Source organism: Pseudomonas sp. KBN10P06128 (assembly GCF_037574945.1).
Classification (GTDB): Bacteria; Pseudomonadota; Gammaproteobacteria; order Pseudomonadales; family Pseudomonadaceae; genus Pseudomonas; species Pseudomonas aeruginosa.
The window spans coordinates 4,116,952-4,172,274 of the sequence record NZ_JBBELR010000001.1 but is presented as its reverse complement, the minus strand read 5'-3'; the positions used below and the strand labels follow the sequence as shown (position 1 = coordinate 4,172,274).

Here is a 55,323-nt window from a genome sequence, read left to right as displayed (position 1 = left end):
CCCGCGCGTCCAGACGCGTTCGAACCAGCGGCGCGCCGCGCGTGTCCACTGTCCAGGAGGGCCGTACCGATGAAGAAACGCTATGCCATTCCCCTGGGCAGCCTGGCGGCGCTGCTTCTGTTGTTGCTGGCGCTGCACCTGGCGCTGCCGTACCTGGTGCGCGACTACCTGAACGGCAAGCTGGCCGACATGGGCGACTACCGTGGGCACATCGCCGACGTCGACCTGGCGCTCTGGCGCGGCGCGTATCGGATCGACGGGCTGAGCATCGTCAAGGACAACGGCAAGGTGCCGGTGCCGTTCCTCGACGCGCCGAGCATCGACCTGTCGGTGAGCTGGCAGGCGCTCTGGGATGATCACGCAGTAGTGGCGCGGGTGGTCTTCGAGCGTCCGCAGCTCAACTTCGTCGATGCCGGCGGCGACCGCGACGCCTCGCAGACCGGTGCCGGCACCGACTGGCGCGAGCAACTGGACAAGCTGCTGCCGATCACCCTCAACGAGGTGCGGGTGGTGGACGGCACCCTGCGTTTCCGCAACTTCACTTCGAAGCCGCCGGTAAACCTGCACGCCTCGGCGCTCAACGCCAGCATCTATAACCTGACCAACGTGGCCGACGCCCGGGGCGAGCGGCCGGCGCGTCTCGAAGGCACGGCGCGGATACTCGGCCAGGCGCCGCTGGAAGTGGCGGCGCATTTCGACCCGCTGAGCGACTTCGAGGACTTCGACCTGCGCCTGCGGGTCACCCGGGTCGAGCTGAAGCGGCTCAACGACTTCGCCAGCGCCTATGGCAAGTTCGACTTCAATGCCGGCACCGGCGACCTGGTGCTGGAGGCGCAGGCTAAGCGCGGCCAGTTGGATGGCTACATCAAGCCGCTGCTGCGCGACGTGGACGTGTTCAATTGGCGGCAGGACGTGGAGGATGGCGACAAGAACCTGTTCCGCTCGGTGTGGGAGGCGCTGGTCGGCGGGGGCGAGACGGTGCTGAAGAACCAGCGCAAAGACCAGTTCGCAACCCGTGTGAGCCTGAGCGGTAATATCCACCAGCGGGACGTCAGCGCGTTCCAGGCGTTCCTCGGGATTCTCCGCAACGCGTTCGTCGAGGCGTTCAACGCTCGTTTCGAGCGTTCCCCGGCGACGCGCGACGACGACGGCTGAAGACGCGGGCGGAACGGCGGGTCGCGAGGTGGCCGGGCATTCAGTGACTGAATGACCCGTCTGCGTTCACAGTGCGCTTGTCCCCGCGTTATAGTCGGGTTTTCAAACAATACTGAACTGCCCGGTTTTCCAGCCAGGGCGTTACCGTTCGAGGATTTCCTGATGAAGTTCGAAGGCACCCAGTCCTACGTCGCCACCGACGACCTCAAGCTCGCGGTCAACGCCGCCATCACCCTGCAGCGGCCGCTGTTGGTGAAGGGCGAACCGGGCACCGGCAAGACCATGCTCGCCGAGCAGTTGGCCGAGTCCTTCGGCGCCAAGCTGATCACCTGGCACATCAAGTCCACCACCAAGGCCCACCAGGGCCTCTACGAGTACGATGCGGTAAGCCGCCTGCGCGATTCGCAGCTGGGCGTGGACAAGGTTCACGACGTGCGCAACTACATCAAGAAGGGCAAGCTCTGGGAGGCCTTCGAGGCCGAGGAGAGGGTGATCCTGCTGATCGACGAGATCGACAAGGCCGACATCGAGTTCCCCAACGACCTGCTGCAGGAACTCGACAAGATGGAGTTCTACGTCTACGAGACCAACGAAACCATCAAGGCGAAGCAGCGCCCGATCATCATCATCACCTCGAACAACGAGAAGGAACTGCCCGACGCCTTCCTGCGCCGCTGCTTCTTCCATTACATCGCCTTCCCCGACCGCGAGACGTTGCAGAAGATCGTCGACGTGCACTACCCGAACATCAAGCAGTCGCTGGTCAGCGAGGCGCTGGACATCTTCTTCGACGTGCGCAAGGTGCCCGGCCTGAAAAAGAAACCTTCGACTTCCGAGCTGGTCGACTGGCTGAAACTGCTGATGGCCGACGAGATCGGCGAAGCGGTGCTGCGCGAACGCGATCCGACCAAGGCGATCCCGCCGCTGGCCGGCGCCCTGGTGAAGAACGAGCAGGACGTGCAGCTTCTCGAGCGCCTGGCGTTCATGAGCCGCCGCGCCAGCCGCTGAGTGCGGCGGCCCTTTCCGGGGAAAGGGCCGCGGGGCGGCACGCCAGACAGCGGAGGAACATCCCATGCTCAGCGGAAGTTGCCTGTGCGGCGCGGTACGTTACGAGATCGACGCGCCCATCGAATCGGCCAGCCATTGTCATTGCAGCCAGTGCCGCAAGGCCCACGGCGCGGCGTTCGCCACCTACGGCAAGGTGCGCCGCGAGGCGTTCCGCTATGTCGCCGGGGCGGACGCGGTGGCCGAATACCACTCGTCGCCAGGCGTCACCCGTACCTTCTGCCGCCACTGCGGATCGAACCTGCAGTGGCTTGGCGGCAACGAGGACCCGAGGTACACCTCGATCGCCCTCGGCACCCTCGACTCGCCGCTGCCATCGGTAGCGCAGCGGCACATCTACGTGGGTTCGAAAGCCGACTGGTACGTCATCGCCGACGACCTGCCGCAGGAACACCAATACTGACCGGCGCTCGCGCGCCGGGATCAACGGACAACAGACGAGGTCGCAGCCATGCTGCTCAACCTGTTCAACGAAATGCGCGCAGCCAAGGTGCCGGTGTCGGTGCGCGAGCTGCTCGACCTGATCGACGCCCTGAAGCACCGCGTGGTGTTCGCCGACATGGACGAGTTCTACTACCTGGCGCGCACCATCATGGTCAAGGACGAGCGCCACTTCGACAAGTTCGACCGGGCCTTCGGCGCCTACTTCAAGGGCCTGGAGAAGCTCGACGACCACCTCAAGGCGCTGATCCCCGAGGAATGGCTGCGCAAGGAATTCGAGCGCCTGCTGACCGACGAGGAAAAGGCGCAGATCCAGTCCCTCGGCGGCCTGGACAAGCTGATCGAGGAGTTCAAGAAACGCCTCGAGGAACAGAAGGAGCGCCATGCCGGCGGTAACAAGTGGATCGGTACCGGCGGTACCAGTCCGTTCGGCTCCGGCGGCTTCAACCCGGAGGGCGTCCGCGTCGGCGACGCCGGCAAGCGCCAGGGCAAGGCGGCCAAGGTCTGGGACCAGCGCGAATACAAGAACCTCGACGACCAGGTCGAACTGGGTACGCGCAACATCAAGATCGCCCTGCGGCGCCTGCGCAAGTTCGCCCGTGAGGGCGCGGCGGAGGAGCTGGACATCGACGGCACCATCGACCACACCGCGAAGGACGCCGGGCTGCTCAACATCCAGATGCGCCCGGAGCGGCGCAACACGGTGAAGCTGTTGCTGCTGCTGGACATCGGCGGCTCGATGGACGCCCACGTCAAGGTCTGCGAGGAGCTGTTCTCGGCCTGCAAGACCGAGTTCAAGCACCTGGAGTATTTCTACTTCCACAACTTCATCTACGAGTCGGTGTGGAAGAACAACCTGCGCCGCAGCAGCGAACGCACCGCCACCTTCGACCTGCTGCACAAGTACGGTCCGGACTACAAGGTGGTGTTCGTCGGCGACGCGGCGATGGCGCCCTACGAAATCACCCAGGCCGGCGGCAGCGTCGAGCACTGGAACGAGGAAGCCGGTTACGTCTGGATGCAGCGCTTCATGGAGAAGTACAAGAAGCTCATCTGGATCAACCCCTATCCGAAGGACACCTGGAACTACACGGCGTCCACCGGCCTGGTCCGCGAACTGGTCAAGGAACAGATGTATCCGTTGACCCTGAGCGGCCTGGAGGAGGGTATGCGCTTCCTCTCGCGCGGTTGAGCCAACTGCCTGCGGGACCGGCGACAGGCGCGGCGGCACGCAACTTGCCTACCCTGTGTATCCCGTCCGCGCGGTAACAGCGCGGCGCGGCCACCGGTAACGATGGGCACGCCATGATCGATTCGACCTTCTCCCGCGCCACCTGGCTCAACTCGCTGCACATGTCGACCCTCACTCTCTCGCTGCTGGAGAAGGAAGGGTTCGCCCGCGAGCAACTGCTCGAAGGCAGTGGCATCACCCCCGCCGACCTGCTCGACCTGCGGCGCCTGATCAGCCCCTGGCAGGAGCAGCAGGTGTTCGCCAACGCCTGCCGGCTCAGCGACGAGCCGGCCCTCGGCCTGCGCCTGGGGCTGCGCACGCGGATTTCCGCCTACGGCCTGCTCGGCTACGCGCTGCTCTCCGCGCCGACCCTCGGCGAGGCGCTGCGCATCGGCCTCAGCTATCCGGTCTTGCTCGGCACCTACTTCCACCTGTCGCTGGAGGTCGCCGACGGCCGCGCCTGGCTGGTGGCCACCGGCTACGGCGAGGACGAGGCGCTGCGGCCATTCAACACCGAGCTTTGCCTGGGCTCGTTGAAGGTCACCTGCGCCGACCTGCTCGGCCAGCCGCTGCCCTTGCTGGAAGCGGCCTTCGACTATGCCGGCGACGAGGCGATGGTGCGGGCCTACGCCGAGGGTTTCGCCTGCGAGTTGCACTTCGAACGCGAGCGCAGCGCCATCGGCTTCGCCGCCGAATGGCTGGAGCGCCCGTTGCCGCTGGCCGACCCGGTGACCCACCGGGAGATGCTGGAACAGTGCCGGCGGCAGAACATCGACCTGGCCGCGCGCCGCGCCTGGCTGGACAAGGTCCGGGCGATCCTCGCCGAGCGCCTGCAGGACCCGCCGGGCCTGGAGGAACTGGCGCGGCGCCTGAACTGTTCGTCGCGCAGCCTGCGCCGGCACTTGCAGCAGCAGCGCACCAGCTACCAGCAATTGCTCGACGAGTTGCGCTTCGCCCGCGCCAAGGAGTTGTTGCAGAGCGGCGACATGCCGATCTACCGGATCGCCGAGGAACTCGGCTTCAGCGAGACCGCCAGCCTGCGCCATGCCTTCCAGCGCTGGAGCGGCCAGCCGCCGAGCCATTTCCGCGCCTGAGCGCTCGCTCAGGCGGAGGGGCTGGTGTCGGCGTGGCGCCGCCGCCGTTCGTCCGCCACCTCACCCAGGGATTTTGCCGCGCCGTCGCCAATCCAGGCCATGAAGGCACGATCGAAGCGGAAGTCGGCGCCGCACAGCCCGACGAGGAAGCGCCGTACGTCCTGGGCGTTGCGCTAGTCGCGGCACACTGCGGTGTCGCGGGTGATGGTGTCGCCGTGCCAGCCGAAGACCATCTGTCGTTTCTCTGCGCGCGCTGGAGCGGGCGGGCCAACGACGGCCCGCCCACGGGCCGTCAGGACACCGGGTCTTCGATCAGCCGGTCATAGGGCGGCAGGCCGCTGTATTGGCCCAGGGCTTGCTCGTAGGCGTTCTTCAGGTCGTCGGCGGCGAGGTCGTAGCCGACCAGCAACTGTTCGAGTTCAGCGGCGTTCTGCGGGTCGTCGTTCTGCAACTGCGCGTCGAGTTCGCGGGTGCGCGCGGCGACGCACTGGATCGCCACCATCAGGGTCTGGGGTTTCAGGTTCATGGTTCACTCCTAGAGCCCGCGGGCTTTTTCCCATTGGCGGCGGATGGCGTTGCGCACGAAGTTGTCCAACTGGCCCATGAGGACCTCCCGGTACATCGGCTTGGCCGGCATGATGGTGTAGTGGGTGGCTTGCAGGCGCTTGTTGTAGCTGTCCTGTTTCACCTTAAGGTCCGGCGGGATGTCGGTGCCGTCGGGTATCACGAAGTCGCCGTCGGCGCGGCGCAGCACGCCGGCGCGGTCGAACACCGAGGTGCCGCCGGTGTCCGGGGCGTAGAGGCCGTCGCGGCCGGCGACGATGTCCGGCGCGCGGGCGGGGACGCCAGGGGTGTTGGGGCTGTCGAAGGTCGGATGCAGCAGCGGGGCGACTTCCGCAGCCTCGGCGAGTTCCTGGTCGGGGCGCAGGTAGCGACCGACGTCGCCGTCGTAGTTGGCCTTGAATACCGCCCGGTAGAGGGTGAGGCTGGTTTTCTCGTAGTCGTAGGACATGCGTGGACTTCCCTGTGGGTTGCGTTCGCGGCGCCGCGGGTGCGCGGCATCGCTGCCGGCCACCGTCCTTGTGGCGCCATCGCCGAGCAGGATAACAGCCGCGGGCGGATCCGCCAGGGGCAGGCGACGACCGTCGCCCGGGAGGCTCAAGGCCTGGCCGCGCCGTGCAGGTAATGGCGGATGCGCACCTCCACGCCGGCGCTCTGGAAGCGCCGGGCGGCGGCCTCGACCCGCAACTCGCCGCGGGTCACCCGCTGGTGGTGGCGCAGGTGCTCCAGCCAGGATTCGTCGATGAAGAACTCCAGCCACAGGCGACGGTTGCCGCTGTCCTGGACCAGCCCCCAGGACACCGCGCCGTTGCGCCGACGCATGGCGCGCACCTCGACCATCGCCGCCTGGAATGCCGCGGCGTCCTGCGGGTCGATGTCGTACTCGAGGGTGACCATCACCGGGCCGCGTTCCTGGTCCACCTCTTCGTCGACCAGTGGTGCCGGCCAGTGCAGCGACGGCGCGAGGTCCTCGGCCTCGGTGACCGGCAGCCGGCAGCGCAGCGACGCGAACAGGCCGAGCAGCAGCGCGGCGCTGGCACAGAGCAGGGCGAAGGTGATCGACAGGTGGCTGGCGAGCAGACCCCACAGGGCGCCGCCGGCGGCCATGCTGCCGAAGAACACCAGGATGTAGACCGCCAGCGCGCGGGCGCGGACCCAGGCCGGCACGGAGGTCTGCGCGGCGACCTGCAGGCTGGAGAGCACGGCGATCCATGCCGCGCCGCTGAGCAGCATCACCGGCACCAGCAAATAGAGGTTGCGCAGCAGCGCCAGGGCCACCAGCACCAGTGCGTAGAGCACGCTGGAGAGCAGCACCAGGCGGTCGCTGCCGAGGCGTTCGCGCAGGCGCGGCAGGAACGCGGCGCCGAGCACCGCGCCGACGCCGACGCTGCCCAGCAGCAGGCCGAAGTCCATGGCGTTGCCATGCAGTTCGCCGCGCACGATCAGGGGCAGCAGCGACATGCCGGCGCTGGCGCCGAGGAAGAACGCCACCGCGCGCACCAACACCGATTGCAGCGGCCTCGAGCTGCGGCTGTAGCGCCAGCCGGCGCGCAGGGCGCCGAACAGGCGTTCCGCCGGCAACACCGAGGGCACGGCCTCGCGTTTCCAGGCCAGCAGCACGGCGATCACCGCGAAGAAGGAGAGGGCGTTGAGGGCGAAGGTCAGCCAGGGGCCGACCAGGCTCACCAGCACCCCGGCGATGGCCGGTCCGACCGCCCGCGCCAGGTTGACCCCGACACTGGACAGCGCCACCGCCGCCGGCAGTTCGTCCTTGCCCACCAGTTCCGGAGTGGTGGCGCTCCAGGCCGGCATCATCAGCGCGGTGCCGATGCCCATGCACAGGGTCAGGCCGAGCAGCAGCCAGACGCTGGTCAACTGGAGCAGGGTGAGGCTGGCCAGCAGGGTGGCCACCAAGGCCATCCACAATTGCACGCCGAGCAGGTAGCGGCGCTTGTCGACGATATCGGCGAGGGCGCCGGCCGGCAGGGCCAGGAAGAACATCGGCAGCGATCCGGCGACCTGCACCAGGGCCACGTTCAGCGGGCTGGCGGAAAGCGAGGTCATCAGCCAGCCGGCGCCCACCTCGTGCATCCAGGTGCCGATGTTCGAGGCGATGCTGGCCAGCCATAGCCAGCGGAAGGTGGCTTGGCGCAGGGGACTCCAGGGTGAGGCGGCGGGTGCGGTCATGGTCAGAGCGAGCCTTTGAGTGGGTATTCGACGATCAGGTAGAGGCGGTCGATGTCGTCGCCGGCCTGGGCCGCGTTGGCCCGGTGGCTGAGGTGCGAGACGTTCAGCGAGAGGTCCTTGAGCGGGCCCGAGGCGAACACGTAGCGCAGGTCGAGGTCGCGCTCCCAGTGCTTGCCGCCGCTGCCCTGCAAGGGCCGGTAGCGGCCATCGGCGCCCAGCGGGTTGTAGGCGCCGCCGGCCGGCGCATGGCTGCCGTCGATGGCGCGGCCGCTGACGTAACGCGCCATGAAGCTCAGCCCCGGCAGGCCGAACGGGGCCAGGTCGAGGTCGTAGCGGGCCTGCCAGGAGCGTTCGCCGGGACCGTTGAAATCGGCGTACTTGATCGAGTTGGCGAGGTAGATGGAGTCACCTCCGACGAAGTCGAACGGCGTATCCCCATGGACACGCTGGTAGGCCAGGGAGAAACCCTGCGCGCCGACGCGGTACTTCAGTTGCAGGCTGTAGGCCAGGGTGTCGATCGCGCCGGCCCGGCTGCGGCCCTGGTCGCGCGTGCGATAGAGGTTGCCATCCAGGCTGAACGCGGCACGTTGCAGGTTCATGTTGAGATAGACCTGGCGCCAGACGTTGTCCAGTTGCGCGGCGAACAGCGAGCCGCTCAGGTTGTCGCTGGCCGCCAGGCTGGCACCGGCGAAGCCGATGGCGCTGCCGGCGGTGCTCGCGCCGTAGCCGTCGAAGTCGCCATGGCCGGAGCTGGAGGCCTGTTCCTTGAAGGCGGTGAAGCGCCCGGCCTGGATCCGCACGCGGTCGAGGTCGTCGCTCTGCAGGAAGAAGCCCCTGGCGTACTGGGGTTGCAGGCGCTTGTCGCTGGTATCGAAGACCGGGGTCTCGACGGTCATCTCGCCGACCTTGAGCAGGCTCTCGCCGAGCCGCAGCTTGAGTGCGGCGCCGGCGTCGGAATACTCGCTGGCGTTATCGCCGGATGAGTCCAGCGGCAACAGGCCGGTGCCGGCATGGCCACGTCCGCCGTCGAGCTTGAAGCCAGCGAAGCCGTGGAGATCGAGGCCGAAACCGACGCGGCCGGGAGTATAGGCCGACTCCAGGTCGGCGATCAGGCCGTGTGCCCATTCCTTGCGGTAGCCGCGCCCGGCGTCAGCGCGGCGATAGTCGTTGTAGAGGAAGTAGTTGCGGTTGAGCAGGCGCCACTCCAGGTAGTCGGGTGCCTTGGCTTCCTCTGTCGCGGCGTGGCACGGCGAGGTGCCGCCCAGCGCCAGGAAAAGGGCCAGGCGGCCGACCGGTCGAACGCGGATCATCGGGAAAACTCCGGGCGAGGCGGGCCGCGAAGGGCCCGCCCGGGTACGTCAGAAAGCGAAGCAGGAACAGCCGAATGCGCCCCAGAAACCCTGGAAGTCGCTCACCGGTACGTTGGAGTGGCGCGCGCGGTTGTGCTCGTGGGCGTGTACCGCGCAGGCACCGACGCACTGGTGGACCTGGGCGGTCAGCGGCGCGCCTTGCCGCCAGTGGCCGGGTACCTTGGCCACCGGCGACCAGTCCGGCAGCACCGGCGGCGCCGGCGGACCGAGCTTGTCGAACTCGGCGGCGGCATAGACGACCTTGCCGTCGACCACCGTGAGCACCGACTCGATCCACTTGATGGCCTCTTCCTCGACGCCGAAGAAGTCCGCCGACAGCGCCGCCAGGTCGGCGAGCTGGCCAACCTTGATCTGTCCTTTCTTGCCCTGCTCGCTGGAGAACCAGGCGCTGCCGTGGGTGAACAGCTGCAACGCGGTTTCCCGCGGCAGGCCCTGCGGATACAGGGCCATGCCGCCGACGGTGCGGCCGCTGACCAGCCAGTACAGCGAGGTCCAGGGGTTGTAGCTGGAGACCCGGGTGGCGTCGGTGCCGGCACCCACCGGCACGCCCTCGGCGAGCATGCGCTGGATCGGCGGCGTGGCCTCGGCGGCCTTGGCACCGTAGCGGTCGACGAAGTACTCGCCCTGGAAGGCCATGCGGTCCTGGATCGCGATGCCGCCGCCGAGTGCCCGCACCCGCTCGATGTTGCGCGGGGTGATGGTCTCGGCGTGGTCGAAGAACCAGGGCAGGCCGTTGAACGGAATGTCGCGGTCGACCTTCTCGAACACGTCGAGCATCCGCGAGATCGATTCGTCGTAGGTGGCGTGCAGGCGGAACGGCCAGCGCTGCTCCACCAGGTGGCGGACCACCGGCTCCAGCTCCTGCTCCATGGTCTGCGGCAGGTCCGGGCGCGGTTCGAGGAAGTCCTCGAAGTCGGCGGCGGAGAACACTAGCATCTCGCCGGCGCCGTTGTGGCGGAAGAAATCGCTGCCCTGGCCGTACTTGACGCTGCCGGTCCAGTTCTTGAAGTCGGCGAGTTCTTCCTTCGGTTTCTGGGTGAACAGGTTGTAGGCGATGCGTACGGTGAGCTGGCCCTGGTCGGCCAGTTCGCGAATCACCTGGTAGTCGTCCGGGTAGTTCTGAAAGCCGCCGCCGGCGTCGATCGCGCTGGTCAGGCCGAGGCGGTTGAGTTCGCGCATGAACTGGCGGGTGGAGTTGACCTGGTACTCCAGCGGCAGCTTCGGTCCCTTGGCCAGGGTGGCGTAGAGAATCATCGCGTTGGGCCGGGCGATCAGCATGCCGGTGGGTTCGCCGCTGCTGTCGCGGACGATCTCGCCGCCGGGCGGGTTGGGCGTGTCCTTGGTGTAGCCGACCACGCGCAGGGCGGCGCGGTTGAGCAGGGCGCGATCGTACAGGTGGAGGACGAACACCGGGGTGTCCGGCGCGGCCTTGTTCAATTCCTCCAGGGTCGGCATGCGCTTCTCGGCGAACTGGAACTCGTTCCAGCCGCCGACCACCCGCACCCACTGGGGGCTGGGCGTGCGTTCGGCCTGGTTCTTGAGCATGCGCAAGGCGTCGGCCAGGGAGGGCACGCCTTCCCAGCGCAGCTCCAGGTTGTAGTTGAGGCCACCGCGGATCAGGTGCAGGTGCGAGTCGTTGAGACCGGGGATCACGGTGCGCTTCTGCAGGTCGATCACCTGGGTGGCGCTGCCGCGATGGAGCATCGCCTCGGCGTCGTTGCCGACGGCAAGGAACTTGCCGTCCTTGATCGCCACGGCGGTGGCGGTGGGGTTGTCGCGGTCCACGGTGTGGAAGCGGCCGTTGTGCAGGATCAGGTCGGCGGTCATGGAACCTCCTGGGTTGCTTGCGGGAGAAAGGCTGGCGGCGTTGGCGAAGGGCAGGGCGGACCACAGGACCCCGGCGGCGCCCAGCACCGAACTGGTAGTGAGGAAATGGCGGCGGTCCTTGCTCGGCGGATCGTGGCTCATGGCGTGCTCCTGGCAGCGGGGCGGAATCGGTCAGCGAGGGCGGCGGCGAGAGAGGCCACCGGACAGGATAGGTGCGGCGGGAAACGTACGGGACGAAAGAGCGGTTTTCCCGAATGACGCATCCTCCTGCAAGCGCAACTTGCTGGTGGTCGATAGCAAGTAAGGCGCGAGACATGCCCTGAACTTCATGGGGGCTTTTTCTTATAGGGCGGACTGTCGATTCTGCTAGCTGGTAATCCTTCTTTTATTGTCTCTGTGTGCGCTTTTTGTATGGATGTGTCGAATATTTTGAATATCGCCGTTCAACTTTATCCGGGGCCGCAGTTCAGTGATTTATTTTCTCGAAAAGTTTGTTTTTTCCAATATCCATGCTTCATAGTCTGGCCGGCCACGGGAAATTATCTGTTGGCCCGCGTGCTGTTGTGCGCAACAGCTGGAATTCATCGTTCGTTGTCAGGAAACAATCATGAGCCACTATCTCGAAGTTCTAACTCCGCAGAACAGCCAGATCATCTTCATCGACCAGCAGCCACAGATGGCATTCGGCGTACAGTCCATCGATCGCCAGACGCTGAAGAACAACGTAGTGGGCCTGGCCAAGGCGGCGAAGGTATTCGACATCCCGGTCACCATCACCACGGTGGAAACCGACAGCTTCTCCGGCCCGACCTATCCGGAGCTGCTGGCGGTGTTCCCCGAGCAGAAGATCCTCGAACGCACCTCGATGAACTCCTGGGACGACCAGAACGTGCGCGACTCGCTGGCCGCCGCGGGGCGCAAGAAGGTCGTGGTCGCCGGGCTGTGGACCGAGGTCTGCAACACCACCTTCGCCCTCTGCGCCATGCTCGAGGGCGGCTACGAGATCTACATGGTGGCCGATGCCTCGGGCGGCACCTCCAGCGACGCCCACAAGTACGCCATGGACCGCATGGTCCAGGCCGGCGTGGTACCGGTGACCTGGCAGCAGGTCCTGCTGGAGTGGCAGCGCGACTGGGCCCGCCGGGATACCTACGACGCCGTGATGGCCATCGCCAAGGAGCATTCCGGGGCCTACGGCATGGGCGTGGACTACGCCTACACCATGGTGCACAAGGCGCCCGAGCGGGTGACCCACGGCGAACGCATCGGCCCGAATCCGGCCAAGTGAATGCCGGCCGTGCCGCTCCGGCCCGCCGGGCGGCACGGCCGCGAAGGAGAACGAAGATGAAGCTCTACGTATTGTCGCTGGGCGCCGGACTGTTGGTGGGGATCGTCTACAGCCTGCTGCAGGTGCGTTCGCCGGCTCCGCCGCTGGTGGCGCTGGTGGGGTTGCTCGGCATCCTGCTCGGCGAGCAGGTCATCCCGGTCGGCAAGCAATTGCTCGGCGGTTGCGCGTTCGCCTCGGCCTGCGACAAGGCGGGTTCGGTCGGCCATGTGCTGGGGCAACTACCGGGTCGGCATCGCCTCGACCAGGCCGCTGGCCCGTCGGAACAGGAAAAGGGTTGAGCGTTATATCATCGAGTAACAGCGCAGTAATCTGGTAGTTATCTTCGTCGGTTAGATTTCCCCGGAACGGCTCCCTCGGATTAATCTCTGGGGGAGCTTTCGTGCGTCGTTTTTCGCGTCGAGAGAAAAGTGTCACGAGATCATCAGGCGCATGGAATCAGGGGGAGTCATGACTGTTGCCATAGACAGAACAAAGGGCGACCAATCCACGCCAGGGAACATCATAAGGGGAGAAGGGTACGCCTTGATTCGCAACAGTGAGGCGACTCCCGATCCGGACAAGGTGATCCATATTCCTTGTGCCGATTCGTTTTCCGTCATCGTGCAGTTGCGCGACTTCAACTCCCATCGTCTCTGGAATGGAAACAAACTGGTTTTCGATGGCGGACATCCGCGGAAAAGTATCTCCATCGCCTATCTTGGCGATGAAATAAAGTGCCAGCACCGGACAACTTACGACAATGTCCGCTTCATGTTGCCGCGCGCTTCGATAAAGGAGTTTCTCTACGAAGAAGGGCAACGCGCGTCCGCCGAGCCGGAGCGGATCATCGGTGTCGACGATCCGGTGGTCTATCACCTGGCGCTGGCGTTGCTGCCCAGTTTCGCCAGGGCGGGGGAGCGCAACGAGCTGTTCGTCGAACAGGTCATGCTGGCGCTGTTGACCCACGTTCAGGGTCGCTTCGCTTCGACCCAGGTCCCGGCCTGCACCGGCAAGGGCCTGGCGCCCTGGCAATTGCGCAGGGCCAAGGAGCTGATCGCCGGGCATCTGGCCGAGGGCGTATCGGTGGCGCGCCTGGCCGAGGAGTGCGGGCTCTCGCGCAGCTATTTCACCAAGGCTTTCAAGTGCAGCACCGGTGTTTCGCCCCACGAATGGCTGATGCGCATGCGCGTCGACCGGGCCAAGGAGCTGATGCTGGGCAGCGACGAACCGCTTTCGCAGATCGGCGTCGCCTGCGGCTTTTCCGACCAGCCGCATTTCTCGCGGATCTTTCTCCGGCTGGCCGGCGCCTCGCCCTCGACCTGGCGTCGGGTCAAGCGGCAGCGCACCGACGCAGCGCTGTGAACCGCGACCGTGCGTGACGGACGGTACGGAAGCCGCCGGATGCTCGGCTAGAATGCCCTGGCTTCGGCGGTCGCCACCGGCCGCCCACTTCGCAACGGAACAGGGAATCGCAGATGAAAGCAGTACGCCAGGGTCGCGGCGTAACGGGGTTGCTCATGCTCCTGGCGCTGGCCGGGTGCAGTTCGCGGTCGGCGGAGCCGCCGCCGCCCAACCCCGACGAAGTACGGGCGAAGATCGTCCGCCTGATGCCGGCCACGGTGCGCGATCGCCAAGGGTGGGCCAGCGATATCTACGCGGCCTTTTCCGCCCAGCAGGTCTACCCCAGCGACGAGAACCTCTGTGCGGTGCTGGCGGTGACCGAGCAGGAGTCCACCTACCAGGTCGACCCGCCGGTGGCCGGCCTGGGCAGGATCGCCACCCGCGAGGTCGAGCGCCGCGCCGGCAAGCTGCACGTGCCGGCGTTCCTGGTCAGCTCGGCGCTGAATATCAAGTCGCCCGATGGCCGCACCTACAGCCAGCGCCTGGCCGCGGCGCGCACGGAGAAGGAACTGAGCGAGACATTCGACGATTTCATCGCCATCGTGCCCATGGGCGGCAAGCTGTTCGGCGGCTTCAACCCGGTACACACCGGCGGGCCGATGCAGGTCAGCATCGCTTTCGCCGAGCAGCACGCGGACGGCTATCCCTATCCGCTGGACGGCAGCATCCGCCGCGAGGTGTTCAGCCGGCGCGGCGGCATGTATTTCGGCATCGCCCACCTGCTTGGCTATCCGGCGGACTACCCGGCGCCGCTGTACCGCTTCGCCGACTTCAACGCCGGCTGGTATGCCAGTCGCAACGCCGCGTTCCAGAGCGCGGTGAGTCGCGTCTCGGGGATTCCGCTGGCGCTGGATGGCGATCTGATCCGCTACGGTACGCGCACGCCGGGCTCCACCGAACTGGCCGTGCGCAGCCTCGGCAAGCGCCTGGACATGAGCGACGCGGCGATCCGCCGGGCGCTGGAGCAGGGCGACAGCCCGGAGTTCGCCGACAGCGCGCTGTACCGCAAGGTCTTCGCCCTGGCCGAAAGCGCCACCGGCAAGACGCTGCCCCGCGCCGTGCTGCCGGGGATCGCCCTGGAGAGCCCGAAGATCACCCGCAAGCTGACCACCGCCTGGTTCGCCAAGCGCGTCGACGAACGCTACCAGCGCTGCATGGCGCGCGTGCAGAAACGCTGAGTCCATCGTCGCGCGGGTCGAACCTGGCGCCGCCGCGGGAGTCTGCCGTCCTGTCAGCCAAGCTCATGGAGAAGCAGCGTATGAAGACCCGATACAGCGCCGAGGCACCGGCGCGCGACGAACTGGACCGGCTCGCCGGTCCGACGCTGGTGGAGTTCGGTACCGACTGGTGCGGCCATTGCCAGGCCGCCCAGCTGCTGCTGGCGGAAGTATTCGACGACTATCCGGAGGTCGGCCACCTGAAGGTCGAGGACGGTCCCGGGCGCCGCCTGGGGCGCTCGTTCCAGGTCAAGCTGTGGCCGACCTTCGTCTTTCTTCGCGACGGCCGGGAGGTGGCGCGGGTAGTCCGCCCCGGCAGCGCCAGCGTGCTGGAAGAAGCGTTCGAGAGCCTGGTCGGCGAGGGCTGAGGACCCGGCCCGCGGGCCGGGCGGCGTTCAGGCCGGCATCGCGTGATCCACCTGTTCGCGGATCTCCTGGTAGCGCAGTTCCATCAGCTTGCGCTGCTCGCGCCGGGCCAGGGCCTGGGCGTAGCGGCGTTTCTCGATCGCGGTCTCCGGTTCCAGCGGACGCACCGCCACCGGCCGGCGCTGGTCGTCCATCGCCACCATGGTGAAGAAGCAACTGTTGGTATGGCGCACGGTGCGCTCGTGGATGTTCTCGGTCATCACCTTCACCCCGACCTCCATCGAAGTGCGCCCGGTGTAGTTCACCGAGGCGAGGAAGGTCACCAGTTCGCCGACATGGATCGGCTCGCGGAAGATCACCTGATCCACCGACAGGGTCACCACGTAGCGTCCGGCGTAGCGCTTGGCGCAGGCAAAGGCCACTTCGTCGAGGAGCTTGAGCAGCGCGCCGCCGTGGACGTTGCCGGAGAAGTTCGCCTTGTCGGGGGTCATGAGCACGCTCATGGTCAGTTGGTAGCTGCCAGGTTCCATCGTTCACCTATCACGCAAGTTGGTCACGGGCCATTGCAGTGGGCCGGCGGCCGCTCTGCGGCGGCCTCTGGCGATAGGGTAGGGAGAAACGCCGGCGCGATTAGCACCGCAGTCGACAATGGTGTTTTCCGCGAAACGGGCTTGCGGCGCCGCTCCGTATGCGCCAAGGGCTAGTCGCGGGAGCCGCCGCGTCCTTCCCGGCTGGCATCCATCCAGCGCAGCACTTCTTCGCCGAACTCCGGTGGCGCGATACGCCCCACCCGGCGTACCAGGTCGAGGATGGTCTGCTGGGCCAGCGCTTCTTCCATGCGCTTCTGCGCGGTGAGCATCACCGCGTGGATCGAGCAGGTGTTGCGGGTCGCCCAGGAAGGCGGGTTGCCTTCGAAGATCGCGCAGCGCTCGCGGACCTCGCGGCATTCGAAGATCGATTTGTCGCCGTCGATGGCGCGGACCACGTCGAGCACGCTGATTTCGTTGGCCGGCCGTGCCAGGCGGAAGCCACCGCGCACGCCTTCGGTGGCAGCCACCAGGCCGGCCTTGGCCAGGCGGGTGAAGACCTTGGCCAGCAGTTCCGGCGGCACGCCCTGCAACTCGGCGAGGGTGCGTACGCTGGACTCGCGGCTGTCGCCTTTCTCGTCGGCGAGGAACAACAGGCAGTGGATGCCGTATTCGACGCCGGCGCTATAGAGAGCCATCACTAACTCCGACAGAAATATTCGCAATATTCTGCGCGGTTTTCAGGCCGCTCACAAGGACAGGTCGTTCGCTGTCTTCCGCCTCGAAGCGCTCTATCTCCGATCCTTTTCGTATGTTTTCGACGTCTTTTCCTCTCTTTCACGGCGAGGGGCGATTGCCTGTCGGAACGCTTTTCGGGGATTGATCTTCTTAACTACGACAAATATAGTCGTAGTTACGGAGAGGCTTTTCTCCGGATATCCCGTCCTTTCCCTCCAGGAGCCCCCAATGAAACAACGTATCCTGATCGTCGGTGCCGGATTCGCCGGCATGTGGAGCGCGCTGAGCGCAGTGCGCCAGCTCGACCGCCAGGGCCGCGACGACGTCGAGGTCGCGGTGCTCGCGCCGCAGCCCGAGCTGCGCATCCGCCCGCGTTTCTACGAGCCTGACGTGCAGCGCATGGCGGCGCCGCTGGGCGAATTGTTCGCCGCGGTCGGCGTGCGTTTCGTGCAGGGCAGCGCGCAGCGCATCGACGTGGCCGGCAAGCGAGTGGAGTACCGCGATGCCGAGGGCACGCTGGCGCAGCTGGACTACGACCGCCTGGTGCTGGCGGCCGGCAGCGGCGTGTGGCGTCCGGCGAGTGTCGTCGGCATCGACGCGGCCTTCGATGTCGACCAGTTGGAAGACGCCCTGCGCCTGGAGGCACACCTGCATGCCCTGCGCGACTTGCCGGATTCGCCGGCACGCAACACCGTGGTGGTCGCCGGCGGCGGCTTCACCGGCATCGAGACCGCCACCGAGATGCCGGCGCGCCTGCGGGCGATCCTCGGCGAGAAAGCGGCGCTGCGAGTGATCGTGGTCGACCGCGGCGCCGCCATCGGCGCATCGATGGGCGCGGACCTGAGCGGCTTGATCGCCGAGGCCTCGGCGGAACTGGGCGTGGAGTGGTGCCTGGGGCGTTCGGTGGCGGCGGTGGATGCCGAGGGCGTGACGCTCGACGACGGCCAGCGGATCGAGGCGAAGACCGTGGTCTGGACCGTGGGCGTGCGGGCCAGCACCCTGACCGGGCAGATTCCGGGCGAGCGCGATGCCCAGGGTCGCCTGCATGTCGACCGCAACCTCAAGGTGCTCGGTCTCGACGATGTCTACGCCACCGGCGACGTGGCCCGCGCGGCTACCGACGACCTCGGCAACCATGCCCTGATGACCTGCCAGCACGCCATCGCCCTGGGTCGCTCGGCCGGCAATAACGTGGCCGCCGACCTGCTCGGCGTCGAGCCGATTCCCTACAGCCAGGTGAAGTACGTGACCTGTCTCGACCTCGGCGGCTGGGGCGCGGTGTTCACCGAGGGCTGGGACCGCCAGGTACGGTTCGTGCGCGAGGAGGGCAAGAAGATCAAGACCGAGATCAATGGCGTGTGGATCTACCCGCCGGCGGCGGACCGCGCCGTGGCGCTGGCGGCGGCCGACCCGCTGATTCCGGTGGTGGCCTGAATCCTGGCCGGACGGGGCTGGAGGAGGCGCTCGCCTACTGGGCTGGCGCCGTCTCCGCAGCCATGAGCTTGAGGCTTTGCTCCAGCACCTTGGCGAACGTGTCCGGTGGGACATCCGCGCGACCCAGTTGTTCAAGGAATGCAGCGGTCGCGGTGGAAACGTCCTGCGCCGAGGCTTGCTCATGGTCTTCGCGGGCAACCCGTACCAGCAACCAGGAGCCGCCTCGATAGAGTTGCCTGGTCTTCGCTTCGACCAGCAGGGGATTGTGGGACCCGGTGGACACTGTCAACTGCCCGAAGGCCGGCAGGCGGTCACGCTGCTCCATTCTCACGAAGGCGTAGTACCCCTCGCGCAAGGGAGCCCGGCTGCTGATGCTGGTCCCGTTGCGTGGCTGCGTATCCGTTTTCCGCGTGCGTCCCTGGTACGGCGGATCGAACTCCATCTGGTAGCGAAGTTCGACGTCGTCGCCGTTGGCGCTGAGCAGCGCGTCGCCGAGGCTGTTCAGCAGATTGAGAACCGGCGTGCCGGGGGCGTAGGAGGCGCTGCCGACCTTGGCCAGCTCCTGCAGGAGCTTGCGGCTCTGTTTGTTCTCGTTCTCGTCCAGTTCGAGTATCGCCAGGTCGACGAAGAAGGTCCCGCCGTCGTAGGTCTTCGGACCGTAGATCGGGATGTTGAGCGCGTTGATCAATTGGCCGCTCTCGCGGATGTCCTCGTTGTAATAGACAACCCGGCCGTTGCGCTTGATGTCGGCGGGATTGAAGCTGAGGCCGTTGGAGGTCGCACCGCGTTCGCCGGCACTGGCGGTGATGGCGATCTCGCCCTGAGTGCTGCGCGCATTGTCGAACAGGCTGCCGTCGCCACCGGTGCAGAGGCTGGATTCCTTGTTGCCGCTCGCCAGAAGGTCGCCATTGCCTTTCTCCTCGCGAAAATCGCAGAGGTAGGCCGCGATCAGCTTGATCGACAGGGCTTCGCCCTTTTCGATGGCGGTCGTCGAGTTGCGTCCGGACGGTAGGAAGATGCTGCTCATCGCACGCTTGTCCGGGCTGTGCGCTACCTGTGTCGCCCCCTCGTTATGTTGCAGGCTGCTGGAGCAACCGCCGACCAGCAGCAGGCTGATGGCGTAGAGAGTATTGCCGCGTCCTTTGCCGTTCATGTCGTCCTTCCTGATTCGATGCCTCTTCTGTTTGCAACGCTAGATCAGATTCGAGTGATGGCAAGTTGGCATTGCTGGCAGGATTCCTGCGCTGCTCATGTGAGCGGGGCTTGAGGGGTGGGAGAGCCGGGGATCGCGAGGACAAAAGGCTTCGGGATAGCTCCTCTTCCCAACGCCGCAGAGGGTTGCAGTGGAGGCGTTTCCGGGGTCGGTGTCCGGAGGACGCAGCCCTTTCGGTAGGAAGAAGAGCCGCCAGGCGGTTGTCCTTCAATCCGACCTTCTCTCGCGGGCGGAAGAAAGGGACGGCGTAAGCGTAAAGGGCTCCTGGGAGCGTGCGCCTTCAGCGCTGGCGTTCCACCGCCGGACGGGCGAGCAGAAGGCGCAACGAGGCCCCCAGCGTTTCGCCATGACCCAGGCCGTCGAGCGGCTGGAAGTCCAGCGTGAGCCCGGCAACCCGGCGCAGGTCATCTACCAGCCGCGCCATCGCCTGGCCCGGCTCGGCTTTCAGCGAGCCGCGCGGGCTGGCCGGTTCGGCGCTGCCGCGCCAGAGCAGGAGTTCCGCGCGCTTTCCGCGCAGGCGCTGTTCGAGCCCCGCTCGTTCGCCGAGGATCGCCCCGTCGCGCCACCACAGCGACGGGCTGGCCGCGGCGTAGCGGGCGAACTCGCCGGGACGGGTGAACAGTGCGTGGAGCACCAGCAGGCCGCCGTAGGAGTGTCCCCAGAGGGTTTGCCGCGCAGTGTCCAGGGGCGCCTGCGCCGCCACGGCCGGGCGCATGCCGTCGCGCAGCAGGTCGAGGAAGGCGTCGGCGCCACCGCTGGGCAGGCCGTTGAGTGGGTCGCGCTGATCGGCCTGGCCGGGACTCGCGGGGGTGTAGTCGAAGGTACGCCCGGCGCGGTCGATGCGCAGCGGCGTGCGGTAGCCGATGGCGACCAGCAGCGGTGCGTCGCCGTCGGCCAGGCGTCTCAGGGTTGACTCGTCGAGGGCGCCGACGGCGGCGTTGCCGTCGAGCATCCAGACCACCGGGTAGCCGGCGGCGGGCGGTGCCTGCAGCGGTCGGCCGAGCCACAGCCGGTAATGCCGCTGGCCATCGACGGAGTCCAGGTCCACGGCGCTGAAGCGATAGGGCAGGTCCTGGCGTTGCAGCAGGCTGCGGTCCATGGTCGCCTCGGGGTCCGGTTGCGCCAGCGGCGCGCCGCCGGGCAGGGCCGCCGCCAGGGCGAGGCCCAGGGCGGCGACGAGCAGGGAGGTTCTCATCAGGCTTTCTCGTTATGGCTCAGAACGACGCGGTCAGGCTGGTATAGAAGGTCCGTCCGGGCTCGTTGTAGGTCGCCGCGCCGGCCCCGTCGATGCCGACCACGCCCTGGGCATTGCCGGCGCGGAACAGGCGCTTGTCGAACAGGTTGTCGACGCCGGCGCCGAGGCTCAGGTTCTTGCTCAACCGATAGGTGCCGCCGAGGCCGGCGATGGCGTAGGGCGAGAGCTGGTCGTTGGCGCTGCCGGTGACACGGTCGCCGTGATAGTCGTATTTCTTCGGCTTCTGCTTGCCGTACCAGGTGACCGTGGCTTGCAGCGAGAGGTCGTCGGTGGCCTGCCAGTCGAGCATCGAGTTGAGGGTGTAGCGCGGCGTCACCGAGAGCACGTCGCCGGTTTCCTTGTTCTTCGATTGCAGCATGTAGGTGAAGTTGTTGCTCCACTTCAGGCCGTCGGCCAGGGGCAGGGTCAGGGTGCCTTCGAGGCCCTCGACCACCGCCTTGGGCACGTTCTCCCACTGGTAGATCGCCGCGTTGGCGTAGTCGCCCTTGCCGCCGCTGGCGTGGTCGACCGGTGACAGGCCGGATTCGATCTTGTTCTTGTAGTCGTTGCGGAAGTAGGTCAGCCCCGCTACCAGGCCGTCGTGGCTGTACTCGATGCCCAGTTCCTTGTTCACGCTGGTCTCGGCCTTGAGGCCGTCGTTGCCGCGCAGGTAGCAACTGGTGCTTTGCCCGTAGCAACCCTGGCCACGGCTGTAGAGCAGGTAGTCGGGGTTCAGCTGGTACAGGTTGGGGGCCTTGTAGGCGCGGGCGATACCGGCCTTCAGGGTGACCCGCTCGGTGAGCGCGTGGGACAGGTTCAGCGATGGGCTCCAGTTGTCGCCGACGATGTCGTGGTGGTCCCAACGCAGGCCTGGGGTGAGCATGGTGCCGGGCATCAGCTCGATGTTGTCCTCGGCGAACAGCGAGAAGATCCGCGCCGAGGAACTGCTGCTGCGGTTCTTTCCGGCGAGACCGGGGATCGAGCCGCCTTCCTCGGTGTTCTGGGTGTTGGAGCTGGGGTCGTCGAGCTTCTGCTCGGTCCACTCGCTGCCGAGGGTCAGGGTCTGCTCGTAGCCCAGGTGCAGCGGCAGGTTGACCTCGCCGTGGGCGGTCAGGTCGCGCAGGGTGGCGGTGTAGAAGCCGGCGTTGTTGGGGTCGAAGATACCTTCGGTGCCGCCGGCCAGGCCTTCGTTGATCCGGCTGTTGCGGGTCTTCTCGTACTGCAGGTAGGCCAGCGAGCTGCCGAAGTCCCATTCGCCGCGATGGGTGACCGAGTAGGTCTCGCGGTACATGCGGTTGGTCTCGTGGCCGAGCATCTGCTTCACGTAGTTGTTGCTGTTGGTGTTCTGCGTGTCGCCGGTGTAGATGTTGCCCTGGCGGCTGAAGCCGGCCTCGAACTCGAGAGTCTGCTCGGGCGTCAGGCGCCAGCTGAGCAGCCCGTCGATGTCCTTGTTGCGCACGCCTTCGCGACCGGCGGGGAGGGTGCCGGCCTGCTTGCCGGTGCGGTTGGATTCGTGGCCGGCGTTGATGTCCCAGTCGTCCGAGTCGGTCTTGGCGATGTTGCCGTAGACGCGGTAGCTGAGATTTTCCGTGAGCGGCCCGTTGAGACCGAAGCTCATCCGTTCGCTGGCGCCTTCGGCCTTGTGCTGCGGGAAATTGCTGTAGACGCTGAGATTACCGTGGGTTTCCGCGCCGGCCTGCTTGGTGATGATGTTCACCACGCCGCCCGCCGCGCCGTTGCCGTAGCGCGCCGCCGCCGGGCCGCGGATCACTTCGATGCGCTCGACCTGGTCGGCCGGCACCCAGTTGGTGTCGCCGCGGCTGTCGCGCTCGCCGCGCCAGCCGTAGCGCACCGAGTTGCGCGAGCTGACCGGCTTGCCGTCGACCAGGATCAGGGTGTTCTCCGGGCCCATGCCGCGGATGTCGATCTGCCGGTTGTTGCCACGCTGGCCGCTGGAGCTGTTGCCGGTCAGGTTGACCCCCGGCATGGTCCGGATGATCTGCGACAGGTCGTTGCTCGGCGGTCGCTTGGCGATGTCCTCGGCGGTGATGATGGAAACTCCCGGCGCCTGCTTGGTTTCCTCCTGGGCGGTGGCGACCACGGTCTGCTCGCCCAGCTCGATGACGGAGCCGTCGCCCTGGCCGGCGGCGTGTACGGCGTTGGCGAGCAGGCAACTGGACAGCAGCAGGAAGGGAACGGCGGGAAGGGCGCGTGAGGACATCGGTGATCTCCGGGCAATGCAGCGAAATGCAAGAGATCACGAATGATATTGATTGTTATTTGAGAGTAAAGCGCATTAACTTTCTAAACACTTCGCCCTCAGGCGGCCGCCGGCAGCCACAGGTGCAGGCACAATCCGGGCTTGCCGTTGCTGGCCCAGAGCCGGCCGCCCTGTAGCTCGATGGCGCGCCGGGCGATCGCCAGGCCGAGGCCGAAACCTTCGCCGGCGCTATCGTCCAGGCGCTGGTAGGGGAGGAAGATGCGTTCCAACTGGTCTTCCGCCACGCCAGGGCCCTGGTCCTGCAGGCGCAGGTGCCAGAAGTCGCCCTCGCGCTCGCCGTCGAGGCTGACCGTGCCGTTCTCGGGCGAGTGACGGATGGCGTTGCGCAGGAGGTTCTCCATGGCCTGGGCCAGGCTGTCCAGGTGGACCTCGACGCGACAGTCGACGCCCAAGCGGCAGGGTAGCCGCGCCGGGTCCCAGCCGCTTTCGAAACAGGCGTCATCGCGCAGCGCTTCCCACACCGACAGCGCCAGCACCGGCTCGGTGGGCAGTTGCGGGCGCTCGGTGTCCATCCAGGCGAGGTCGAGGGTGTCTTCCAGCAGTCGTTGCATGTCGCCGATTTCGCGATCCAGGCGCTGGCGCAACTGTTCCGGCGGTAGCTCGCTGTCGTGGGCGATGCGCAGGCGCGCCAGCGGCGTGCGCAGTTCGTGGGACAGGGTGCGCAGCAGCAGGCGCTGCTGGGCGAGACTCAGGCGCAGGCGCTCGGCCATGTGCTCCAGGGCCTGGGCCAGCTCGCCCAGTTCGTCGCGGCGGGCCGCCAGCGGTGCGGCGAGGGGAGTGCTTTCCAGTTCGTCGGCGCGCAGGGCGTCGGCGCGATCGCGCAAGCGGTTCAGCGGCACCACCAGGTGGCGATAGAGCAGCAGGCCGAGCAGGGCGGCCAGCAGGGTCGGGACTATGCCGTGGGTGACCAGGTGGGTCCAGGGGGTCAGTCCGCCGGGCAGCAGGCGCTCCGGTAACTGGATTACCAGCCGGCCCTGCTCGGGATGTCCGGGGAACTCGATGCTGACGTACGGCAGTTCGTCCTGCAGGCGCCGGCTCATCGGCCAGTCGAGCTTGCGCATGAAGGTCAGGTGGCTCGACTCCTCGGCGCTTAGCGGCGTGCTGCCGAGGCTTTCCAGGTGCGGTCCGACCAGCGCCACCCAGGTATCTTCCTTCGCCGACAGTTCCTTGCGGAAGCGTTCGGCGCCCGCGGCGCCCTCTCTGCGCCAGGCATCCTCCGCCTGCCGCGCGTAATCCGCCAGGTAGTGGCGGTCGGCCGGGGCGAGGAAGTAGGTGCTGCGCTCCACCGACAGGCCCCAGGTGTAGATCAGCCAGGTCAGCAGCAGGCAGAAGCCGACCTGCAGCAGCGCCAGTTTCCATAACAGCGGGTGCCTGCGCATCAGGGGTGTTCCGTCTCCACCAGCAGGTAGCCCTGGCCGCGCACCGCCTGGATCTGCAGGTGACGGACGGCGACCGCGGCGAGCTTGCGCCGCAGGTTGCAGACGTGCACGTCGAGACCGCGGTCGAGGCGCGTGTAGCTGCGGTGCAGCACGCTCCGGTAGAGGAACGGCTTGCTCAGCGCCTCGCCAGCGTGTTCGCGGAGCGTCGCCAGGAGGCGGTACTCGGATGGCGTCAGCCCCGCCGGAAGGCCCTGGTGGAGCACATCCTGGGCCTGGTCGTCGAACACCAGCCGGGTATCCCGCCGCTGCGCCGACGGCAGGCGGTCCAGTCGTACGCGGCGCAGCAGGGCGTCGGTGCGGGCATCCAGCTCGGCCAGGCTGAACGGCTTCGGCAGGTAGTCGTCGGCGCCGCGGGTGAAGCCGCTGATGCGATCCTGTTCGGCGCCCAGGGCCGACATCAGCATCACCGGCGTGGCCTGCTCGCGGCGCAGCGACTCCAGCAGGGCCAGGCCGTCGAGGCTGGGCAGCATGATGTCCAGCAACACCAGGTCGAACGCTTCGCGCCCGGCGGCTTCCAGCCCGTGCGAGCCATCGCCGCAGACGGTCACGCGGAAGCCGCGCTGGCGGAAATGCGCGTCGAGATCCTCGCGCAGACGCGGGTCGTCTTCGACCAGCAGCAGGCGGGGAGATGGGTTTGAGATATGAGAATGATTCACGTTCGTGAATATCTCATTTTTGCCGGGTATCGGGCAATGGGCCAATGCGCCGCAGCGTGCTCGGAGCGGAAATACTTTTCGACAAAGCCGTCGTTGCTTCGGTTTTTTTTCTGGCTTAGGGTCGGCGGGTCCGCAGGAGGCGGGCAGGGGTGTCGTGGCTATTGGCTAGCCTTTCGCGACGGCACGGGGTTGTACGATCATCTGGCGCGCTGCTGGCGCGTTGTTCGGGCCGCCCGCCGCAGGTGACTATCAAGGAAGATTTCCCATGCTGTTCTCCCAACACACCCGCCTGGTACACGTGGACTCCCCGCTGGGCCCCGAGGTCCTGCAACTGCAACGGCTGGAGGGTCGCGAAGAGCTGGGCCGGCTGTTCAGCCACGAGCTCGAACTGGTCTCGAGCAATCCCGCCTTGCCTCTGGATGCCCTATTGGGCAAGCCGATGAGCCTCGCGCTGGAACTCCCCGGCGGCAGCCGGCGGCACTTCCACGGCATCGTCGCGCGCTGTAGCCAGGGCGCCGGCGCCGGCCAGTTCGCCAGCTACCAGGTCACCCTGCGCCCCTGGCTGTGGCTGCTGACGCGCACTTCGGACTGCCGCATCTTCCAGAACCAGAAGGTCCCGGACATCATCAAGCAGGTGTTCCGCGACCTCGGCTTCTCCGACTTCGAGGACGCCCTGAGCCGCTCCTACCGAGAGTGGGAATACTGTGTGCAATACCGCGAGACCAGCTTCGATTTCGTCAGCCGGTTGATGGAACAGGAAGGCATCTACTACTGGTTCCGCCACGAAAAGAAGCGCCACATCCTGGTGCTCTCCGATGCCTACGGCGCGCACCACAGCCCGGCCGGCTACACCAGCGTGCCCTATTACCCGCCGAGCCTCGGCCATCGCGAGCGCGACCACTTCTTCGACTGGCACATGGCGCGCGAGGTCCAGCCCGGCTCGCTGAGCCTCAACGACTACGACTTCCAGCGTCCCGGCACCCGCCTGGAAGTGCGCTCCAATGTCGGGCGCGCCCATGCCGCGGCCGACTACCCGCTCTACGACTACCCTGGCGAGTATGTGCAGAGCCAGGACGGCGAACACTATGCACGGACCCGCATCGAGGCGATCCAGACCCAGTACGAGCGAGTTCGCCTGCGGGGATGCGCCAGGGGTATCGGGGCGGGCCATCTGTTCCACCTGAGCAACTACCCGCGCCTGGACCAGAACCGCGAATACCTGGTGGTTGGCGCCGAGTACCGGGTAGTCCAGGAACTCTACGAGACCGGTAATGGCGGGGGCGGCGCGCAGTTCGAGAGCGAGCTGGACTGTATCGACGCCGGCCAGGCTTTCCGCCCCTTGCCGTCGACCCCGGTGCCGGTGGTGCGCGGCCCGCAGACCGCGGTGGTGGTCGGGCCCAAGGGCGAGGAGATCTGGACCGACCAGTACGGCCGGGTCAAGGTGCATTTCCATTGGGACCGCCACGACCAGTCCAACGAGAACAGCTCCTGCTGGATGCGCGTCTCGCAGGCCTGGGCCGGGAAGAACTGGGGCTCGATCCAGATCCCGCGGATCGGCCAGGAAGTGATCGTCAGCTTCCTCGAAGGCGACCCGGACCGGCCGATCATCACCGGGCGGGTCTACAACGCCGAGCAGACGGTGCCCTACGAGCTGCCGGCGAACGCTACCCAGAGCGGCACCAAGAGCCGTTCGAGCAAGGGCGGCACGCCGGCCAACTTCAACGAGATCCGCATGGAGGACAAGAAGGGCGCCGAGCAGTTGTTCATCCATGCCGAGAGGAACCAGGACATCGAGGTCGAGAACGACGAGACCCACTGGGTCGGCCACGACCGGACCAAGACTATCGACCACGACGAGACGGTGCATGTGAAGCACGATCGCACCGAGACCGTGGACAACAACGAGACCATCACCGTGCATGCCAACCGCAGCAAGACGGTCGACCGCAACGAGACGGTCAGGATCGGCATGAACAAGACGGAAACCATCCTCATGGCCTCGTTGCAGAACGTCGGCATGGGGCGCATGGAAAACGTCGGGCTCGGCTACAGCCTGAACGTCGGCATGATGATGAACACCGTGGTCGGGCTGAACCAGAGCACCCAGGTGATGAAGAAGAAGACCTTGTCGGTGGGCGATAGCTACGAAGTGAGCGTGGGCGGCAGCGACGATGGCTCGAAGATCACCCTGGACGGTCAGAGCATCACCCTCGGCAGCCAGCGCATCGAGCTGACCGCCGACCGCGAGATCCTCTTGCGCTGCGGCCAGAGCACGATCCGCCTGACGCCGGGGGAGATCGAGATCCTCTCGCCCAATGTCGATATCAACTGTTGAGCGGCGGGCAGATGTCCTGTCGCGGCTTTTCCCAAGGAAGGATGGATAGATGAGCGGCCTACCGGTTTCCCATGTCGGCGAGAAAGTCTCGGGAGGGGTGATCTCCACCGGCTCGCCCACCGTGCACGTCGGCAGCAGCGCGGTCGGCCTGGCCGACCGGGTGTCCGCCTGCGTGCCGTTGGTGGGCAAGCCGGTCAACCCGATGCTCGGCAGCAAGCTGCTGCCGGAAGAGGTCGATTTCGCCCTGGCGGCGCCGGACACCTTCACCTTCGCCCGTGGCTACCTGTCGAGCAACCCCCGTATCGGCCGGCTCGGCCGGGGCTGGTGGCTGCCGGGCGAGAGCATGCACCTGGAATTGAGCGAAGACGCCTGCGTGCTGGTCGACGCCCAGGGCCGCCGGATCGGCTTTCCTGCGCTGGCTCCCGGCGCGCAGCATTATTCCGGCAGCGAGGAGCTGTGGCTGCGCCGCGGCGGTTCGAGCGGCGGCGAAGCGCAGGCCTGGCGCGGGCGCTGGGCGGCGGTGCCGGCCGAACTGCAGACGCAGGAGGGCTCCGTGCTGGTGCTGTCCGGCCACAGCTACCTGCATTTCCAGCGTTGCCCCGACGGTATCTGGCGCCTGCAGGCCAGCTTCGGCCGCGCCGGCTACCGCACCGAGTTCCGCTGGAGCGGACGTGGCCTGCTCACCGGCGTGCGCGACAGCGCCGGGCGCAGCTATGCGTTGGTCTACCAGCAGGCCTGCGAGCCGAGCGAGGGCGACGACGGCCTGCGTCTGTTCGGCGTGATCCTGGCCAGCCACGACGGACCGCCTCCGGACTACATCGATCCGCAGAGCCCGGGGCTCGACTGGCTGGTGCGCTACCAGTTCAGCGACAGCGGCGACCTGATCGCCGTGCGCGACCGCCTCGGCCAGGTGGTCCGGGTATTCGCCTGGCGCGAGCACATGCTGGTCGCCCACGGCGAACCGGGCGGGCTGGAGGTTCGCTACGAGTGGGATGTCCATGCTCCGCACGGGCGGGTCGTGAAGCAGATCGAGGCGGGCGGCCTGACCCGTACCTTCCGCTACCTGCGCGATGCCACCGAGGTCAGCGACAGCCTCGGCCGCGTCGAACGCTACGAGTTCGCCGGCGAGGGTGGGCAGCGGCGCTGGACCGCGCTGGTCAGGGCCGACGGCAGCCGTAGCGAGTTCGACTACGACCTGTTCGGCCGCCTGGTCGCCATGCGCGACCCGCTGGGGCGGGAGACGCGGCGCCGGCGCGATGGCCAGGGGCGGATGCTCGAGGAGGAGTCGCCGGGCAAGGCGCGCTATCGCAAGCGCGTCGACGAAGAGACCGGGCTGCTGGTCGAGCTGGAGGACGCGATGCAGCGCCGCTGGACCTTCGAGCGCGACGAACGGGGCAATGTGACGACGGTGCGCGGCCCGGCCGGCAGCACCCGCTACGCCTACGAAGACCCGCGCCTGCCCGACCGGCCGACGCGAATCGTCGACCCGCGCGGCGGCGAGCGGCGCCTGGAGTGGAACCGCTTCGGCCTGTTGGCCGCGTTGACCGATTGTTCCGGCCAGGTCTGGCGTTACGACTACGACAACGAAGGACGTTTGGTCGCCAGCAGCGACCCGCTGGGACAACTGACCCGGCGCCGCTACGACCCGCTGGGGCAACTGATCGGCCTGGAATTGGCCGACGGCAGCGCCCTGAGCTATGAATACGACGCCCTTGGGCGGCAGACCCGTATCGCCGATGCCGAAGGGCACGCCACGCTGTTTTCCTGGGGGCACGGCGATCTGCTGGCGCGGGTTTCCGACGCCGGCGGCGGCGAATTGTCCTACCTGCACGACGAAGCCGGCAGGCTGGTCGCCCTGACCAACGAGAACGGCGTCCAGGCGCAGTTCCGCTACGACCTGCTGGACCGTCTGGTGGAAGAGACCGGCTTCGACGGTCGTCGCCAACGCTATCGCTACAACGCCGCTGACGAACTGATCGCCCGCGAGGATGCCGACGGTCGCGAGACCACCTATGCCTACGACCGCGACGGCCGCCTGGCGAGCATCCGGGTTCCCGCCACCGAGCACGCACCGGCCCTGGTCGAGCGTTACCGCTGGTTGGCCGACGGCCGCCTGGCCAGCGCCGGCGGGGCGGATTGCGAGGTGCGCTACACGTACGACGAGGTCGGTAACCTGCGCCTGGAAAGCCAGGTACATGCCGACGGTTGGGTCTACAGCGTCGAGCACAGCCACGACGCGCTAGGCGTGCGCCAGACCAGCCGCTACGGCGACGCGCCGCCGGTCGCCTGGCTGACCTATGGCCCGGGTCATCTGCACGGCGCGCTGGTCGGTGCGGTCGAGCTGGCCTTCGAGCGCGATGCCCTGCACCGTGAGGTGCGTCGCGACGCCCGCCGCGACGGGCAGGATGACGCGTTGTTCACCCAGGAGCGCCAGCACGCGCCGCTGGGACGCCTGCAGCGCAGCCGCCTGCGTCTGGCCGGCGGTTTCGACTGGCAGCGCGGCTATCGCTACGACGGACTTGGACAACTGGTCGGCATCGACGACAACCAGTATCCGTCGGTGCGCTACGAATACGACCTCGGCGGTCGCCTGCTGGCCAGCCGGCGCGCTGGCGCGGCGGCCAGCACCTACCGCTACGACGCCGCCGGCAACCGCCTGGAGGGCGTCGGCGAGTACGCGCGCGAGGACGCTCGCCAGGCATTCGCCGAGAACGAACTGTACCGCTCCGGTTTCAGTCGCTCCGAGGCGCGCGCGAGCCAGGCCGGCGAAGGCCCGGCGCGCTGGGCCGGCAACCGCGTGGAGAGGATCGCCGGCAACCGCTATCGCTTCGATGCGCTGGGCAACCTGGTCGAGCGTATCGGCGCCGACGGCGAGCGCCTGCGCCTGGCCTACGACGGCGCGCAGCGCCTGGTCCATCTGACGCGCGATTACGCCGACGGCACGCGGCTGGAGGCGCGCTACCGCTACGACGCGCTGTCGCGACGGATCGCCAAGGTGGTGCTGCGCGACGGTGTCGAGCAGCAGGTGCGCTTCGGTTGGGACGGCGATCGCCAATGCGCCGAAGCCTTTGCGCGGGAACTGCGCACCACCGTTCACGAACCGGGCGGTTTCGTCCCGTTGCTGCGCCTGGAGCAGGCCTGTGAGCCCGATCCCCCGGAGCTGCTGCAACTGCGCCAGGCGTTCGCCGCCGAGGGCCAGCCGCTGCCGGCGCAATGCGTGCCGGCGCTGGGCGAGGCGCGGATCGCTTTCTTCCACACCGACCACCTCGGTACCCCCCTGCAGCTGAGCGACGAACGTGGCCAACTGCGTTGGCAGGGCGTTCCGGACGACTGGCGGGCGGTAGCGCCGGAACGACAGCCGGGTGCGCAGCCGATCCGCTTCCAGGGGCAGTACCACGATGAGGAAAGCGGCCTCTACTACAACCGCTACCGTTACTACCTGCCGGAAGCCGGGCGCTATGCCAGCCAGGACCCGCTCGGCCTGGGCGGTGGCCCCAACCCCTATGCCTACGCGCTGAACGCGCCCACGCTGGCCTACGATCCCACCGGCCTGATCATCCCGCTGGTGGTGATCGGCGCCTTCGCCGCCCGCGCCGCGATCGGAGCGGCGCTGGGCGCCGGCATCGAGCTGGGGATGCAGACCGGCAAGCAGGTGCTGGGGCAGATGAAGGACAACTGGGACAGCGATCGCGACCTCACCGATATCAAGTGGAAGTGCATCGACATCAACTGGAAACACGTCGGCGCCTCGGCGGCCATCGGCACCGTGGCGCCGGGCATGCTCAGCACCGGCAAGACCGTGGTGCAGTCCGCCAAGGCGATCAGGACCCTTTCCGGACAGGCGGCCAACACCGCCAACCGCGCGGCCAAGCTGGCCGCGCGCAAGGCCGCCCATGCCGATACCATCAAGAAGGCCGTGGCCACCCAGGCCGCCTGGCAGACGGGCAAGCAGATCGTCAAATGCCCGCTGAAGGACGAAGAAGAGGAGTGCCCGCCGCAATGATCAAGCATTACCTGCTGATGACCCTCGTCTGCATACCGCTGGCGTTGCTCTACGTCTGCCTGGAATGGTTCTTCGGCAACACCTGGGTGACCGTCGGGGTGTTCTTCGGCGTGCTCGTCGTGCTGCGCCTCGGGCTCTACCTCTACCGCCGCTCGAAGGGCATCAGGGACGGCTACCTGGACGAGTGAGCCGTCGGTTCAGCTCACCGACATCCTGGCCGTGAGGTTCTGCTGCATGTAGTCGAGGAAGCGCCGCTGGAACAGCATGGTGTGCTCGTGGGCGGCCTTTTCCGCGGCGTCGGCGTCGCGTGCGGTGATGGCTTCGATGATCTCGTCGTGGTCGCGGCCCAGCTTGATCGAGCTGGCCGAGCTGACGATGTGGTCGAAATGCAGGTGCAGCAGGCGCTGGCCTTCGCCCAGCAGGCGCTCGTAGTAGCTGATGAAATATGGGTTGCGGCCGGCCTCGGCGACACTCATGTGGAACGCCTTGTTCAGTTCCGACATGGCCTGGAAATCGCCGCTGGCGACCGCTTCCATGTAGGCGGCGTCGGCCCGACGGATGTTCTCCAGGTCGTCCTCCTTGTGCTGGCTGGCCGCCAGGCGTGTCACTGCGCGCTGGATCAGGTCCAGCGCGGCGATGTAGTTGGGGAATTCCTCGATCTCGAACGGTGTGACCAGGGTGGTTCGGTTGGGCAGGATGGTCACCAGGCCTTCGGTGACCAGGCGCGCCAGGGCGTCGCGCACCGGCGAGCGGGACAGGCCGAACTGTGCGGCCAGAGACACTTCGTCCAGTTGTACGCCGGGCTTGAGCTTCAGCGTGAGGATCTGCCGACGCAGTTCCTCGTAGATGTAGCGGCCGCCATGGCGCCGTCCGCCGCTTTCGGTTTCTTGCTCTTTGCCCATCATCAGGTCTCGGTGTTCGCGGACTGTGTCATACAGACCAGCCCGTCATCTTAGCGTGGCGTGGTCGGCCTCGGGAATGCCGGACCCCAGGTATCGCTGAGCATGAATCCGGCTGCCAGCGGGTCGTCCGGATCGATGCCGAGCTGCTGCAGGCCATACAGCCAGGCGCGTCCTTCCACTCGGGGGAGAATCGCAGGTCGTCCGCCAACCTCGGTATGGCCGAGCAGCTCGACCTGGAATTCGCCACCGATGATGGAGCGCGACAGCAGCCGTTCGCCGACCTGTACCAGGCCGCGCGCACTCAGCGTCGCCAGGTTGGCCGAGCTGCCGGTGCCGCAGGGCGAGCGGTCGACCCGACCCGGCGGCAAGGTGGTGCAGGTCTGGTAGGTGCGGGCGTCCAGGCGCTTGCGGAACATCACGTAGGCCACTTCGTCGATCCCGGCATACAAGGGGTGGCGTACGCGCACCTGGCGGTTGATCAGCTCCTTCAGGCGGACTCCGGCGTCGGCCAAGTGGCGGGCGTTCTCCGCAGCGATGCGCAGACCGACCTGGTCGACGTCCACCAGTGCGTAATAGACGCCGCCGAACGCCAGGTCGAGGGTCAGCGGGCCGAACGCGTCGCCGTCAATGCAAACGTCGAGCTGCTCGACGAAGGACGCTACCATGTCCAGCGAAACGCTCAGGCAGCGCCCGTCGGAGCAGCGTGCGCGGGCGGTGACCAGGCCGGCCGGGGTGTCGAGCACGACGGTGGTTTCCGGTTCGTGCATCGGCAACATGCCCAGCTCCAGCAAAGCGGTGACCACGCAGATGCAATTGCTGCCGGACATGGGGTGGGCCTTGTCGGCCTGAAGCACGATGAAGCCGGCGTGGGCCTCCGGGCGGGTCGGCGGCAGCAGCAGGTTCACCGACATCTGCAGGCAGCCGCGTGGCTCCAGCGTCACCAGGCGGCGAAGGCTATCGTCCACCCGGTTGATGTGGTTCATCTTGTCCAGCATGGTCGCGCCGGGGATGCCGAGCACACCGCCGGTGATCACTTTGCCGATCTCGCCCTCGCAGTGCACCTCGGCCAGTTGTAGCGTTTTCTTCCAGCGCATCGTTCCTACCTCACTTGATATACCAGCCCCAGGGGCGGTCGCTGTCGTAGCGTGTGATCTGCTTGGTTTCCAGGTAGTTGTCGAGGCCCCATTCGCCCAGCTCGCGTCCTATGCCGCTGTGCTTGTAGCCACCCCAGGGCGCCTCGGTGAAAGTCGGCTGCGAGCAGTTGATCCAGACGATTCCGGCACGAAGGCGGCGGGCGACGCGCTGGCAGCGCTGCAGGTCGCGGGACATCACTGCGGCACCCAGGCCGAAGCGCGAGGCGTTGGCCGAACGTACGGCTTCCTTCTCGTCGTCGAAAGGGCGCACGCAGACCACCGGCCCAAAAATTTCCTCGTTCCAGATCCAGGCGTCTTCCGGCACGTCGGCGAATACCGTGGGCTGTACATAGAAACCCTTGTCCAGGCCGGCCGGGCGTTTGCCGCCGCAGACCAGCCGAGCGCCATCCTCGTGGCCACGGGCGATGGCCTGCAGCACCTTGTCGTACTGGGTCCTGTTCACCAGCGGACCGAGCAGGACGCCTTTCTCGAGGCCGTTGCCGATGGTGATTTTGCGGGCTTCCTCGGCCAGGCGTTCGAGCAGGGGCTGGTACAGGGCGCGCTCCACCAGCACACGGGAGGTGGCGGAGCAGACCTCGCCCTGGTTCCAGAAAATGCCGAACAGTATCCACTCCACCGCGGCTTCCAGGTCGCTGTCGGCAAAGATCACGAAGGGCGACTTGCCGCCCAGTTCCAGGCTGATGTTCTTTATGTCGCGGGCCGCGGCCTGCATGATCCGGCTGCCGGTGGGGACGCTGCCGGTGAAGGCCAGCTTGTCGATATCCGGGTGCTCGGCCAGCGGTGCGCCGGCGTCCGCGCCGAGACCGGTGACCACGTTCAGCACGCCCGCCGGCAAGCCGGCCTCATGGGCGATTTCAGCCAGGTGCAAGGCGCTCAGCGGGGTCAGCTCCGAAGGCTTGAGGACCATGCAGCAGCCGGCGGCCAGTGCCGGTGCGACCTTCCAGGAAGCCATCAGCATCGGGAAGTTCCAGGGGATGATCGCGCCGGCCACCCCGACGGGTTCTCTGCGCGCCACGGCACTGAAGCGCTCGTCGGCCAGGGCGATCTGCCGCTCCCGGTTCGTGTCCAGCCGTTCGGCGAGGTCGGCGTAGAAATCGAAGCAACCGGCGGTGTCGTCGATGTCCCACAGGGCTTCGGGCAGCGGCTTTCCATTGTCTCGTACCTCCAGTTCGGCCAGCTCCCGCTGGCGGCCGCGGATGCCCTGGGCGATGCGTCGCAGTACGGCGGCGCGCTCGGCACCGGCGAGGTTCGGCCAGGGACCGTCGTCGAAGGCGGCGCGGGCGGCCTTGACCGCGGTATCGATGTCTTCGGCGGTGGCGGCGCCGACACGGGCGAGCAACGATTCGTCGCTCGGATCGAAGGTCTCGAAGCTGCCGCCTCTGGCGGGAGCGATCCACTGGCCGTCGATATAGAGCTGCTGGTAGTTCATGCGAGTCCTCCGATAAGGGCGAAACGATGGGCGCAGAAAGGCGTCAGGTCCTGGGCCGGCTGGCGATCCGCGGCCAGGTCGGTGACCAGGCGGCCGGTGGTGGCGCCGAGGGTCAGGCCGAGTTGGCCGTGGCCGAAGGCCATCAGCACGTTGTTCAGGCGCGGCGAGCGGTCGATCACCGGCTTGGTATCGGGCAGGAACGGCCGGTAGCCGACGCCGAATTCGACCTGCTCGGTTTTCAATCGAGGCAACACGCGGCGCGCTTTTTCCAGGATGATTTCGGCGCGTCGAAAGTTCGGCTCGGCGTCGGGGCCGGCGAATTCGATAGTGCCGCCGATCTGCAGGCCGCGGGTCATGGGGCTGAAGCAGAAACCACCGTCGGCGTAGATCACCGAGTGACGGATTTCCACGCCGGGCGCGGGTAATACGGCCTGGTAGCCGGCGATGCCGACCAGCGGAATGGCGACTCCCAACTGCCCGAAGAAGCGCCGCGAGCCTGTGCCGGCGGCGACCACCACCAGGCTGGCCGGCAGGCGCTGGCCGCCGGCGAGGGTTACACCGCTGGCGCGGTCGGCGCTCTCGTCGATACGACGGACCTCATCGCGTAGACGGATGCCGCCCTGGGCGATGAAGCTTTCGGTCAGCGCGGCGATGAAGCCTTCGGTGTCGCTCACCGCGCGCCAGTCGGGGAACAGCAGGCCATGGTCGAACTTTCCGGCCAGGGCCGGTTCCAGATCGCCGATGGCGGCGGCGTCCAGTTCTTCGGACTTGAATCCCAGGCTCCTGCGCAGCTCCAGATGCGGACGTTCGCGGACCAGGGCGGCGGGGGAGTCGAACACCTCGATGATCGGCCGCTGGCCCAGCAGGTTCCTGTCTGGGCAGGCATCCAGCAAGGGCGCGTAGTCCTCGTAGACGCGATGGGTTAGCCGCGCCAGGTCGCGGGCGATCTCGGCGATCTTCGAATGCCTGGCGCAGGCGACGAAGCGCAGGAACCAGGGCAAGATGCCCGGTAGGGCGCCGGGGCGCAGGGCCAACGGACCCTGCTGGTCGAACAGCCAGCCAGGGACTTTCATCAGAATGCCCGGCTTGGACAGCGGTACCACCTCGCTCACCGCCATCTGCCCGCAACTCCATTTCGCCGTGCTGTCGCCGGGAGCGGCGGGGTCGACCAGGATGACGCGGTAGCCTTCGCGTTGCAGGTAGAGCGCGCAGCAGACGCCGACGATGCCGCCGCCGATGACCACCGCGTCCTGGACAGGGGCCTGCGATCCGTTCATTTCAGGTTCTCGTCGTGATGGGCTGTGCCGGAGAAGTCTTCCAGGCTGAAGCCGTTCCAATAGGGGTGGCTGCGGTCCACATGATGCTCCGAATGACTGGTGATGAAGGCGCGGCCCTCGATGTTCGGATACACCGCCGGGGTGCCGTCGGCCAGTTCGGTGGCGGACTCGACGCGCGCGTCGAAACGGCTGCCGATCAGGCTTTCGTGGCGGAACACCTCGCCGGGCGCCAGCAGCCCCCGCGCATGGCGTTGGGCGACTCGTGCGGAAGTACCGGTACCGCAGGGCGAGCGGTCCACCAGGCTGTCGCCGGCGATCACCACGCTGCGCCCGTCGGAGTCCGCCGCCAGGGGGCGGCCGGTCCACATGCAGTGCCGCACGCCGCGGATGCTCGGGTCCTGCGGATGGACCACGGTGAACTCGCGGTTGATTCGCCGCTGCACTTCGCGCCCCCACTCCAGCAGTTGCTGCGGGCTGAAGTGCTCGCAACCGGGGTAGTTCGGTTGCGGCTCGATGATAGGGTAGAAGTTGCCGCCGTAGGCGATGTCCAGGCGCAACTCGCCCAAGGCCGGCAACTGGACCGTCAGGTCGCGTAGCAGGAGGAAGCTCGGCACGTTGGTGAAACGCACCGAGCCAACCTTGCCGCCTTCCATCCGATAGCGTGCGCGAACCTGCCCGGCCGGAACGTCCACCAGCACTTCGCCTGCCGTGCGCGGTTCGACCAGGCCGCTTTCCAGGGCGAAGGCGATCGAACCCAGGGTGGCGTGCCCGCACATCGGCAGGCAGCCGGACGTCTCGATGAACAGCAGGCTGAAATCGGCCTCCGCGCTCAGCGGCGGATAGAGCAGAGTGCCGGACATGTGGCCGTGGCCACGTGGCTCGAGCATCAGCGCGCGGCGAATCCAGTCGTGCTCGGCGACGAACTGCCGGCGCCGCTCGCTCATGCTGGCGCCGCTCAGCTCGGGTGCACCGGCGATCACCATGCGCACCGGCATGCCTTCGGTATGGCCTTCGATACAGCGGAACGTATGACGGGTCATCTCGGGCTCCTTGGGGTACCGCCGCCACCTATGGCGGGGTACCGGTGCGGGGGTGCTCAGCGCTGGGACGCCTCGAAGACTTTGCGGAACTCGGTCTTCTCCTGATCGCTCAGCGGCAGTAGCGGGGCGCGCGCTTCGCCGGCGGCGAAGCCGGCCAGCTCGCAGCCGTACTTGACCTTCTGCACGAACTTGCCGGCTTCCATGCTGGCCATCACCGGGAACAGCGAGCGCACCACGGCCTGTGCGCCGGCCAGGTCGCCGGAGACGTATTTGCGGTGGAAGTCCACCACCTGGTCCGGGAAGCAGTTGGCCGGCCCGCAGATCCAACTGCTGGCGCCCCAGATAAAGAAGTCCAGGGCCTGGTCGTCCGAGCCGCAGGACAGTTGCAGCCTGCCCTTGTAGGTTTCGCCTATCTCGATGGCGCGCAGCAGGTTGCCGCTGCTCTCCTTGATACCCATCACGCGTGGGTGGTCGGCAAGCGCGCCGAGCACCTCGTAGCCGACTTCCACGTTGGTGCGCACCGGGTAGTTGTAGAGCACCAGGTTGATCTCGGGGAAGGCCTCGAGAATGGTCTTGTAGTGCTGGATCAGCTCGGCTTGCGACGGCAGTGCATAGTAGGGTGGGGCGATGAGGAGGTTGTGGTAGCCGGCATCGACGGTCTGCCTGACCTGCTCCAGCACCTCGCGGGTGCAGGAGCCGTTGGCGCCGGCGATCAGCAGGGCGCGGTCGCCAACCACTTCCTTGACGGTAGCCAGCACCTGGCGGCGCTCCCGGTTGGTCAGGGCGTAGTACTCGCCGGTGGAGCCCAGGGGTACGAAGCCGCTGACGCCAGCCTCGAGCTGGTACTCGATGATCGAGGCGAGAGTGTCGTGATCGACGGCCCCTGATTTGTCGAAGGGCGTGACGAGAGCGGGCAGGATGCCTTGCATGTGCATGGTGCGTCTCCGGTTCGGTGGGGTGGGTCAATAGGCGAAGCGTCTGAGCATCCGCGCCTCGACCACGCCGACCAGGCGGGTCAGCGGGAAGGCGACGAGGAAATAGATGACGGCGACGGCGGAGAGGAACTCCACTGGCCGCGCGGTACTGTTGGAAATGTTCTGGCCGACGAACATCAGGTCGGCGACGCCGACGGAGGAGATCAGAGCGCTCTCCTTGAATAGGCTGACCAGGTTCGACAGCAGCGGTGGAACCGCGCGCAGCAGGGCCTGCGGGAAAACCACGTAGAACACCTTGACCCGCATGGTCAGGCCCAGCGCGACACAGGCGTCGTGCTGTTCGGCGGCGATGGATTTCAGCGCGCCGCGGAAGGTCTCGCTGGTGATCGCCGTCATGAACAGCGTCAGGGAGATGGCCACCGAGACGTAGGGCGGAATATCCAGGCCGAACACCACCGGAAAGCAGAAGAACACCCAGAACAGCTGGATCAGTAATGGCGTGCCGCGGAAGAATTCGACGAAGAGTATCGCCGGGACCTTCAGCAGACGGCTGCGTACGTTGCGCAGCAGGGCCAGGCCGAAGCCGGCCAGGCTGCCGAGCAATGCGCAGCCCAGGGTGAAAGCGAGGGTCAGGCCCAGGCCCTTGAGCAGCACATGCCAATAGGCGAAAACGAGGGTGAAGTCGAGCTGCATGGCGGTTTCTCCTCAGCGCTGCACGGCCAGATCCTGGCGCCGCTCCAGGTACTGCACCAACTGGCCGACGGGCAGCGACAGGGCGAAATAGACGAGGGCGATCAGGGTGTAGGTTTCCAGCGGACGGTAGGCCTCGGTGGCCAGGCTCTTGCCCACGTACATCAGGTCGGAAACCGCGACGATAGCCACCAGAGCACTCTGCTGCAGGCTGCCGATGCCATTGGTCATCAGCACCGGTACTGCGCTGCGCAGGGCCTGTGGCAGCACCACGTGGAGCGTGCGCTGCCAGGGCTTGAGGCCGAGGGCGGTACTGGCATCCAGCTGTTCGCGCGGCACCGCCTGTACGCCGGCCCGGTAGGCTTCGGCGTTGAACGCGGTGAGATTCAGACCCAGGGCCAGAAAGCCCATGACGATGGGCTCGATGAACAGGCCGAAGAGCATCGGCAAGCAGTAGAAGAACCACACGATCTGCAGCAGCGCCGGGGTGCAGCGGAAGAATTCGACGAACAACTGCGCCGGCCAGCGGATGAAGAACCAGCGACTGAGCGTCATCAGGCTCAGGCCGAATCCGGCGACGAGACCGATCAGGTTCGACACCAGCGCCAACTCCAGAGTGACCTTCAGGCCATCGAGCAATGCCGGCAGGCTGCCGCCGAGAAAGTGGAAATCGAACTGGTAGTTCACGACGCCGCCTCCTCAGTCCAGGTGCACGACCTTTTCCAGGAACTCGCGGGTGCGGGTTTCCCTGGGTTGGCTGAATATCTGTTCGGGGCGGCCCTGCTCGACCACCTTGCCATTCGCGCAGAACACCACTCGGGTGGCGATGTGACGGGCGAAATGCATGTCGTGGGTGACGATGATCATCGCCATCTTCTGCTCGGCCAGTTGCAGCATCACGTTCTGCACCTCGATGACCATCTCCGGGTCGAGCGCCGAAGTGACTTCGTCGAACAACATCAGCCGGGGTTCGAGCATCAGCGCGCGAGCGATCGCCACGCGCTGCTTCTGGCCGCCGGAAAGCTGGCTGGGGTAGGCGTGCAACTTGTTTTCCAGGCCCAGGCGGGCAAGGTAGGCGTGGGCCTTTGCGCTGGCCTCGGCCCTGGACCAGCCGCGGACCCTGCATGGTGCGAGGATCAGGTTGCCCAGCACCGATAGATGCGGGAACAGGGTGTAGTGCTGGAAGACCATGCCGATCTGCGTACGCAGGGATTCGTCCAGCGGCTTGCCGTGGCGTCGCTCGCCATTGATGTAGGGCTTGCCCTGGAAGGAGATGGTGCCGCCCTGGATGCCTTCGAGGCCCATCAGCACCCGGAGCAGGGAACTCTTGCCGCTACCGGACGGGCCGATGATCACCAGGCGGTCGTCGGCGCGCATGTCCAGGTTCATGTCGTCCATTACCACCAGTTGTTCGCCGTACGCCTTGCGGACGCCGCGCAACTGGATGAAGTCGCCGTCGAGGGAGATGTTCGAGGCGAGCGGAACCTGTGGCTGGGTAGCCACCAAACGGGGAATGTTCATTGCAGGACTTCTCCGGGGCCGCCAGTGGGGAGGCAGCCCGCTATGCGAGTCGGGATCTGCTGAGCAGGATTACTGGGCGGAAGCCTGGGCGTTGACCTGGGCGGACGCCTCGTCCACCAGCCGGTCGATCTCGCCGGTCTCGCGGCGTTGGGTCAGGTAGATGTTGAGAACCTGCAGGTCCGCTGCCGAAACGTCGCGGCGCATACCGAAGGAGACGCCCTGTTTGGCCAGCGCCGGCCGGGGCAGGACCTCTTTCGCCCAGGCGTTGGCCAGCGTGTACAGATGGTTGGTGTCGCTGGCATCGACCAGCACGTCGGCACGCCGCGACATCAGGGCAAGGCGGGTTTCGTCCATGCCTGGCAGGCGCATCACGCGGCCTTGCCTGACGACATTGGAAATCGCCTTATCCTGGGCTGTGCCGGACATCACCGCAAAGGTCACACCGGGCTTGTCGTAATCTGCGATGGCGTTGCCTGCCCCGCTGAACTTGGGGTTTTCCTTGTTGACCACCAGCGACACCTGGTAATCGGTCGCTGGTGCGGAGAAGGATACCGCCAGGGCCCGCTCCGGCGTCTGGTTGAGGGCCATGGCCAGGTCCCATTTGCCGCTCTGCAGCCCGGCGACGAGGTTGTCCCAGTTGGTGTCGACGAATTCCACCCTGACCTTCAGCACTTTCTCACCGAAGTTGCGGCACAGGTCGACGAAGTAACCGCTGTATTGGCCGCTGCCGGCATTGCGCATGACATACGGCGCGGCGACCGCGGCGCCGCAGCGTAGCACGCCGGCCTTCTGTACGTTCTGCCACAGAGAAGCATCGTCGGCGGCCTGGGAAGGGGCGTGGCCGAGCAGGATGCCGAGGGCACCCGCACAGACCAGTAGGTGACGGATGGAGCGAGGAAGCAAACGAACCATTTTGACCTCTCCGTTGATTTGTTCTTGTAGGCAGAAGGGCAAATAACCTATCGCTGCGTGTTTCGTTGTGTTCCATGCTGTGTGCAGCAATGTATGCAGAGTATTTTCAACACACGAGTCCTGTCAACAGCTCACGGCTGATTCGTTCGCCAGTCGCGACTGATCGGTCAGGCGAGCCCGTCCGCTGGAACCAGTCGCACGCCTTCGCTCTCCAGGCGCCCGCGATACGTTCGCCGAGGCTCTGCTGGCGGCTTCCCACTGGTAATCTTGTGGCGGGTCGGCGGACGGGCGTTTCGCCCATGCGCCCTGCGCGAGGCGCCGGCCAGTCATCCTTCCCGCGTTCAAGGAACCGACCATGCACGACCTGCCTACCTACGACGATGTGATCGCCGCCGCCGCGCGGATCGCCGGGCATGCCAACCGCACGCCGGTGATGTCCTCGCGTACCCTCGACGAAGAACTCGGCGCGGAAGTCTTCTTCAAATGCGAAAACCTGCAGCGCATGGGAGCGTTCAAGTTCCGCGGCGCCTTCAACGCGCTGTCGCGGTTTTCCGCCGAGCAGCGTGCCGCCGGGGTGGTGGCGTTCTCCTCCGGCAACCACGCCCAGGCCATCGCCCTCTCGGCGCGCTTGCTGGGGATCCCGGCGACCATCGTGATGCCGGCCGACGCGCCGGCGGTGAAGATCGAGGCGACCCGTGGCTACGGCGGGCAGGTAGTGCTCTATGACCGCTATACGGAAGATCGCGAGCAGATCGGCCGCGACCTGGCGCAGCGCCATGGCCTGACCCTGATCCCGCCCTACGATCACCCCGACGTGCTGGCCGGGCAGGGCACCGCGGCCAAGGAACTGTTCGAAGAAGTCGGTCCGCTGGACGCCTTCTTCGCGCCCCTCGGCGGCGGCGGCTTGCTCTCCGGCTGCGCCCTGGCGATCCGCGCGCTGGCGCCGGCCTGCCGGATCTACGGGGTGGAGCCGGAGGCCGGCAACGATGGCCAGCGTTCGCTGCGCAGCGGCGCCATCGTGCATATCGATACGCCGCAGACCCTCGCCGATGGCGCCCAGACCCAGCATTTGGGCAATCTCACCTTCCCGCTGATCCAGCGCAACGTCGATGACATCCTCACCGCCAGCGACGCCGAACTGGTGGATGGCATGCGCTTCCTCGCCGCGCGGATGAAGCTGCTGGTCGAGCCCACCGGTTGCCTCGGCCTGGCCGCCGCCCGCCAGCGCAAGGACGAATTGCGCGGCAAGCGGGTCGGGATCCTGCTCAGCGGCGGTAACGTCGACCTGGCGCGTTTCTGCGCCTTGCTCGGCGGCTAGCCGGCCGCTAGAGGCCGAGTCCTTCGCTGGCTGCCCAGCGCGCCATCAGGCGGTTCGACGGCAGGCTTTCGTCGAGCAGCTTGCGCGCGCTTTCCACCCCCGCGACCGGCAGGCCCTGCGGGTCGAGCAGGCCGATCTGCACCAGCACGCCGGCCTGGTCCCAATAGATGTGCTCGTGGTACAGGCGGTCGCCGCGAAAGCGCACCACGCCGAGCATGGGGATTTCCACGAAGCGCCCGGTGGGTGGGACGCCGGGCAGCAGCCAGTCGATCTCGCAGCTGTGGGTGAAGCGCATGACGAACTCGTCGACCACCTGCAGCGCCCCCACCGTCCGCGAAATCGGCGTGAGGGTCATGTCCGGCGGGTTGCCGTGGATGAAGTGATGGCGGTAGAAGCGGCTCAGTTCGCGCTGGCCGACGCCGCCGGTGAGGGTCGGGACATGGTTGACGTAGGGCTCGGCGACCATGGTCGCCATGGTCGCGGCGACGTCGCGGGTATCGAACTCGTGGCGCACATGCTCGTCCCACAGCGCGGAGAGGTCGAAGTTCGGCCCGATCTCCCGCTTCAGGGCGGCGATGCTGCGTTCGTGGGCCATCAGGTAGGCCGGTTTGTCGAAGTGCATGCCGCCGACGCGGGCGAAGGCGTGATCGACGCCGGGGTAGAGGTACAACTCGGTCTTGGGCAGGTTGCGCAGGCAGGGCAGGATCGCGTCGCGGGCCTGCTGCGGGCAGTAGGCGTCCTGTTCGGCGAAATGCAGCACCAGCCGGCCCTTGATCTGTTTCGCCTCGTCGAGCAGCGCCTCGATGCCCATGCCATAGTAGCCCACCGAGCAGGAGACGTCGGTGCGCGTCGCGGCGAGGTAGGCCAGCTTGCCGCCCATGCAGAAGCCGACGAAGCCGATCCCGGCGTGGACCACCTCCTCGCGTTGGCGCAGGTGCTCGATACAGGCGGCGATGTCGTCCACCGCGGCGTCCAGGTCGATGCGCCGGAACAGCTCGATGGCCTTGGCGAAGGCCGCTTCGTCGTAGCCCAGGTCGACCCCCGGCTGGAGCCGCCAGAACAGGTCGGGGACCAGGGCCACGTAGCCCTCTTCGGCGTACAGGTCGGCCACCGCGCGCATGTTCGCGTTGACGCCGAAGATTTCCTGACCGATCACCACGCCCGGCCCCTTGCCGCTGGCGGGGAGCGCGAGATACGCGTCGAACCGGCCGCTGCCGTCGGACGCGGCGATGCTGACGTACTGTCCCATGCCTGGATTCCTCATCGGGTTGTTGTTGGAGTGGGAAAACGGGAAAGCGAAGCGAACCAGCCTAGTAGGAACCGGCCGGCGGGTCATTGGCTATCCGCATGCTGGCGGGAGGGTATCCGGATTGTCCGGGAGCGAGGGGCGGGAGGCGGCGCGATCCTCGGCGAGCCGCTCGCGGATACCGCTCAGTCCCGCTGGCGCTGCCAGGGCGGGCCCGCGGCGAACCGCGCTTCCACCCATTGGCGGAACGCGCTGGCCGCCGCCGTGGCGTAGCGCGCTGAGGGGCGCACCAGGTAGACGCCGGCGTCGGCATCCAGTTGCCACTCCGGCAGCACCCGTACCAGCCTGCCGGCTTCGAGGTCGCGGCTCATCAGCCACTCGCCGGCGGCGAAGATGCCCAGGCCCTGGCGTGCGGCGCAGAGCAGGGCCTCGTTGTCGTTGCTGACCATCGAGCCGCGTACCCGCACGGGCTGCTGTTCGTCCTGGCGGGTCAGCTTCCACTCCGGGTACGAGTGCAGTCCGCTGAAGCCGAGGCAATTGTGTGCCGCCAGGTCGGCCGGGATACGCGGTACCCCATGCCGCTCCAGGTAGTCGGGAGCGGCGCCGAGGATGCGCCGATGGGCGCACAGCCGCCTGGCCACCAGGCGGCTGTCGGCCAGTTCGCCGACCCGGATCGCGAGGTCGAAGCCTTCCGCGATGATGTCGACGAAGCGCTCCGAATAGTCGGTTTCCAGCACCACCTGCGGATGCGCCAGGGCGAACTCCGCCAGCAGCGGACCGAGCCAGAGCCGGCCCATCGCCGACGGCAGGGCGATGCGCAGGCGTCCGCGCAGTTGCGCGGCGCCCAGGCTGGCTTCGTGCTCGGCCTCGTCGAGCAGGTCGACGGCCTGGCGGAAGCGGCTCGCCAGGCGCTCGCCTTCATCGGTGAAGCGCAGTTGCCGGGTGGTGCGTTCGACCAGGCGGATGCCGAGGCGACGCTCCAGTGCGCCGAGCCGCTTCGAGAGCACCGAGGGATGTCGTTGCAGGGCGCGGCCGGCGGCGGCGAACGAACCGTGCTCGGCCAGGGCCAGGAGCGTGGCGACTTCATCGGCCTGCCGGCTGTCGAACGGTTGCATGCATGCGCCTCTTGCGAGTGGGTCAGGGCAAGAGTACCAGCGCGCCTTGCGAGCGTCCCTCCAGCAGATCGGTATGCGCCACGGCCGCCTCGGCCAGCGGGTAGCGCCGCCAGACCCGGGGCTGGATGACACCGTCTGCATGGGCGCGCAGCACAGCCTGCGCGCGTAGCCGGTATTCCTCCGGGTTGGCGGTGTGGGCGGCGAGCGAGGGACGGGTGAGGAACAGCGAACCCTTGGCGTTGAGGGTGGCGACTTCGACGGCTGGCGGCACGCCGGAGGTAGCGCCGAAGGACACCAGCAGGCCGCGCGGACGCAAGCTGTCCAGGGATGCCTCGAAGGTAGCGCGACCGATGGGGTCGTAGACCACATCGACCTTGCGCCCGGCGGTCAGCTCGGCGACCTGGGCGGCGAGACTGGCCGCGTCGAACACCAGCACCTCGTCGCAGCCGGCAGCCCTGGCCCGCTCGACGCTTTCCGCCTTCGACACCACGCCGATCACCCAGGCGCCCAGGTGCCGGGCCCAGGCCGCCATCAACTGGCCGACGGCGCCCGCCGCGCCGTACAGCAGGATGCGTGTGCCGGGCCCGACGGGGTAGGTGGCGTGCAGCAGGTAGTGCGCGGTGATGCCCTTGAACAGCAGCGCCGCCGCGTCCTCGAAAGCGAGTGTGTCGGGCAGCTTCAGCAAGCGCTCGGCGGGGTAGAGCCGGGCGCTGGCATAGGCGCCCAGCGGGCCGGTGGCATAGGCGACGCGGTCGCCCGGCGCCAGTCCGGAGACTCCCGGACCCAGCGCGGCGACCACCCCGGCGCCTTCCAGGCCGAGGCCGGACGGCAGCGGAATCGGTGCCGCTCCCGAGCGCTGGCCGAGGTCCAGCGGATTGACGCCGATGGCGGCCTGCTCCAGCCAGACCTCGCCGGGGCCCGGTTGCTGCGCCTGGACTTGCTCCAGGCGCAGGACCTCGGGGCCTCCGTTTGCGTTGAGGGTGATGCGACTGGGCATGGCGGTCTCCTTGGCTGCGTTCGTCGTTCCGGCAGTCTAATGAAGCATCCGGGGATGACCAGGTAGGTTCTTTGCAGTTGATTGCTGCACCGCATGCAGTAGTGAGACGGTGCTCCAAGGTGACCGAAAGTCGTGTTTCCGTATCGACGGGATTCGCCTAGTGTAAGGCGGCAGCCTGGACGGCCATGGTCCCTGTGGTCGCCGGGATCATTTCGGGAGAGTCCCATGACGGCACCTTTCAAGGATCATTTCTCCACCGGTTCGGCGAACTACGCCGCACATCGTCCGACCTACCCGGCGCGGTTGGTCGACGAGCTGGCCGCGCTCTGCCCCGGCACCCGCCTGGCCCTGGACTGCGGCTGCGGCACCGGACAGCTCACGGTGCTGTTGGCCGAGCGTTTCGAACGGGTGGTCGGTACCGACGCCAGCGCCGCGCAGATCGACAAGGCGCAGGCGCGCGAGCGGGTCGAGTATCGCGTGGCCCTGGCCGAGGAAAGCGGGCTGGCGGCGGCCAGCGCCGACCTGGTGACGGTCGCCCAGGCCGCCCACTGGCTGGACCTGCCGCGCTTCTACGAGGAAGTCCGGCGTGTGGCCCGTGCGGACGCCATCCTGGCTCTGGTTACCTATGGCGTATTGCATGTCGACGGCCCCATGGAACCGCTGGTCCAGCACTTCTACCACCAGGTCGTCGGCCCCTACTGGCCTGCCGAGCGGCGCCACGTGGAGGAGGGCTACCGCAATCTGCCGTTCCCCTTCGAGGAGCGCCGCCTGCCGGACCTGGCCATCGAGGTGGCCTGGACCCTGGACGAACTGCTGGGCTATGTCGGTACCTGGTCGGCGGTGAAGGAAGCCGGCAAGGCCCTTGGCCAGGATCCGGGCGCCGCGTTCGTCGATGAGCTGCGCGAAGCCTGGGGCGACCCGCAGACGCGCTATCGGGTCAGTTGGCCGCTGACGGTGCGCGCCGGGGTGATCCGCTGAGCTATCGGACGCAATCCGAAACTCAACCATGACGGCGGGGAGAGCGCCGATCGCGTCCGCCAGCGCTTCCGCCTGCCGTCTACGCAGGTCGCTGCAACCCCTTGGCAGCCGCGGCGTCGCTTGAGCGCGGGCACAGGGGCAGGTGGCGCGCCGAGTCGTATTCGTCGAACTCGCCATGCCGCCCCAGGCCGGGTCGGCGTGCAGGTTGCCAGTCCCTGGCGTACGGGGCGCTCAGTGCGTGCTTTCGTTTCACTGAGCCAGGTTTTCCAGCGCTATGAAGAAATCGCCCCGATTGCAGGATGAGTCTTGCTTTCGTCCCGGTTTCACTGCCGCTGGCTGCTGAATCGAGGGTGCACTCCGCGCAGTCCGGCCCCACACCTTGAGAGTCGTTGCCATTGCCGGGGTTACCCACGTGCTTTCCAGCAGGTACGGAGCCGATGGGAGATCGAGTTGGCGAGAGTGCCGGCTTGCTCCGGCCTTCTGAAGACTCTTCTTGAATCAGAAAAACCTTACGCCAGAAGTAGTGGGGGCTGATGGCCCCGCTCGCTTCGATCCTTCATGGTTAGCGGGTTCTGTTCTTCTTCGCCGTGGAGAGTTTTTCTGTGAGTGGTTCCCTCTTGGTACCGGCCAGTCTCGCCAGTCGCATCAGGCTCCTGCTGGTCATGACCCGGCGCGAGGTCGAACTGCGTTATCGCGACGCCATGTTGGGCCGCATCTGGATCATCGTCTCGCCGTTCCTGCTCTTGCTGATCTATACGTTTGTCTTCGGCTTCGTGCTGAAGTCGCGCTGGGGTGGAAGCCAGAGCACGCTTTCCTTCGCCTTGACCCTGTTTTCCGGACTCCTGCTGAACGGGATCCTCGCTGAAAGCCTGTCCAGGGCCCCGACTATCATCCAGGCCAACGCCAACTACGTGAAGAAGCTGGTTTTTCCCCTGGAGATACTCCCCCTCACACCGCTGCTGGCCGCTTTCTTCAACGCCATGCTCGGCTACCTGGTGCTCTGTATCTTTCTTCTCTTCAGCGGCGTCGAGCCGGGCTGGCAACTGGTCCTGCTACCGCTTGCCCTGCTCCCCTTCCTGCTCTGCGTGACGGGGCTGGCGTGGTTCCTCGCGGGGCTCGGGGTCTATGTTCGCGACATAGGGCAGTTCGTCCAGTTTCTCCTGGTGCTTCTGCTATTCATCAGCCCGGTGTTCTATCCGCTGTCATCCTTGCCACCGGTAATGCAGCCCTACCTGTACCTCAATCCGCTGACGATCCCGGTGGAAATGGTCAGGGCGATCCTTTTCGATGCTCCCTATCCGACCCTTGGGGTCTTCAGCGTTTATTGCGTTGCGTCGCTGCTGGTCTGTTCATCGGGCTTCCTCTGGTTCCGTCGGGTACAGGAAGGTTTTGCAGATGTCCTCTGAGGCCGTTTCCCCGGGCCCGCAGGTGACGGCCGAGTGGATACCGCTGGGGCAGCGTTTGCTCGAACGCGGGTTGGTGAGCGGCCAGGAACTCGAGCGGGCGCTCGACCTGCAACGCCGGCTTGGCGGCCGCCTGGGAGGTATTCTCGTGCGTTCCGGAGCCATCTCGGAAAATACCCTCATGCAGGTGCTGGCGGAGCAACTGCGGTTGCCGCTGGTGGGGGACGACCTGCGGAAGCCGAGCGAAGAGTCCATCGCCGCATTCCTGCTCAGTACCCCGATCAATACCGACTGGTTCGTCGAAGAGCAACTGGTGGTCTGGGAGGAGGGCGAGCAACTGCTGTTCGCGGCGCGTGATCCGTTATCTCCTTCGATACGCGAAACCCTGGGCTATTTCTATCCGGAGCGCTCGATTCAAGCAGTGCTGTGCCGCTCCCAGGATCTGGACGGCTGGTTGGAGCACTCCCTGGACCTGGCCCGGCAAGGTGCGGATCGGCACGCCTACGGCAGCGAAGACATCCGCTACCTGCGGGAGCTGGCGGAGGAGGCGCCGGTAGTCGAACTCGTCAACAACGTGATGAGCCAGGCCATGGAAAAGCGCTCTTCGGATATTCACATCGAACCCCGGGAGTTCGACTTCCGTATCCGCTTCCGCGTCGACGGCGTCCTGCACGACCAACTGAGCCTTCCCCGCGAGCGATTCGCGGCGGTCGTCTCGCGGATCAAGCTGATCTCCGCCATCGACATCGCGGAGCGACGGTTGCCGCAGGATGGACGCATGAGCATCCGGGTCAGCGGTACGGAGCTCGACGTGCGGGTCTCCACCTTGCCAGGGGTGCATGGCGAATCGGTGGTCATGCGCCTGTTGCCGAAGGAGCGCGAGGGGTTGCGCCTGGACCGGCTCGGGATGCTCCCGGACCACTTGCGGAGGATGCGTGCATGGGTAGCGGAACCCCACGGCATCATCCTGGTGACCGGCCCCACCGGATCGGGCAAGTCCACGACGCTCTATGGCGCGCTGGAGGAAATCAATGATGGCGTGCGCAAGCTCATCAGCGTGGAAGATCCCGTGGAATACCAGGTGCCCAACATCACCCAGGTCCAGGTCCATGCCGACATCGGCCTGACCTTCGCTGCCGCCTTGCGCTCGATCCTGCGGCAGGATCCCGATGTGATCATGATCGGGGAGATACGCGACCTGGAGACGGCGGAGATCGCCGTACAGTCCTCGCTCACCGGTCACCTGGTGCTTTCGACCCTGCATACCAACGATGCGGTGAGTGCCTTCACGCGCTTGATCGACATGGGCGTGGAACCCTTCCTGGTGGCTTCGCCGGTGCGCGGTGTCCAGGCCCAGCGACTGGTGCGCAGGTTGTGCGCCCACTGCGCGGAACCTTGCGAGCCAACCCTTGCTGCGGCCGATCTGGCAGCGACCGAGGCGGCCACCGCGCGGCTGTTCCCGGGGCAGGCAGCGCAATGGCGCGTGGCGCGAGGCTGCGGCCGCTGCGAAGGTACCGGCTACAGCGGCCGTGTGGGCATCTACGAACTCGTCGATCTGTCTTCCGAGATGCGCGACCTGATCGTGCAGAGAGCTTCCCTCGAACAGATGCATCGGCTTGCCGCCAGCCAGGGACAGCGCAATCTGCGTGAAGATGGCTTGATCAAGGCCTGGTTGGGTATGACCAGTCTTGACGAGGTGCATCGCGTGACCAGCGGCTAAGTCCATGAATTTCATCTACCAAGCCGTCGATCGCAAGGGCAGGCGCGTTCGTGGCGAACTCTGCCTCCCCACGCGCCAGGATGCGCTGCGGCAGTTGCAGCGCCAGGGGCTCACCCCGCTCAGCCTGGAGGTGAAACGCCGCAACCTGGGCTCGCGACGTCGGCTCAAGGCCGAGGAATTGAACATGGCCATCCACGAGCTGGCCACCATGCTCGCGGCGGGAGTGAGCATGGCCGACGCGGTGGAGGCCCAGGAGCGAGGCGCGCGCCACCCGAAGTTGATTTCCGCCCTGCAGGCGATGGCCAATGGTCTGCGCCAGGGGCAATCCTTTCCCGTAGTGCTGGAGAGCGCCGGCCTCGACTTGCCGCGCTATGTATATCAACTGGTGGCGGCCGGCGAGATGACCGGAAACCTCGCAGGAGCCCTGAGGGACTGTGCCACGCAGATGGAATACGAACGGCGAACCCGCGCCGAGTTGCAAGGGGCGCTGATCTACCCTGCGATTCTGGTGCTCAGCGGGGTGCTCGCCGTGGCGACCCTGTTCGTCTTCGTCGTTCCGAAATTCGCCAATCTCCTGAACGAGACCGCCCAGCTTCCGTGGCTTGCCTGGGCAGTGCTGAGCATCGGGGTATGGAGCAACGAGAGTTCCGGCTTGCTGGCGTTCGCCGTCCTGCTGCTTGCTGGCGGCATTGCCGTGGCGCTGCGCAATCCGGCGCTCCGCGCCCATGCGCTCGACCAGTTGGTGCGCCTGCCCGTAGTCGGGGAATGGTTGATGCAGGCGGAAATAGCGCAATGGTCGAAGGTGCTTGGAACCCTGCTGGGAAATCGTGTGCCGCTGGTGGAGGCCCTGGCGCTTTCCGCCGATGGCGTCCGCATTGCCCGGCAGCGCCGGACCCTGGAGCGAGTCACCCAGGATGTGCGGGCCGGCATCGCCTTGTCGGCAGCGTTGGAGGAGCGCCAGGCGGTCACGTCCATCGGTTCGAGCCTGGTGCGGGTTGGAGAGGCCTCCGGGCAGCTCGCGGAGATGCTGCAGAGCCTGGCGACGCTCTATGGAGAGGCCGGGCAGGCGCGAATGAAAAAGGCCCTGGTGCTGATCGAGCCTCTGGCGATCCTGCTGATCGGCTCTGTGTTCGGCCTGATCATTACCGGCGTGGTACTGGCGATTACCAGCGCCAACGACATGGTGCTTTGAATGCCGGGTATCGATGCCGCGGCTGGTTGGATGAGACGTGAAGTGGAAACCGTATGAACAGAGCTGCACAACAGGGCTTCACCCTGCTCGAGATGATTGTGGTGTTGGTGATTATCGGCATGCTGATGGGGCTCGTCGGGCCGCGACTGTTCAGTCAGGCCGACAAGGCGAAGGCGCAGACGGCGGATACCCAGGTGAAGATGCTCAAGGGCGCGTTGCTCACCATGCGCCTGGACATCGGCCGGCTGCCGACCGAAGAAGAAGGCCTGGCGCTACTCAACACGCCGCCTTCCGATGAACGTCTCGGGGCCTTCTGGCACGGGCCCTACCTCGAGGGCGGCGTACCGCTGGACCCCTGGAACCGGCCTTACCTGTACAGCGACAGGCCGAGTGCCGAACAACCCTTCACTCTCTACAGCCAGGGCGCGGATGGGCAGCCCGGTGGGAAAGGCCTGGATGCCGATGTCGGTTACGCGCCCAAACGTTGACCAGGCCGCGTTCACCTTGCTCGAACTGCTGGTGGTGCTGGTGTTCGTCGGGGCCATTGCTGCGGTGGCGTTGCCCGGCCTGGTGAGGATGCAGGAGACCTGGGCGCGCAGGACCGCGCTGGACGATCTGTTCAATCAATTGCAGACCCTGGGCTATCGCGTGCGCAGCGACGGGCGGGAGCTGCTCATTGATGAGAGCGGGGCGGTTCCCGAGCAGTTGCTGCGACTGCCCGATGGCTGGACGGTTACTGCTCGGCCGCCGATACGTTACATGGCAAACGGAGTTTGCCTGGGCGGAAAGTTGCAGGTCCATCATGGGCGCGCGACATATACGCTGCTGCTTCAGCCACCCCTCTGCGCGCCCGGGACGATCCGCTGATGCCGGCGCGGCAGGAAGGCTTCACGCTCCTGGAGGCGGTGGTTGCGCTGACGCTCCTGGCAGTGGTCGGCGGTGCGCTTTTCGCCTGGCTCAACAGTGCCTTTCGGAGCATGCAGCGGGTCGAGGCGGCCGAGCTGCGCATTGAGACGGCCCGGGTGGCGATGGCCTATCTGGAGCGCATGAACCCTGCGCTCGAACCCGCAGGCAGGGTCCGGCTGGGGCATTACCGGCTGGAGTGGCGAAGTTCGCCACTGTCCGCATCGAAAGCGGCGGTGGGCCGCCATAGCGGCAGTCCGGGCATCTACGACGTGACCTTGTTCAGGGTCGTCGCCAGCATCCGGGCCGGCGATGGAACGCCGCAGGCGCTGCAACTGGAGCTTCCCGGTTACGTGGTCATCCCAGCGCGACTGGGTGATGGACCATGATCCGCTCGCGACGAAAACAGGGTGCATTCACCCTGCTCGAGATGATCGTGGTGCTGCTGGTCGTTTCCTTCATCGGCACGTTGCTCATGCAAGGGTTGAGCTATGCCAGCAAGGCCAACCAGTCCTTGCACCAGAACCTGGGGCGCGGACAGGTCCGGGCGCTGACCTTCGATTGGTTCCGTGATGCGGTGGAGAACCTGGTCGCTCCCGAGGCTGGCGAGGTCCGCTGGCGTTTGCGAGGGGACGAACTCAGTTTCGAGGCCATGTCTGCCGCGGCCCTGGATCGCCGTGCGGGCATCCCGACGCCCTTGGCCTTCCGGCTCGAGCGGCGGGCAGGAGAGGACCGGACCGAGTTGATCTATGTGCGAAGGCTGGAGGACAGTCGCTGGCCCCTCCTGCATCTGCGCGGCGAAGCTCGCTTCCGCTATCTGGACGGTCACGGCCAGTGGCTCCGGGACTGGCCGCCGAGCGCGCAACTGGCCGATACCCTTCCCGAGGCGATGGCACTGGCGGCTCCCGAGGAGCGCCTGTTTGTCCTTGTCGCGGTCGCGCTGCCCAGAGCGAGGCCCGCCGAACATGATTTCTGATGGCGCATGCCGACATGCGGCGTCTGCCCGCTCGTCTGGCTTCGTTCTGGTCGGAGTGGTCTGGTTCCTGGCCATCATGACCCTGCTGGCCAGTGCCGCTGTACTCTGGGTCGGGCGCTCGCTGGATGCCACGGAAAACCGGCGCAAGGCGCTGCTTCGTGAGCTGGAGGAGCATGCCTTGCTGGCGCGGGTCCAATGGCTGGTGGCTACCCAGCGCTATACCGTCGCGGGCCTGAGCGTACCGGGAAATGCTGGCGCCGCGCCGAGCAAGGTGGACATGGACACTTCGATCCTGCCCATTGGCGGGGAGCTGCCTCTGGATGGCCGGGAGTTCTGCATGGCCAATGGCTGGTGCATTGCGCTGCTCGATCGCTCCGCGCGCCTCAGTCTTTCCGGCATCGATCCGCGGGTACTGTCCAGGCTGCTGGCGGGGTTGGGGGTTCCCGCCGAGCAGGTGCAGGTCATGGTCGCCCAATGGTTCAGCTATCTCTATCCCGGCGCCGCTCCACGACTGGGTAGCGCCGCGCAAGCCAGCGACAGGTCCTCTCCGGGCCAGGCCCGGCGCCGTCCGTTGCGCTCGGTGATGGAAGTCTTCCGGCTGGAGGCCTGGCGCCCCTGGGAAGCGCATTTGCTCGACGCCGGTTGGCGCGATCTGGTTGCGGCGGACGAGGCGGCGCTGAACATCAACACCGCGGATGCCCGAATCCTGTCTCTTGCCTGGGGACTACCGGAGGACGCTGTCGGCCGACTGCTGCAAGCCCGCTGGCAGCGTCCGTTCACCCGGATGTCGGACCTGCATGACGTCCTCGGGGGGCATGCGAGGCTGGTTCCCGAGGATGGCTGGGCGCGCCTGGCCAGTCCGGTCCTGTCGATTCGGCTCTACCCGCCAGGAGCCGAGCAGGGGACGGAATACGAGGTCCGCTTCAACTCAGAGCACCGCCTGCTGCCACCCTGGCAGCTTCTCTCGAAGAGGTCCGTGAAGATAAATGATCGCTACTCGAATCCTCCGCTGCATCCCGATATCGCCCCCGGGGTTCTTGCCGCCCCGCTTGTGGCAAGGCCGTGGTAAGGATGGCCGGGCGCAGCTTGAGTGGGTACGTAGAGGTACAGGGTTGGCGCGGCGCGCCCCAGCGCAGTGGATCGTGGATCGGGCGTGGTGTGTCTATCGCTGTCTCGATCTCAATCATGTGCCGCGCTCTGACCGGTATCAGGCACTGGCGTTGAAGCTTGCCGCCCTGGCGCCTTTTCGCCGCGCAGGCCATTACGTAGCCTGGCGGGGTGGCCATGCTCTGGTCTGGTTCTGGGATGAGGAGGTCCGGGAGGCCGTTGCCGAAGACTGCGTCGACCAACCTCGGCGTTATCGCTGTATCCCCGAATCCCTCCTGCAGGCTCCCCCTCGGTCGGTCGCGGAAGGCGAGACGGTTCGGCTGCTTCGGGTTCGCTCCGGGCTGGATCTGCAGGTCTGGAGAGATGACTGCCTTGTCCTGAGCCATTTCTTTCCCAGCCCACCCCAGCCAGAACAATGGGTTCGGTTGCTCCGGGGGCTGGCGGGAATACGCATCCCGGAGAGCCTGGTTGCCGAGCCTGGAGAGTCGCTGGGCCGTCCCTGGGCCGTTCCGGCGGCGGAAGCAACGCTGCTGCGATGGGAGCGTTGGTTGCCGCATGGGCTCATAGCCACCCTGTTGCTGGGATGCGGATTCAATCTGGGGGAAGGTTTGTCCTGGTGGTGGGCCGAGCGTGCGCTGCGAACGCAGTACGACCAGCTGAGCGACCAGGTCTCGCCGATCCTCAGCGCACGCAACCAGGCCTTGCAGACCAATCGGATGGCCACGGAGCTGGGGCGCGCTTTGCAGCATCGCTCGCAGGTGGCGCTGCTGGGACAGGTGGCGGAACTGTTGCCGAAGGACAGTCGGTTGCTCGCCTGGCGCTATCGAGGCTCCGAGCTGGACTTGCGGATTGGCACCGACAGTGTCGACCCGCGTCTCTATGTGCGGCGTTTCATGGAGTCTGGGAGTTTCGAAGATGTCAGGGTGGAACCTTCGCAGAGCGAGGGGCTATCGCTGAGCCTGGTCCTGCGTACGCCGGGGGAGGGTGCCTGATGTCGGACTTCCAGCGATCACTGCAGTTCCAGGGGCGGAACCTGCAACGACAATGGCAGGAAAAACCACTCTTGCGCATGGCCATCTGGAGCCTGTGCCTGCTGCTGGTTGTGCATCTGGTCATGCTCAGCATGGATTGGAGGGAGGAACGAGGGGAGGAATATCGTCGTCTGGCCGGGGAATGGCTCAAGCTTCAGGACGTTTCCCGGCAGACCGCCTGGCCGGAGCGGGCGATGCAGGCGGAGCAGGTCCTGAACCTTCAGCGAGAGCGCTTCTGGCAGGCGCCGAATGCGTCGCAGGCGAGGGCCGATGTGCAGGCCTGGCTGACCGAGCGGGTTCGCCTGGCGGGCGTCCCTGACGCGGAAGTGAGCGTACTGCTTCCTCGCGGCTTCGAGAAGCAAGGGACGATCGCGC

General features: G+C 66.6%; 51 protein-coding genes and 1 pseudogene (1 of these 52 only partly in view). 26 read left to right on the top strand and 26 right to left on the bottom strand.

All coding sequences use genetic code 11. The features are described from left to right. The first annotated feature begins 69 nt into the window (after positions 1 to 69). The 5 genes from VQ065_RS19355 to VQ065_RS19335 all read left to right on the top strand — a co-directional run bounded on the left by VQ065_RS19355 (position 70) and on the right by VQ065_RS19335 (position 4,986). Entirely contained in the window at positions 70 to 1,155 is a 1,086-nt protein-coding gene (locus VQ065_RS19355) for a DUF748 domain-containing protein (RefSeq protein ID WP_003090572.1), read from the top strand. Between the two features lie 162 nt (positions 1,156 to 1,317). After that, on the top strand, positions 1,318 to 2,163 hold the full coding sequence (locus VQ065_RS19350; RefSeq protein WP_003090571.1) for an AAA family ATPase: 846 nt from the start codon (positions 1,318 to 1,320) through the stop codon (positions 2,161 to 2,163). Between the two features lie 64 nt (positions 2,164 to 2,227). Beyond that, positions 2,228 to 2,623 carry a GFA family protein gene (locus VQ065_RS19345; RefSeq protein ID WP_003090570.1) on the top strand — a complete coding sequence of 132 codons (396 nt, stop codon included), beginning with the start codon at positions 2,228 to 2,230 and terminating at the stop codon, positions 2,621 to 2,623. A 48-nt stretch (positions 2,624 to 2,671) separates the two neighbouring features. Beyond that, complete coding sequence (locus tag VQ065_RS19340; protein ID WP_003090569.1) at positions 2,672 to 3,853, top strand: vWA domain-containing protein; 1,182 nt, start codon at positions 2,672 to 2,674, stop codon at positions 3,851 to 3,853. 113 nt (positions 3,854 to 3,966) lie between these two features. Beyond that, on the top strand, positions 3,967 to 4,986 hold the full coding sequence (locus VQ065_RS19335) for an AraC family transcriptional regulator (protein ID WP_003090568.1): 1,020 nt from the start codon (positions 3,967 to 3,969) through the stop codon (positions 4,984 to 4,986). An 8-nt stretch (positions 4,987 to 4,994) separates the two neighbouring features. Here VQ065_RS19335 and VQ065_RS19330 read toward each other — a convergent pair. From VQ065_RS19330 to VQ065_RS19305, 6 genes and pseudogenes are all read right to left on the bottom strand, one after another. Continuing rightward, a pseudogene (locus tag VQ065_RS19330) lies at positions 4,995 to 5,147 on the bottom strand (DUF6434 domain-containing protein); the annotation flags it as partial. A gap of 131 nt (positions 5,148 to 5,278) precedes the next feature. After that, a complete protein-coding gene (tsi2, locus tag VQ065_RS19325) occupies positions 5,279 to 5,512 on the bottom strand; it encodes a type IV secretion system immunity protein Tsi2 (protein ID WP_003090566.1) in 234 nt (77 codons plus the stop codon). Between the two features lie 9 nt (positions 5,513 to 5,521). Beyond that, the gene (gene tse2, locus VQ065_RS19320) at positions 5,522 to 5,998 is read right to left on the bottom strand and encodes a type VI secretion system effector Tse2 (RefSeq protein WP_003090565.1); all 477 of its coding nucleotides are present in this window, start codon (positions 5,996 to 5,998) and stop codon (positions 5,522 to 5,524) included. A 146-nt stretch (positions 5,999 to 6,144) separates the two neighbouring features. Continuing rightward, positions 6,145 to 7,734, bottom strand: coding sequence for an MFS transporter (locus VQ065_RS19315; protein WP_003090564.1), 1,590 nt, complete (start codon positions 7,732 to 7,734; stop codon positions 6,145 to 6,147). A 2-nt stretch (positions 7,735 to 7,736) separates the two neighbouring features. After that, positions 7,737 to 9,044: an OprD family porin gene (locus tag VQ065_RS19310; protein ID WP_003090563.1), complete on the bottom strand. Its 1,308-nt coding sequence runs from the start codon at positions 9,042 to 9,044 to the stop codon at positions 7,737 to 7,739. A gap of 48 nt (positions 9,045 to 9,092) precedes the next feature. Next, positions 9,093 to 10,931 (bottom strand): amidohydrolase, encoded by a 1,839-nt coding sequence (locus tag VQ065_RS19305; RefSeq protein ID WP_003101513.1) that lies wholly within the window; start codon positions 10,929 to 10,931, stop codon positions 9,093 to 9,095. A 607-nt stretch (positions 10,932 to 11,538) separates the two neighbouring features. On the opposite strand from VQ065_RS19305, the gene VQ065_RS19300 reads away from it, so the two are divergent. The 5 genes from VQ065_RS19300 (at position 11,539) to VQ065_RS19280 (ending at position 15,244) form a co-directional block, all read left to right on the top strand. Then, a complete protein-coding gene (locus tag VQ065_RS19300; RefSeq protein ID WP_003090561.1) occupies positions 11,539 to 12,219 on the top strand; it encodes a hydrolase in 681 nt (226 codons plus the stop codon). Positions 12,220 to 12,275: 56 nt separating this feature from the next. Beyond that, on the top strand, positions 12,276 to 12,557 hold the full coding sequence (locus VQ065_RS19295; protein ID WP_003090560.1) for a XapX domain-containing protein: 282 nt from the start codon (positions 12,276 to 12,278) through the stop codon (positions 12,555 to 12,557). Positions 12,558 to 12,726: 169 nt separating this feature from the next. Beyond that, positions 12,727 to 13,620 (top strand): helix-turn-helix domain-containing protein, encoded by an 894-nt coding sequence (locus VQ065_RS19290; protein ID WP_023098565.1) that lies wholly within the window; start codon positions 12,727 to 12,729, stop codon positions 13,618 to 13,620. Positions 13,621 to 13,733: 113 nt separating this feature from the next. Further along, on the top strand, positions 13,734 to 14,837 hold the full coding sequence (locus VQ065_RS19285) for a DUF1615 domain-containing protein (RefSeq protein ID WP_003090558.1): 1,104 nt from the start codon (positions 13,734 to 13,736) through the stop codon (positions 14,835 to 14,837). 80 nt (positions 14,838 to 14,917) lie between these two features. Then, positions 14,918 to 15,244: a thioredoxin family protein gene (locus tag VQ065_RS19280; RefSeq protein ID WP_003090556.1), complete on the top strand. Its 327-nt coding sequence runs from the start codon at positions 14,918 to 14,920 to the stop codon at positions 15,242 to 15,244. Positions 15,245 to 15,271: 27 nt separating this feature from the next. Here the strand turns inward: VQ065_RS19280 and VQ065_RS19275 are convergent, their stop codons facing one another. Continuing rightward, on the bottom strand, positions 15,272 to 15,772 hold the full coding sequence (locus VQ065_RS19275) for an acyl-CoA thioesterase (RefSeq protein ID WP_003090555.1): 501 nt from the start codon (positions 15,770 to 15,772) through the stop codon (positions 15,272 to 15,274). Positions 15,773 to 15,942: 170 nt separating this feature from the next. After that, entirely contained in the window at positions 15,943 to 16,467 is a 525-nt protein-coding gene (locus VQ065_RS19270; protein ID WP_003090553.1) for an RrF2 family transcriptional regulator, read from the bottom strand. Between the two features lie 268 nt (positions 16,468 to 16,735). Here VQ065_RS19270 and VQ065_RS19265 point away from each other — a divergent pair, with 268 nt between their 5' ends. Next, entirely contained in the window at positions 16,736 to 17,941 is a 1,206-nt protein-coding gene (locus VQ065_RS19265; protein ID WP_003090551.1) for an NAD(P)/FAD-dependent oxidoreductase, read from the top strand. Positions 17,942 to 17,975: 34 nt separating this feature from the next. Here VQ065_RS19265 and VQ065_RS19260 read toward each other — a convergent pair whose 3' ends face one another. From VQ065_RS19260 to VQ065_RS19240, 5 genes are all read right to left on the bottom strand, one after another. After that, the gene (locus VQ065_RS19260; protein ID WP_003090550.1) at positions 17,976 to 19,094 is read right to left on the bottom strand and encodes a hypothetical protein; all 1,119 of its coding nucleotides are present in this window, start codon (positions 19,092 to 19,094) and stop codon (positions 17,976 to 17,978) included. A gap of 340 nt (positions 19,095 to 19,434) precedes the next feature. Next, entirely contained in the window at positions 19,435 to 20,349 is a 915-nt protein-coding gene (pfeE, locus tag VQ065_RS19255; RefSeq protein WP_003090549.1) for a ferric enterobactin esterase PfeE, read from the bottom strand. A 19-nt stretch (positions 20,350 to 20,368) separates the two neighbouring features. After that, positions 20,369 to 22,609, bottom strand: coding sequence for a siderophore enterobactin receptor PfeA (gene pfeA / locus VQ065_RS19250; RefSeq protein ID WP_003090548.1), 2,241 nt, complete (start codon positions 22,607 to 22,609; stop codon positions 20,369 to 20,371). Between the two features lie 98 nt (positions 22,610 to 22,707). Next, positions 22,708 to 24,048, bottom strand: a complete 1,341-nt coding sequence (gene pfeS / locus VQ065_RS19245; protein ID WP_003090547.1) for a two-component system sensor histidine kinase PfeS — start codon at positions 24,046 to 24,048, stop codon at positions 22,708 to 22,710. Then, entirely contained in the window at positions 24,048 to 24,764 is a 717-nt protein-coding gene (locus VQ065_RS19240) for a response regulator transcription factor (RefSeq protein ID WP_003090546.1), read from the bottom strand. The genes pfeS and VQ065_RS19240 overlap by 1 nt, the downstream gene beginning before the upstream one ends. A gap of 265 nt (positions 24,765 to 25,029) precedes the next feature. Between VQ065_RS19240 and tssI the strand changes: the two genes are divergently transcribed. The 3 genes from tssI to VQ065_RS19225 are packed head-to-tail and all read left to right on the top strand — an operon-like array spanning position 25,030 to position 31,290. Then, positions 25,030 to 27,099, top strand: a complete 2,070-nt coding sequence (gene tssI, locus VQ065_RS19235; RefSeq protein ID WP_009313976.1) for a type VI secretion system tip protein TssI/VgrG — start codon at positions 25,030 to 25,032, stop codon at positions 27,097 to 27,099. A 49-nt stretch (positions 27,100 to 27,148) separates the two neighbouring features. Further along, positions 27,149 to 31,102, top strand: coding sequence for a type VI secretion system effector Tse5 (gene tse5 / locus VQ065_RS19230; protein WP_003090544.1), 3,954 nt, complete (start codon positions 27,149 to 27,151; stop codon positions 31,100 to 31,102). Next, complete coding sequence (locus VQ065_RS19225; RefSeq protein WP_003090543.1) at positions 31,099 to 31,290, top strand: hypothetical protein; 192 nt, start codon at positions 31,099 to 31,101, stop codon at positions 31,288 to 31,290. Before tse5 ends, VQ065_RS19225 begins: the two co-directional genes overlap by 4 nt. A 9-nt stretch (positions 31,291 to 31,299) precedes the next feature. Here VQ065_RS19225 and VQ065_RS19220 read toward each other — a convergent pair whose 3' ends face one another. The 10 genes from VQ065_RS19220 to VQ065_RS19175 form a co-directional block, all read right to left on the bottom strand. Beyond that, positions 31,300 to 32,004: a GntR family transcriptional regulator gene (locus tag VQ065_RS19220; protein ID WP_003110102.1), complete on the bottom strand. Its 705-nt coding sequence runs from the start codon at positions 32,002 to 32,004 to the stop codon at positions 31,300 to 31,302. Positions 32,005 to 32,054: 50 nt separating this feature from the next. Beyond that, positions 32,055 to 33,098 (bottom strand): proline racemase family protein, encoded by a 1,044-nt coding sequence (locus VQ065_RS19215; protein ID WP_003090538.1) that lies wholly within the window; start codon positions 33,096 to 33,098, stop codon positions 32,055 to 32,057. A 10-nt stretch (positions 33,099 to 33,108) separates the two neighbouring features. Continuing rightward, positions 33,109 to 34,587, bottom strand: coding sequence for an aldehyde dehydrogenase family protein (locus tag VQ065_RS19210; protein ID WP_003090537.1), 1,479 nt, complete (start codon positions 34,585 to 34,587; stop codon positions 33,109 to 33,111). After that, positions 34,584 to 35,864: an NAD(P)/FAD-dependent oxidoreductase gene (locus tag VQ065_RS19205; RefSeq protein WP_003110101.1), complete on the bottom strand. Its 1,281-nt coding sequence runs from the start codon at positions 35,862 to 35,864 to the stop codon at positions 34,584 to 34,586. Before VQ065_RS19205 ends, VQ065_RS19210 begins: the two co-directional genes overlap by 4 nt. Continuing rightward, on the bottom strand, positions 35,861 to 36,904 hold the full coding sequence (locus tag VQ065_RS19200) for a 4-hydroxyproline epimerase (protein ID WP_003090534.1): 1,044 nt from the start codon (positions 36,902 to 36,904) through the stop codon (positions 35,861 to 35,863). The genes VQ065_RS19205 and VQ065_RS19200 overlap by 4 nt, the downstream gene beginning before the upstream one ends. A 56-nt stretch (positions 36,905 to 36,960) precedes the next feature. Next, a complete protein-coding gene (gene dapA, locus VQ065_RS19195; protein WP_003090533.1) occupies positions 36,961 to 37,839 on the bottom strand; it encodes a 4-hydroxy-tetrahydrodipicolinate synthase in 879 nt (292 codons plus the stop codon). Between the two features lie 27 nt (positions 37,840 to 37,866). Continuing rightward, the gene (locus tag VQ065_RS19190) at positions 37,867 to 38,532 is read right to left on the bottom strand and encodes an amino acid ABC transporter permease (protein WP_003090532.1); all 666 of its coding nucleotides are present in this window, start codon (positions 38,530 to 38,532) and stop codon (positions 37,867 to 37,869) included. Between the two features lie 12 nt (positions 38,533 to 38,544). Beyond that, positions 38,545 to 39,216, bottom strand: coding sequence for an amino acid ABC transporter permease (locus VQ065_RS19185; protein WP_003090531.1), 672 nt, complete (start codon positions 39,214 to 39,216; stop codon positions 38,545 to 38,547). A 12-nt stretch (positions 39,217 to 39,228) separates the two neighbouring features. After that, the gene (locus VQ065_RS19180) at positions 39,229 to 40,050 is read right to left on the bottom strand and encodes an amino acid ABC transporter ATP-binding protein (protein WP_003090530.1); all 822 of its coding nucleotides are present in this window, start codon (positions 40,048 to 40,050) and stop codon (positions 39,229 to 39,231) included. A 69-nt stretch (positions 40,051 to 40,119) separates the two neighbouring features. Continuing rightward, complete coding sequence (locus VQ065_RS19175) at positions 40,120 to 40,962, bottom strand: transporter substrate-binding domain-containing protein (RefSeq protein WP_003090529.1); 843 nt, start codon at positions 40,960 to 40,962, stop codon at positions 40,120 to 40,122. 355 nt (positions 40,963 to 41,317) lie between these two features. Here VQ065_RS19175 and VQ065_RS19170 point away from each other — a divergent pair, with 355 nt between their 5' ends. Continuing rightward, the gene (locus VQ065_RS19170; RefSeq protein WP_003090528.1) at positions 41,318 to 42,280 is read left to right on the top strand and encodes a threo-3-hydroxy-L-aspartate ammonia-lyase; all 963 of its coding nucleotides are present in this window, start codon (positions 41,318 to 41,320) and stop codon (positions 42,278 to 42,280) included. A gap of 7 nt (positions 42,281 to 42,287) precedes the next feature. Here the strand turns inward: VQ065_RS19170 and VQ065_RS19165 are convergent, their stop codons facing one another. From VQ065_RS19165 to VQ065_RS19155, 3 genes are all read right to left on the bottom strand, one after another. Next, on the bottom strand, positions 42,288 to 43,529 hold the full coding sequence (locus VQ065_RS19165; protein ID WP_023098568.1) for a dienelactone hydrolase family protein: 1,242 nt from the start codon (positions 43,527 to 43,529) through the stop codon (positions 42,288 to 42,290). A gap of 182 nt (positions 43,530 to 43,711) precedes the next feature. Next, on the bottom strand, positions 43,712 to 44,641 hold the full coding sequence (locus tag VQ065_RS19160; RefSeq protein WP_003090525.1) for a LysR family transcriptional regulator: 930 nt from the start codon (positions 44,639 to 44,641) through the stop codon (positions 43,712 to 43,714). Positions 44,642 to 44,663: 22 nt separating this feature from the next. Next, positions 44,664 to 45,638, bottom strand: coding sequence for a quinone oxidoreductase family protein (locus VQ065_RS19155; RefSeq protein WP_003090524.1), 975 nt, complete (start codon positions 45,636 to 45,638; stop codon positions 44,664 to 44,666). A 225-nt stretch (positions 45,639 to 45,863) separates the two neighbouring features. Here VQ065_RS19155 and VQ065_RS19150 point away from each other — a divergent pair, with 225 nt between their 5' ends. From VQ065_RS19150 to VQ065_RS19100, 11 genes are all read left to right on the top strand, one after another. Then, positions 45,864 to 46,616, top strand: coding sequence for a class I SAM-dependent methyltransferase (locus VQ065_RS19150; protein ID WP_003090523.1), 753 nt, complete (start codon positions 45,864 to 45,866; stop codon positions 46,614 to 46,616). 602 nt (positions 46,617 to 47,218) lie between these two features. Continuing rightward, complete coding sequence (locus tag VQ065_RS19145; protein WP_003097732.1) at positions 47,219 to 48,022, top strand: ABC transporter permease; 804 nt, start codon at positions 47,219 to 47,221, stop codon at positions 48,020 to 48,022. After that, on the top strand, positions 48,012 to 49,739 hold the full coding sequence (locus tag VQ065_RS19140; protein ID WP_003090521.1) for a GspE/PulE family protein: 1,728 nt from the start codon (positions 48,012 to 48,014) through the stop codon (positions 49,737 to 49,739). Before VQ065_RS19145 ends, VQ065_RS19140 begins: the two co-directional genes overlap by 11 nt. A 4-nt stretch (positions 49,740 to 49,743) precedes the next feature. Continuing rightward, complete coding sequence (locus VQ065_RS19135; protein WP_003090520.1) at positions 49,744 to 50,931, top strand: type II secretion system F family protein; 1,188 nt, start codon at positions 49,744 to 49,746, stop codon at positions 50,929 to 50,931. A gap of 53 nt (positions 50,932 to 50,984) precedes the next feature. Next, on the top strand, positions 50,985 to 51,419 hold the full coding sequence (gspG, locus tag VQ065_RS19130; protein WP_003090519.1) for a type II secretion system major pseudopilin GspG: 435 nt from the start codon (positions 50,985 to 50,987) through the stop codon (positions 51,417 to 51,419). Then, on the top strand, positions 51,388 to 51,798 hold the full coding sequence (locus VQ065_RS19125) for a hypothetical protein (protein ID WP_031629818.1): 411 nt from the start codon (positions 51,388 to 51,390) through the stop codon (positions 51,796 to 51,798). Before gspG ends, VQ065_RS19125 begins: the two co-directional genes overlap by 32 nt. After that, positions 51,798 to 52,223, top strand: a complete 426-nt coding sequence (locus VQ065_RS19120; protein ID WP_003090517.1) for a PulJ/GspJ family protein — start codon at positions 51,798 to 51,800, stop codon at positions 52,221 to 52,223. The genes VQ065_RS19125 and VQ065_RS19120 overlap by 1 nt, the downstream gene beginning before the upstream one ends. Next, positions 52,220 to 52,810 carry a PulJ/GspJ family protein gene (locus tag VQ065_RS19115; RefSeq protein ID WP_003090516.1) on the top strand — a complete coding sequence of 197 codons (591 nt, stop codon included), beginning with the start codon at positions 52,220 to 52,222 and terminating at the stop codon, positions 52,808 to 52,810. Before VQ065_RS19120 ends, VQ065_RS19115 begins: the two co-directional genes overlap by 4 nt. Beyond that, positions 52,800 to 53,879: a type II secretion system minor pseudopilin gene (locus tag VQ065_RS19110; RefSeq protein ID WP_003138906.1), complete on the top strand. Its 1,080-nt coding sequence runs from the start codon at positions 52,800 to 52,802 to the stop codon at positions 53,877 to 53,879. Before VQ065_RS19115 ends, VQ065_RS19110 begins: the two co-directional genes overlap by 11 nt. 646 nt (positions 53,880 to 54,525) lie before the next feature. Next, complete coding sequence (locus tag VQ065_RS19105; RefSeq protein WP_003090512.1) at positions 54,526 to 54,909, top strand: hypothetical protein; 384 nt, start codon at positions 54,526 to 54,528, stop codon at positions 54,907 to 54,909. Further along, positions 54,909 to 55,323, top strand: the 5' portion of a protein-coding gene (locus tag VQ065_RS19100) for a GspMb/PilO family protein (RefSeq protein WP_003090511.1). It continues 170 nt past the right edge of the window; the window shows 415 of its 585 coding nt (coding positions 1–415); it begins with the start codon at positions 54,909 to 54,911; its stop codon lies off the right edge, out of view. Before VQ065_RS19105 ends, VQ065_RS19100 begins: the two co-directional genes overlap by 1 nt.

What these genes read in the sequence shown, in the direction of transcription:
- VQ065_RS19355 (WP_003090572.1), top strand. Translation starts at nt 70, where the DNA reads ATGAAGAAACGCTATGCCATTCCCCTGGGCAGCCTGGCGGCGCTGCTT.
- VQ065_RS19350 (WP_003090571.1), top strand. Translation starts at nt 1,318, where the DNA reads ATGAAGTTCGAAGGCACCCAGTCCTACGTCGCCACCGACGACCTCAAG.
- VQ065_RS19345 (WP_003090570.1), top strand. Translation starts at nt 2,228, where the DNA reads ATGCTCAGCGGAAGTTGCCTGTGCGGCGCGGTACGTTACGAGATCGAC.
- VQ065_RS19340 (WP_003090569.1), top strand. Translation starts at nt 2,672, where the DNA reads ATGCTGCTCAACCTGTTCAACGAAATGCGCGCAGCCAAGGTGCCGGTG.
- VQ065_RS19335 (WP_003090568.1), top strand. Translation starts at nt 3,967, where the DNA reads ATGATCGATTCGACCTTCTCCCGCGCCACCTGGCTCAACTCGCTGCAC.
- tsi2 (WP_003090566.1), bottom strand. Translation starts at nt 5,512, where the DNA reads ATGAACCTGAAACCCCAGACCCTGATGGTGGCGATCCAGTGCGTCGCC.
- tse2 (WP_003090565.1), bottom strand. Translation starts at nt 5,998, where the DNA reads ATGTCCTACGACTACGAGAAAACCAGCCTCACCCTCTACCGGGCGGTA.
- VQ065_RS19315 (WP_003090564.1), bottom strand. Translation starts at nt 7,734, where the DNA reads ATGACCGCACCCGCCGCCTCACCCTGGAGTCCCCTGCGCCAAGCCACC.
- VQ065_RS19310 (WP_003090563.1), bottom strand. Translation starts at nt 9,044, where the DNA reads ATGATCCGCGTTCGACCGGTCGGCCGCCTGGCCCTTTTCCTGGCGCTG.
- VQ065_RS19305 (WP_003101513.1), bottom strand. Translation starts at nt 10,931, where the DNA reads ATGACCGCCGACCTGATCCTGCACAACGGCCGCTTCCACACCGTGGAC.
- VQ065_RS19300 (WP_003090561.1), top strand. Translation starts at nt 11,539, where the DNA reads ATGAGCCACTATCTCGAAGTTCTAACTCCGCAGAACAGCCAGATCATC.
- VQ065_RS19295 (WP_003090560.1), top strand. Translation starts at nt 12,276, where the DNA reads ATGAAGCTCTACGTATTGTCGCTGGGCGCCGGACTGTTGGTGGGGATC.
- VQ065_RS19290 (WP_023098565.1), top strand. Translation starts at nt 12,727, where the DNA reads ATGACTGTTGCCATAGACAGAACAAAGGGCGACCAATCCACGCCAGGG.
- VQ065_RS19285 (WP_003090558.1), top strand. Translation starts at nt 13,734, where the DNA reads ATGAAAGCAGTACGCCAGGGTCGCGGCGTAACGGGGTTGCTCATGCTC.
- VQ065_RS19280 (WP_003090556.1), top strand. Translation starts at nt 14,918, where the DNA reads ATGAAGACCCGATACAGCGCCGAGGCACCGGCGCGCGACGAACTGGAC.
- VQ065_RS19275 (WP_003090555.1), bottom strand. Translation starts at nt 15,772, where the DNA reads ATGGAACCTGGCAGCTACCAACTGACCATGAGCGTGCTCATGACCCCC.
- VQ065_RS19270 (WP_003090553.1), bottom strand. Translation starts at nt 16,467, where the DNA reads ATGGCTCTCTATAGCGCCGGCGTCGAATACGGCATCCACTGCCTGTTG.
- VQ065_RS19265 (WP_003090551.1), top strand. Translation starts at nt 16,736, where the DNA reads ATGAAACAACGTATCCTGATCGTCGGTGCCGGATTCGCCGGCATGTGG.
- VQ065_RS19260 (WP_003090550.1), bottom strand. Translation starts at nt 19,094, where the DNA reads ATGAACGGCAAAGGACGCGGCAATACTCTCTACGCCATCAGCCTGCTG.
- pfeE (WP_003090549.1), bottom strand. Translation starts at nt 20,349, where the DNA reads ATGAGAACCTCCCTGCTCGTCGCCGCCCTGGGCCTCGCCCTGGCGGCG.
- pfeA (WP_003090548.1), bottom strand. Translation starts at nt 22,609, where the DNA reads ATGTCCTCACGCGCCCTTCCCGCCGTTCCCTTCCTGCTGCTGTCCAGT.
- pfeS (WP_003090547.1), bottom strand. Translation starts at nt 24,048, where the DNA reads ATGCGCAGGCACCCGCTGTTATGGAAACTGGCGCTGCTGCAGGTCGGC.
- tssI (WP_009313976.1), top strand. Translation starts at nt 25,030, where the DNA reads ATGCTGTTCTCCCAACACACCCGCCTGGTACACGTGGACTCCCCGCTG.
- tse5 (WP_003090544.1), top strand. Translation starts at nt 27,149, where the DNA reads ATGAGCGGCCTACCGGTTTCCCATGTCGGCGAGAAAGTCTCGGGAGGG.
- VQ065_RS19225 (WP_003090543.1), top strand. Translation starts at nt 31,099, where the DNA reads ATGATCAAGCATTACCTGCTGATGACCCTCGTCTGCATACCGCTGGCG.
- VQ065_RS19220 (WP_003110102.1), bottom strand. Translation starts at nt 32,004, where the DNA reads ATGGGCAAAGAGCAAGAAACCGAAAGCGGCGGACGGCGCCATGGCGGC.
- VQ065_RS19215 (WP_003090538.1), bottom strand. Translation starts at nt 33,098, where the DNA reads ATGCGCTGGAAGAAAACGCTACAACTGGCCGAGGTGCACTGCGAGGGC.
- VQ065_RS19210 (WP_003090537.1), bottom strand. Translation starts at nt 34,587, where the DNA reads ATGAACTACCAGCAGCTCTATATCGACGGCCAGTGGATCGCTCCCGCC.
- VQ065_RS19205 (WP_003110101.1), bottom strand. Translation starts at nt 35,864, where the DNA reads ATGAACGGATCGCAGGCCCCTGTCCAGGACGCGGTGGTCATCGGCGGC.
- VQ065_RS19200 (WP_003090534.1), bottom strand. Translation starts at nt 36,904, where the DNA reads ATGACCCGTCATACGTTCCGCTGTATCGAAGGCCATACCGAAGGCATG.
- dapA (WP_003090533.1), bottom strand. Translation starts at nt 37,839, where the DNA reads ATGCACATGCAAGGCATCCTGCCCGCTCTCGTCACGCCCTTCGACAAA.
- VQ065_RS19190 (WP_003090532.1), bottom strand. Translation starts at nt 38,532, where the DNA reads ATGCAGCTCGACTTCACCCTCGTTTTCGCCTATTGGCATGTGCTGCTC.
- VQ065_RS19180 (WP_003090530.1), bottom strand. Translation starts at nt 40,050, where the DNA reads ATGAACATTCCCCGTTTGGTGGCTACCCAGCCACAGGTTCCGCTCGCC.
- VQ065_RS19175 (WP_003090529.1), bottom strand. Translation starts at nt 40,962, where the DNA reads ATGGTTCGTTTGCTTCCTCGCTCCATCCGTCACCTACTGGTCTGTGCG.
- VQ065_RS19170 (WP_003090528.1), top strand. Translation starts at nt 41,318, where the DNA reads ATGCACGACCTGCCTACCTACGACGATGTGATCGCCGCCGCCGCGCGG.
- VQ065_RS19165 (WP_023098568.1), bottom strand. Translation starts at nt 43,529, where the DNA reads ATGGGACAGTACGTCAGCATCGCCGCGTCCGACGGCAGCGGCCGGTTC.
- VQ065_RS19160 (WP_003090525.1), bottom strand. Translation starts at nt 44,641, where the DNA reads ATGCAACCGTTCGACAGCCGGCAGGCCGATGAAGTCGCCACGCTCCTG.
- VQ065_RS19155 (WP_003090524.1), bottom strand. Translation starts at nt 45,638, where the DNA reads ATGCCCAGTCGCATCACCCTCAACGCAAACGGAGGCCCCGAGGTCCTG.
- VQ065_RS19150 (WP_003090523.1), top strand. Translation starts at nt 45,864, where the DNA reads ATGACGGCACCTTTCAAGGATCATTTCTCCACCGGTTCGGCGAACTAC.
- VQ065_RS19140 (WP_003090521.1), top strand. Translation starts at nt 48,012, where the DNA reads ATGTCCTCTGAGGCCGTTTCCCCGGGCCCGCAGGTGACGGCCGAGTGG.
- VQ065_RS19135 (WP_003090520.1), top strand. Translation starts at nt 49,744, where the DNA reads ATGAATTTCATCTACCAAGCCGTCGATCGCAAGGGCAGGCGCGTTCGT.
- gspG (WP_003090519.1), top strand. Translation starts at nt 50,985, where the DNA reads ATGAACAGAGCTGCACAACAGGGCTTCACCCTGCTCGAGATGATTGTG.
- VQ065_RS19125 (WP_031629818.1), top strand. Translation starts at nt 51,388, where the DNA reads ATGCCGATGTCGGTTACGCGCCCAAACGTTGACCAGGCCGCGTTCACC.
- VQ065_RS19120 (WP_003090517.1), top strand. Translation starts at nt 51,798, where the DNA reads ATGCCGGCGCGGCAGGAAGGCTTCACGCTCCTGGAGGCGGTGGTTGCG.
- VQ065_RS19115 (WP_003090516.1), top strand. Translation starts at nt 52,220, where the DNA reads ATGATCCGCTCGCGACGAAAACAGGGTGCATTCACCCTGCTCGAGATG.
- VQ065_RS19110 (WP_003138906.1), top strand. Translation starts at nt 52,800, where the DNA reads ATGATTTCTGATGGCGCATGCCGACATGCGGCGTCTGCCCGCTCGTCT.